The sequence below is a fragment of the Hyphomicrobium zavarzinii ATCC 27496 genome (assembly GCF_000383415.1).
Taxonomy (GTDB): Bacteria; Pseudomonadota; Alphaproteobacteria; order Rhizobiales; family Hyphomicrobiaceae; genus Hyphomicrobium_C; species Hyphomicrobium_C zavarzinii.
In genome coordinates this window covers 113,702-170,338 of the sequence record NZ_KB911262.1, presented here as the reverse complement: position 1 = coordinate 170,338, position 56,637 = coordinate 113,702, and the positions used below count along the sequence as shown (strand labels likewise).

Here is a 56,637-nt window from a genome sequence, read left to right as displayed (position 1 = left end):
GAGCTGCCGTTCCAGATCGCCAACATTCTGAGCGCGTTCATCTGGGCGGCCGGCGTGATCGCCCCCGCCTTCTTTCTCGTCACCTTCAAGACCGAGGTGCTGGGCTTCCTCGCCGCTCACGAGTATGCGGTCGCAACCGCGCTGTTCCTGCTGGCGGTGGCCCACAGTATCCCCCGCCCCATCCTGTTCGTACCCACGCTGATCCTCGTGTTCGGCCTCGGCACGCTCATGGTGATCGGAAACGGCAACTTCCCGCTGATGTGCCTCTCGGCGGCAGCGGGCGCCTTCGTCGGAGACTTCTACGCCTATTACAAAGGCATCCTCCACAAGGAGGACCGCATCGCCACGTGGCCGTTCTCCGCAACCCAGAAGCAGCACGTCGAAGCGCGCGCCTTCGCCGAAAGACACGGCTACCTGAGCCTGATCCTCAGCAAGTTCCAGGGCTTCAACCGCGGCCTCGTGCCCCTCGAGATCGGCGCGCTGGAGCGTCCGGTGCTGCCGTTCGTCGCCGTGAGCGCCGTCTCCGCCCTCGCGTGGTCGGCAGCCCTTCTCGCGCCCGCCCTCGTCATCGGATACTTCACCGCACGCGCCTGAGACGGGTTCTAGGCCGAGGGTTTCCGCAGAATGGCGGAGCACGCATAGTCGCGGAACGGCCGCTCGAACGACAGGGACGCGCCTGTCTCCGAAGCAACCCGCCGAAGCTCCGCCTCGAGCTCCGCCCTGGGCTCCACCGAAAACTTCCGGAGCCACGCTCTGAGCCCAGTGCGAAAAGCACCTGGCAGCCGCCCTTGCTCGCCGAAATCGACGATATGCAGCGATCCCCCGGGAGCGACGGCATGGAGCGCGCGGTCGATCGTCTCTCGCCACGGCGGGATCATCGACAGCGCATACGAGATGAACACCCGGTCGAAGCCATCCACGCCGAACAGGTCCCTGGGCTCGAAACGCGAGGCATCCGCCTGCCCGAGCGTGATGCGCCGGCTGAGACCCGTTTTGGCGACAGAGGCCGCCGCCGTCTCCAGCATGGCACCCGATACGTCGAAGCCGAAGAAGCGCGCGGAAGGATAGCGCCTGGCCGCCAGAATGAGGTTGCGCCCCGTGCCGCAGCCCACTTCCAGAACGCTTCCGCCCGAGGGAACGTCGAGTGTATCCAGCAGTCCGTCTCGGCCGAGGAGATAGTACTTACGGGACGCGTCGTAGATGTGCCGCTGCAGGCGATAGATCGCGTCCATTTCGGCGGCGGCATCCACCATGGGCTAGCCCTCGAACGTGTAGAGGTGGAATCCGCCGTAGATCGACGAGCGATCGAAGACGCCCAGTGCTCGGGATTGGGCGGCATCGTAGCGGAAGCGCCCGAGGATCGCATTCGGAACGCGTCCGGGTAGGATCGTTTCCTCGCCCGCCGTCCGGAAGATCACGCGGCATCCCGGCTTGCCCGTCCGCACGATCTCGCTCCACAGCGCCGTGAGCTGCTCGTCCGTCATCCAGTCCTGAGCGTCGAGCAGCACGTAGGCGTCGTAGGTGGGCGCGGAGAAGCTGCGCAGATGCTCGGCAAACGACGCATGAACCACGGTGACGTTGCCGACGCGGGACTTCAACGTCTCCCAGTTCGCGCGCTCGAGATAGGGTGGAAGCGGCCCCGCGCCACCCGCAGCGTATCCGCGGCCGAACGCCTGCCAGGCGAAATAGTTATCCTTGAGATCGAACCCGTAGGCGAGGCGCGCCAAGCGCTCCTTGAGCACGTCCGCCATCTGCGGCGCATCACCCTTGAGCGCATCGAACTGCGAGGGCGGAATGCCGAGCCCGAACAGGGAGGCGGGCTTGTCCATGAGCCAGCGCATGTGGCGCATCTCGAACAACGGCGCCAGCTCCTCCTGGAAAATCCGCTCCTGATCCGCCCGGTCCTTCGCCTCCAGCATCCTGGCCGGGTTGCGGCCATGGATGCGTGCCATGAGATGCCCCGCCGTGATGAAGCTGCCGAGCAGCCCTTGGCGGTAGAACCTGCGGCCGAAATAGCTGATGCGGCGGCGGCCGAGGGCATCCCGCCCTTCCCAGTAGGCACGCGTGGCCGCGTCGAGATGAGGGGCGAGCAGGCTGTCGTAGATCTCAGCCGTCTTCGCATCTGCCGCCGACACGAAAAAGCGTGCGAAGGTCTCGTAGTCCGGCGCACGCGCGACGGCAGCCGTCTTGAGCTTGTTCAGCGCCACATGCGCCGGGTTGAGATCGAGCGCCGTCACCCGCACATCCGCCGCCGTCACGTAGGAGAGCACGTTGCAGCCGCCCGAGGCGATGGCGGCCACGTTCTCGCCGGGCTTCAGCGCCATGGCCTTGAGGTCGACGACGGGATCTTCCCAGATCTGCGGATAGACCAGGCCGGAGAACGCCCAGGTGAAGAAGCGCTCCTCGAGGCCCTTCCGGCTTGCCACGCCATACCGGTGCACCGCCTCCGCCAGCCGATGGTTCTTCCGGCTGCCGCGCAGGGCGTCTTCACCTTGTACGTGCGCCTCAGCCACTCCGCTCATGGAAAATCCCCCGAATATGCTTATTCATTGGGCCCGACTAACGACTTCATGTTGCAGCCCTGTGACAGAAGGGCGGCAGGTCTGTGGACCCCGTGCGACACGTGGCATCCCGCCCCAGGCCCCGGCGCCGTTCGGCTTGCCTCTGGCCGCAAGATCCCTTAGACGAGGCGTCATAGATCGGACATTCGGGCGAAGCGCCCGGCATTCACAGGATTTTTCGCCCATGACCGCCCGTCATCACCGCAAGGTCGAGATTCAGAAGAAGAAGGCCCGCCGCGCCATTCCCCGCTCCAAGGTGACGCGCATCCAGGGCAACACCGCAGCCGCCCGCAAGCGCCTGAAGAAGCTCTCAGGCAAGACCCGCGCCGCCAAGGCCAAGGCTTCCGCCTAATCATCCTGCGTGCATGAGCAGTCAGCGCCTCGGACGCGGCCCGCGTCCGGGGCTTTTGCTGTTAGTGAGGCTCAACGCCGGAATACGGTGATAGCCTCCACGTGCGCCGAGTAGAGGAACTGGTCGATCGGCGTCACGGGCCCCATGCGATAGCCCCCGTCCAGCAGGGTTCGCGCATCACGGGCCAGGGTCGCCGGGTTGCAGGAGACGGCGATCACGGTCGGCACCTTCGACTTGGCGAGCCGCTCCGCCTGCTCGGCCGCACCCGCCCGCGGCGGATCGAGCACCACCGCGTCGAAACCCGCGAGCTCCCGCGCCGACAACGGATCGTGATAGAGATCCCGTACCTGCGCCGTGACGGGCTTCAGCCCCTGCGTATGACGAACCGCGCCCGTGAGCGCGGTGATCGCCCGCCGGTCGCTGTCGTAAGCCGTGATCGACGCGCGCCGCGCCAGCGGAAGCGTGAGCGTCCCCACCCCGCAGAACAGATCCGCGATCGTCTTTGCAGACTTCGGCAGCGCAGCCACGCACATCTCCGCCATCAGCCGCTCCGCCTGAGGCACAGCCTGTAGGAACAGACCCGGCGCGATCTCCACCTCCACGCCGGCAATGGTGACGACCGGACGTCCCCCCGCCACGATCAACTCGCCTCCGACCATCAGCCGCGCGAGCCCCATCTTCTGCGCAAGCGCGCCGAGCTCCGCCCGCTCGTGAGGCGAGAGATCCTTGCGGCCGTTGTCGAACGAAACGTCGAGCCCACGGTCGAGGCGCGTCACCACCAGCCGCCCGCCCGCGCGATCCGGCATCACCCGCTGCGCGATGACGCGCAGGCCGGGAACGGCCGAGACGATCAAGGGATCGAGCACCGGACATTCCACGAGATCGACGAGGGTATGCTGCCCCTCCTCACGAAAGCCGAGGATGACATCCGCGCCGCGCCGCTCGACACCCAGAAACGCGCGCCGCCGGGAGCGCGCGTCCACCACCACCGTCTCTTTCACGTCGGCGTCTATGCCGCGATGGCGGAACGCCTCCACAACGAGACCGCGCTTCCAATCTCGGTAAAGACCGGGAGACATATGCTGTGCAAGGCACCCGCCGCATTGCATGAAATGGCGGCAAACAGGCTCGGCCCGCTCTGCGCTGTCCGTTATGCGATGGTAGCCGTCATCGCTCCTGCGCCACTGCTCGCCCGCAAGCGCGAACGGCACGTACACCGTCTCGCCATCGAGCGTGGCGACGCCGTCGCCTTTGGCGCCGAGCCGCTCGATGACGAACGCGCCGCTTTCCCGAACCGAGCCCTCACCCATCGAGATGCGCTCCCAAAAGAAACTCCTGATTTCCCGAGCCGCCTTCGATGGGCGACACGATCACGCCGTCCACGCGCCATCCTGCAAGAGAGCCGACCCACGCCGCGATCTTCTCCGCCTGCGCGTCCCTCACCTCGGCATCCCGCACGATGCCGCCTTTCCCGATCGCCTGCGGCCCGGCCTCGAATTGCGGCTTCACCAGAGCAACGAGCCAGGCCCCCGCATCGGCAAAGGCAAGACCGGCCGGCAATGCCTTCTCGAGCGAGATGAAGCTCACGTCCGCGACGATGGCCCCCACCTTTCGCGTGATCTCCCGCGAGGAGAGCGCACGTGCATCCATCCCCTCGAGCGACGTCACCCGCACATCCTCGGCGAGGCGGGGATGGAGTTGCCCATGCCCCACGTCGACCGCGAACACATGCGCTGCCCCGCGCCGCAGCAGCACCTCCGTAAAGCCGCCGGTCGAGGCCCCGATGTCGAGTGCGGCCCGGCCCGCCGGATCGAACCCGAAGGCATCGAGCGCGGCTTCGAGCTTGAGGCTGCCGCGCGAGACATAGTCGGCCGCCTCCAGAAGCTGGATCGGCACATCCTCCGGCACCAGCGCACCAGGCTTGGTCTGCACGGCCCCGCCTACGCTGACCGCACCGCGAACGATCAGATCACGTGCGCGCGACCGGGTGGGAACTAGTCCCCGCGCAAGAAGCACCTTGTCGAGCCTCAGCCCCATGAATTGCCGATTCCGTCCTGAACTTTCTGTCCTGCCCGCTGGTTCTGCCACAGAGGGAGGCTATATAGCGTAATGAACTTTTCTCACGAGGCAGCCAGAAGTAGACGGAGACTATTGATGATGAAACCCAATCGTCGGAACTTCCTTGTCGCAGCAGGTGCCGCGGGCCTCCTCTCCGCTGTATCCGTTGGCGGCATCCGCCGCGCCTTCGCGGAGACGCCGTCGGGCCCGTTTACCTTGCCGGCGCTGCCCTATGATCCGGCCGCACTGGAGCCCCATATCGACGCCACCACCATGGGCATCCACCACGGCAAGCATCATGCCGCCTACGTCAACAACCTCAACAACGCGCTCAAGGATCACGGCGAGCTGGCCAAGCTTCCGCTGGAGGAGCTGCTCGCCAAGCTCCCGGAGGTCCCGGATGCAGTCCGCACCGCGATCCGCAACAACGGCGGCGGCCACGCGAACCATTCCATGTTCTGGCAGATTATGGGCGCACCCGGCGGCCCCGGCCCGGACGGCGCTCTGAAGGAGGCCATCGACCGCGACCTCGGCGGCCTCGAAAAGCTCCAGGCCGACTTCAACACCGCGGGTACCAAGGTGTTCGGCTCGGGCTGGGTGTTCGTCACCGTCGACAAGACCGGCAAGCTCGCCCTCGTCTCGAAGCCGAACCAGGATACGCCGCTCATGGACGGCGGCCGCGTCCTCATCGGCAACGACGTCTGGGAGCACGCCTACTATCTGAAATACCAGAACAAGCGCGCAGACTACCTCAAGGCCTGGTGGAACGTCGTGAACTGGAAGGCCGTCGCCGACCGCTACGCCGCCGCACAGGCCGGCAAGCTCGCGATCTGATCTCGACGTATAGAGCCGATAGCGATGTTCCCCATCGCTATCGGCTTTCTTACGTCAATCGCGCAAGGCATACCGCCCCGGGCCGTTGGCGAACAACAGCAACAAGCCGCCCGCAAGGCCGAGATTCTTGAAGAAGCTGATCATCTGCATGCTGCCGCCGTCGCCGGACCAGGCGGAGTGAAACACCAGCGCAGTGACGATGCAGAAGACGGCGAGGATGAGACCGGCCCAGCGCGACAAAACTCCGAACAGGATGGCAAGCCCGCCACCGAGCTCCGCGGCGATGGCAAGAGGCAGCAGAATGCCGGGAAGCCCGTAGGCTTCCATGTATCCGGCCGAGCCGGCATAGTCGGTGATCTTTCCAATGCCTGCCCAGATGAACACGGGCGCGATAAGAAGGCGCGCGGCGAGACTGGCGAGGTCGTGCGTGGATGTCATGGTTCAACCTATGTTGTAAGGGTGGGCCCGACTGCACGCTGAACCTAGCTGCTTCGCCAGATCAGGTCACGGCCTTGCTGATGAGCCCGGCCGAAAGCCATCCGTTGAGATATTGGGCGACCCGCAGCGCCGCCGTGTCCGGATCGTCATAGACGGCTGCCATTTCCGCGAGTCCCGCGAACGCCTTGCCGCGCGCGGCCTCGCTCCACAGCATATGCTCTTCTGCCCCCAGCCTCCGCACCGAGGGAACAGTGTTCCGGCGCCAGACGAGAAAAGCATGAGGCCCCTCTAGGACGGCCGCGGGGGCAGCCTCCTCATCCTTGAGAGCGCGCCAGATCTCGAAGGCGTTGGTCTCGAAGTCCAGCACGGCAGCCGACGGATGCGGAACGAAGGCGAGCCCGCCCCACGTCTCCGGCGGATGCTGCGCAAGCCCCGCAAGATCGAGCACCGGCGCATCCGGCGCATCGAACGCGAGGTCGAGCTGCCGTTCGAGCAGCGCGATCTCGCGAAGCTCGGGCTCTGCCACAAACGGATCGCGCGACAACAGCTCTGGCACCTCGCTCGCATACCAGCGCGCATTCGCATGCCGAGACGGGTAGAGCGCCACATAGCGCTGCGCCATGAGGGTGAACGCCTCGTCTCCCATGTGGCGTGCGAGCATGGGATAGGCGTTCCGCACCACCTCCACGAGACGCCCCACGTAAGCGTTCCGGTAGACGCCGAGCAGCACCGCGTTGCTCGTGCGCGAGTTGGCGGGAATGAGCGCGAGCACGTCATCGGAGCCATCGACGATCGCCGCCTGAAAACGCGTCTGCAGCTCCGCAAGAGACGGCGGCTTCGCGGTCATCCGAATGCCCTTATGCGTCAGCCGCGGCCGGTTTCAGCATCTCGGCCGCGACGGACCGCGCCACATCGAGCTCCGCCACCAGCTCGTCCAGCGGCGGGATGTGATCGTCTCGCTCGATGATCGCGGACACGGGACCGAAATGGCGCAGCGCCGTTCGATAGAGATCCCACACCTCGTCGCACACGATCGCATCGTGCGTATCGATGATGTGGCTCATGTTGTGCTCGTGCCCCGCGAGATGGAACTGCACGATGCGCTCCTTCGGCACGCCCGCGATGAAAGCATACGCATCGAAGTCGTGATTGAACGCGGAGACGAACACATTGTTGACGTCGAACACCAGCCAGCATCCGGTGCGCCGCGTCAGCTCCGCGATAAACTCCCACTCGCTCATTTCCGAATGCGAGAACTGCACGTAGCTCGATACGTTCTCGAGCGCGATCGCCTGACCCAGATATTCCTGCACGTGATGCACGCGCGCCGCCACGTGGTCGAGCGCCTCGCGGGTATAGGGAACGGGAAGCAAATCGTGCAGGTTCACGCCATGCACGCCCGTCCAGCACAGATGATCGGAAATGAAAACGGGCTCGCTCCGCTTCGCAAGCGCTTTCAGATCCCGCAGATAGCCCTCGTTCAAAGGCGCCGTCGACGCGATCGAGAGAGACACACCATGCATGACGATCGGATAGCGCGCGCGGATGCGATCCAGCATTTTGAGCGGCTGCCCGCCCGGCACCATGTAGTTCTCGGAAATGACCTCGAACCAGTCGACATTCGGATTTCCCTCCAGAATGTCCTGGTAGTGCTGAGGCCGGAGACCAAGGCCGAAACCGAGGTAGGGCGGCTTCTGTGAGGAGCCCTCGGCATTGGCCGGCGGGCATTTCTCTGCCGTCATGACGCGCGCCTCCGGAATTCAAATTTCGCGATGTCCGGCGGTAGTCTTCCTGCCGCCGGACATCATGACGCTCGGGAGCGGCTTACTTCGCCGGCTCGAATTTCGCGCCTTCGACCTTCTCGCAATCGGCCTTCGTGCTCTCCGTGAAGCCCTGGCCCTTGCAGGCATTCTGCCCCTTGCAGGCGTTGGTCGCGGTCTTGCACGCGCCTGTGCCCTTACAGGCATTTGCGCCCATGCAATGTCCCTTGGCTTCGTCGGCAGCATAAGTCGGCGCCGAGACGGCACCGGCCAGCAGAAGCGTTGCAGCGGCGGCAGCGAGAGCGGAGCCAGAGGTCACCGTGAGTTTCATGAGCGTATCCTTTCTTATGATGAACGCCATCCCGGAGTGATCATCGAAGGGCTTCCCGTCCCGGGTGCCGACCGAGGAAGCATGCTGGGAGCTACGCCGTGCCGCGAAAGGAAGTTTCAAAAAATCCGCAAAATAAAAACGTTGATCCGATGACGAAAAGCGGCCGTATGACTTCGCCCCAGCGCGTGGAATGCGCCGAGGCTCAGATCACGGCGTCGCCTTGACCAGCTTGCCGCTGAACACCACGGGTCCCGTCGGCTTGCCCGTGGGCGAGCCACCCTTGGGCTCCACGCTCACCGCATAGGTGCCGTCCATCATCATGTCGTGCATCTTGCCGCCCGCCATGGGCCGCACGTCCATCTCGCTGTCGTCGAACACGCCGAGCGACTTCGGTTGCGGCATGTCGTCGTGCACGAGCCAAAGCTGGTAGGACTTCTCCGCTTCCGCCGGCTTCTGCATCGCGGAAATGACGAACATGTTCGTCTTGGTATCGACAGTCAGCAGGAACGCCGGCAGCGCATCAGTTGCCTGCAGAACCGCCACATACTGCGTCGGCATCTGGCGCCGTTCGTACTCCTGCCAGCCGACCACGCCCGCGAGCGAAGCCGCCAGCGCCGTCATCGCACCGGCCGCGGTGCGCCAGCGGCTTGCCCGGCGCACCAGCGCCTGCTCGCGCGCCTTGAGCGACACGACATGCTGCGAAAGCCCGATTTGCGCGCGGATCTTGCTGTAAAGCCCAGGCGGCGGCTGCACCGGCGCCACGACCTCGGCCAACGGCCCGAGACGGCGCTCCCATACGGCGACCGCCTTGGCGAACGCCGGGTCGCTTTCGAGCTTGGCCTCCGCCTCGGCGCGTTCCGCGCGCGACAGCGTTCCGAGCACGAACTCGGCAGCCAGGGCATCGATGTCGTCGAGCTCGTTCATCGCTCGAGGCACCCCTTCAACTGAGCCAGACTGCGATGCAGCCAGGTCTTGATCGTGCCCTCGGGACGATCGAACCGCTTGGCGAGCGCGTCACGGCTCAAGCCATCCAGATAGGCGAGCCGGACCATCTGCCGCTTGTCGGGCTCGAGCCCTTCGAGGCATTTCAGCAGCCGGTCCACATCCTCCCGCCGCCCGAGAACCTCGACGGGATGCTCGTCGTCGCTCGGAAGATCGTCCAGCTCCGACACGTCGGCCGCCGGTCGCACGCCGCGCCGCCGCACCTCGTCCAGAGCCCGGTTACGCACGATCGCGGCCATCCAGGTAATCGGCGCCGCAATCTCGGACTTAAAGTCCTGAGCGCGCTCCCAAATCCTGAAATAGCTATCCTGGACCACGTCCTCCGCCGCCTCCTTGCTTCTCAGGATACGCAGGGCAACGGAGAAGAGTTTCGCGGAGGTGGCTTGGTAAAGCTCCGCGAACGCGGCTTCATCGCCGCGCGCCACTCCGGCAAGAAGCTCGTCGAGCTGTCGGCGCGTGGACTTCATTCCAGCCGTTCCGGTTACGGAGTTCGCCCATGTCGCACGATGGGCGCAGGCGCGAAAAACTGCGACAGTAATAACGGATTGCGGCCTCATGTCGAGACACGAGCTGCGGCTTGGCTTAATCAAAGGCTGAACAGAACCCTTTGCATCTGGATAGCCACGGAGATCCCCTTGCCGAGTTTCGGACTGCCGACCAATCTCGCTCCCATTCTTCTGCTCCTTGCCTCGAACATCTTCATGACGTTCGCCTGGTACGGTCACCTCAAGTTCAAGAGCGCGCCCATCTGGATCGCAATCGTGGTGAGCTGGGGCATCGCCTTTTTCGAATACTGCCTCGCCGTCCCTGCCAATCGCATCGGCCACGGCACCTATACGGCCGCCGAACTGAAGACGATCCAGGAGGTGATCACGCTCACGGTCTTCGCGGGCTTCTCGGTGCTCTATCTGCACGAGCCGCTGACGCTCAATCACCTGGTGGGCTTTGCACTCATCGTGGCGGGAGCCTATTTCATTTTCCGGGGGCCGCTATGAGGCTGACACCCATGGAACGCATGAACGCCGCGGCCGCCGAAATCGACGCCGCCAACAGCCAGGATCCGAACCGCATTACAGTGGACGGTGCGGACTATCCCGCCGAGCTGATCTACGGGCAGCGCATGTCGGCCATGCTCGCGCGTGTCTATCCCGATGCCTCGGAGGCGCTTCGTCTCGCCGCTCGCGCTCAGCACATCCGCCGGTGGGAAGTACCCCGCAACACTTATCCCATGGACCGGCCCGGCTACCTCCGCTGGCGCAAGGACCTCGGCCGCAAGCATGCCGAATGGGCGGGTGCCATCCTGGCAGACCTCGGCTACAGCGACGACGAGATTGCACGCGTCGGCGCTCTCATCCGCAAGGACAACTTCCGTCGCGACCCCGAGGCCCAGGCTGTCGAGGACGTCGCCTCGCTGGTGTTTCTCGCCCACTATGCCGAGGACTTCGCGGCGAAGCATGAGCCCGGGAAAGTCATCGGCATCCTGGTGAAGACGCTCGGCAAGATGTCGGAGCACGGCAAAGCGGCCGCAGCCGGGCTCGATCTTCCCCCTGCGGTTCGCGCCGCTCTCGAAACGGCGATCGCCGAGGCCGCCGCATCATGACCTCCTCGCCGGCTCACGCGCTCGCGGTCGTTTTCGCAAGCCACGGGGACCGGGGCGGCGCCTCTCCCAACGCTGCGTTGAACGCCCAGGCCAACGCCGTGCGCGCCCTCATGCCGGGCACACCTCTCTTCGCGGGCGTGCTGAAAGGCGAACCCACGCTGGAGCAGGCGCTCGCGGAGGCAGCCGCATCGGGAGCTGAAACCATCGCCGTCTATCCGCTCTTCATGGCGGACGGCTACTTCGTGCATAAAGTTCGCGAACGCGTTCTCGCCGCTGGCCTTGCGACAGAGCCGAGAATACTCCCCCCCCTCGGCCTCGACCCGGTCCTACCCGACATCCTGGTGCAGGAGGCCGTCGCCATCGCGCACCGTAGGGGATTCGAACCCCTCAATTCCCGTCTCCTGATCGCCGGTCACGGCTCGAAGCTCGGCCCCGCCTCCGCGAGCGCAACCCGCAAGGCCGCCGCCCGCGCCGCGCTCTCACGGCGCTTCGCCACTGTGACGACGGCGTTTCTCGAGGAAGAGCCCTTTCTGGAGGATGCGCTGCGAGCAAGTCCTGCACCGACCATCGTCGCGGGATTCTTCTTCGGCGATGGCATGCACGCCGGAGACGACGTTCCCGAAGCCATCGAGGAAACCGGCGCCAACGCGATCTACACCGGCCCCATCGGCAATTCGCCGGCCATCGCCCCCCTCATCGCCGCGGCATTGTCGGCGAACGGACCGGCAGCCTAATACGCCGAGATGTGAAACCCGCCGACACGGGCGCAGGCCGGCACTCGCACCGAGATCTCCCCGCTGTCCCAGCGGACGCCCCACTCGCAGGTCTCCTCGCTGTCCACAAAATAACTGAGCCCTGGAACGGCCGACCGGCACATCAGGCTCTCCGCATATTCGCACCGCGCCCGATCCGTCTTGAGCGCGTCCCGCAGCGGTGTACCGACACGAATGCCGAGACTGTCGGCCGCGCGCTCACTCCACGACGAAAGCGCCGTGATCTTGCCGCTCTCCTCGCTGCCGTAGATGTTGAACGACACACCATTGCGGCTGATGACGTAGCATTCCATCTCGCACTCGTCCGAAAACGTGACCGTATAGGGCTGGAACCGCCCCTTGATGAACGACGGCGAATAGCGGTCTCCGAGCGCAATCCGAAAATCCGCGTTCAAGGCGCTCTGGACATGCCGGCTATGAAAAACCAGCTCCGTCGCATCGTCGGCGCGCGCAGACGCCATGAGGACGAAGACGGTCAGCAACGCGGCGAGAGGGGAGAGGATGGTGAGGTGCAAAGCAGAAGACCTCCGGAAAAGCGAACCTGTCCGCAATCTAACGAAAAAGGCCGCTGCGTTGATGCGCAGCGGCCTCTTGTCGTTAATCCGTTAGCGCCTTGTAACGGCTACTCCCGGCGGCGGCGCTCGCCACGGCCGCCCTCGCGGTCGCGGCGCGGCGGACGCTCGGCCGAGAACGTCTCCTCGGGCTCGCCCTCGGCACGCGGAATCTCCTGACCGGTGGCCTGGTCGACGATCTTCATCGAGAGGCGCACCTTGCCGCGGTCGTCGAAGCCCAGGAGCTTCACATAGACTTCCTGGCCCTCCTTCACGACCTCACCCACGGTCTGCGGGCGGCCCTGCGTGAGCTGCGAGATGTGCACCAGGCCGTCCTTCGCGCCGAAGAAATTCACGAACGCGCCGAACTCCATGATCTTCACGACCTTGCCCTTGTAGATCTGGCCGACCTCGGGCTCCGACGTGATGCCGCGGATGCGGGCGAGCGCCTTCTCGATGCTCTCGCGGCTCGCCGACGCGATCTTCACCGTGCCGTCGTCCTCGATGTCGATCTTGGCACCCGACTCCGCAACGATCTCGCGGATCACCGAGCCGCCCGAGCCGATCACTTCGCGGATCTTATCGGTCGGAATCTTGATCGTCTCGATGCGCGGCGCGTACTCGCCGAGCTCCTCGCGGGCCCCCGTCAGCGCCTTGGACATCTCGCCGAGGATGTGCAGACGGCCACGATGGGCCTGCTCCACGGCAACCTTCATGATCTCCTCGGTGATGCCGGTGATCTTGATGTCCATCTGCAGCGCCGTGACACCGTTTGCAGTGCCGGCCACCTTGAAGTCCATGTCGCCGAGATGATCCTCGTCGCCGAGAATATCCGAAAGCACGGCGAAATCATCCCCTTCCTTGATGAGGCCCATCGCGATGCCGGCAACCGGCGAACGCAGCGGAACACCCGCATCCATCAGCGCGAGCGAGGTGCCGCACACCGTCGCCATCGAGGAGGAGCCGTTGCTCTCGGTGATCTCCGAAACGACGCGCAGCGTGTACGGGAACTCGTCCTGCTTCGGCAGCAGCGGATGGATGGCGCGCCAGGCGAGCTTGCCATGGCCGATCTCGCGGCGTCCCGGAGAGCCCATGCGGCCCGTCTCGCCCACCGAGTAGGGCGGGAAGTTGTAGTGCAGCAGGAAGCGCTCTTTCTTGGTGCCTTCCAGGCTGTCGATGTACTGCTCGTCCTCGCCGGTGCCGAGCGTCGCCACCACGAGCGCCTGCGTCTCGCCGCGCGTGAACAGCGCCGAGCCGTGCGTGCGGGGCAGCACGTGAACCTCGGAAAGGATGGGACGCACGGTCTCGAGATCGCGTCCGTCGATGCGACGCTTCGTCTTCAGCACGTCGCCGCGCATGATCTCCATTTCGAGGGCCTTGAAGGTGTCGCCGAGCAGCACCTTCTCGTTCGGATCGTCCGGCAGCTGAATGCCCTCGAGCACCTTCTTCTTGGCCTCGGCCACGAGATCCTGGCGCTTGCCTTTCTCCTTGGTCGAGAACGCGGTCTTGAGAAGATCGCCCGCGAGCTCCTTGACCTTCGCCTTGTACTTCTCCGCGTCGGGAAGCTTGATGTCCCAGGGCTCCTTGGCGGCCTTCTCGGCAAGCTTGATGATAGCGTCGATCACCGGCTGCATGTGCTTGTGGCCGAACACGACGGCGCCGATCATCTGGCTTTCGGGAAGCTCCTGAGCCTCGCTCTCGACCATCATCACGGCATCCTGCGTGCCTGCGACGACGAGGTCGAGCGTGCTTTCCGCCATCTCGTCGATCATCGGGTTGAGCACGAATTCGCCGCCGATGACGCCGACGCGGGCGGCGCCGATCGGTCCGAGGAACGGCAGACCCGAGAGCGTGAGCGCCGCGGAAGCCGCAACCATGCCAACGACGTCCGGATCATTCTCGAGGTCGTGCGAAAGAACGGTGACGACGACCTGCACCTCGTTCTTGAAGCCGTCCACGAACAGCGGACGGATGGGGCGGTCGATGAGGCGCGACGTCAGCGTCTCCTTCTCGGTCGGACGTCCCTCGCGCTTGAAATAGCCGCCCGGGATCTTGCCCGCGGCATACGTACGTTCCTGGTAGTTCACGGTCAGCGGAAAGAAATCGATGCCGGGCTTCGGGCTCTTTGCGCCGACGACGGTGGCCAGAACGCTGGTCTCTCCGTACTGCGCATAGACGGCGGCATCGGCCTGGCGGGCCATATGCCCGGTCTCCAGTTTGAGCGTGCGGCCGCCCCATTCAATTTCCACGCGATGAATATCGAACATGTGCGTTCTTTCGTTCTATCTCTGTTTCATGTCTTTTGATGCGCGGCTTCCATAGCACGAATGCAAGCAGCGCCGCGAACCGAAAAGGTCGGCGGCGCCAAAAGTGCTTTCGAAAAAGTGGAGGCCGATTTGCCAGCGATGGCGGAGGCCGAGCTTGCCCTTCGCGTCCCCCATGGGACCCGAGCGGAGCAGCACCTCGGCCATCACCAACCCGATTTCCGCCGCTATTAGCGACGGATACCGAGCTTCTCGATGATCTTCTGGTAGCGCGCCTCATCCTTGCGCTTCACATAGTCCAGAAGCTGGCGGCGCTGGCTCACCATCTTGAGCAGACCGCGGCGCGAGTGGTTGTCCTTCTTGTGCGCCTTGAAGTGCTCGGTGAGGCCGTTGATGCGCTCGGTCAGGATCGCAACCTGAACCTCGGGCGAGCCGGTGTCGTTCGCCTTGGTGGCATTGGCCTTGATGAGCTTGGACTTAGCTTCGGTCGTCAGCGACATCGGGGTCTCCTTTCAGGTGGGAGGCCGCCCCTTCGGGCGGCGATGAACGGCCATGGCCGGGATGTCGTCCAGCCAGGTCGCAAACAAGGACCATGATCGGATCAGGCTCCATCGCCTGACGTGCGATCATCGGTCCAAAGCAAAACGCCGCTCACGCCTGAGGCGCGAACGGGATGCGCCGTTATACACATTCGTCCGGACAGCGCGAGTGAAAAGTTTCACAAACAAGGTCAAGAGGTTGCAGGACTAAAAACCGAAGTTGCATAGGCGCAAGCTTCAAATCCCGTCAGCCGCCGAAATTGAACACCCGGGTGGGATGCAAGGCCCCCTTCTCGATCTCGCCCAGCGCCACGATCTGGCCCTTGGAGATCGCATACGCCACACCGCCCAGCACCGGCGCATCGCGCCCGCGGATCAGAATGCTGCGCCCCTGCGCCAGATCGGCAGCATCCGACGGGCTGACGTTGATCTCCAGGATCTCGCCCAGCGCCATCTCGACGGGGCGCAGGAACGACGAGAGATCCTCGCCCGCCTCCGCCGCCTCCTCGATCTCCTCGAGCGAGAACGACTCCTCCTCCGCGAACGGCCCCACGCGCATCCGGCGAAGCTCGATCACGTGCCCCCGGCAGCCGAGCGCCCGCCCCATGTCGCGCGCAATCGCACGCACGTAGGTGCCCTTGCCGCAGCGTGCTTCGAAGATCGCGACGTCCTCGTTCGGGGTCTCGAGCAGACGAAGCTCGTCGATGACCACAGGGCGCGCTTCGAGCGTCACCTCCTCGCCGTCGCGCGCCAAGGCATACGCACGCTCGCCGTCGACCTTGATGGCCGAGAACTGAGGAGGAACCTGCATGATCTCGCCCGTGAAGCTCGGCAGCAACGCTTCGATCTGGGCTGGCGTCGGACGCCCGTCGCCCGTCGCCACCACCTCGCCCTCGGCGTCGTCGGTCGCCGTCTCCGCACCCCAGCGCACGGCGAAGCGATAGACCTTCTCGCCGTCGACAGCGAACGACACCGTCTTCGTCGCCTCTCCGAACGCGATCGGCAGGATACCCGTCGCCAGCGGATCGAGCGTGCCTGCGTGCCCGACCTTCTGCGCGTTGAACAAACGCTTGAGAATGCCGACTGCGCGCGTGGAGGTCATCTCGAACGGCTTGTCGAGCACCAGCCAACCGTGAACGGCGTTGCCTTTTTTACGTCGTGCCATTGTGTGCTTACCTGCGTCCCGCACCGCTCGCCCGGATCAGCGAAGCAATCGGTATCTCTCCGCCCGCGTCATCCCGGCGGTCGTGCCGCCTCACGCGCCAGTCGCGTGTCGAGAGGCGGGGCTAGTCCTTCTCCACGTCTCGCCGCACCTTCTCGCTGTGCAGGAGCTGATCGATGCGCGTGACCTCGTCGAAGGTCTCGTCCTCGCGGAAACGAACCTCGGGCGCCACCCGCAGATCCACCGCATGCGCGATCTCGCCGCGAATGAACTTCGCGTTGCGCCCGAGCGCATCGATCACGGTCTGGGTGTCCTTGCCGCCGAGCGGCATCACGTAGGCCGTTGCCAGCCGCAGGTCGGGCGACATGCGGACCTCGGTGATGGTCGTCACGTGGGAAGCGAGCACGTCGTCATAGATCTCGCCGCGGGCCAGCATCTCGGCCAGCTTGTGACGGATCAGTTCGCCGACGCGAAGCTGGCGCTGCGAAGGTCCCTTCGCACTATGGGATTTTCGTCTGGACATATCTTCTCAATCCACCGGGATCGAACCGGCAAGAGGCTAATGGCCTCTATAGCGACGCAACTTCGGCTGCGAAGCAGCCCGGGAGCAAGGCGACTCGCGACGAGTGTCGCGCCTCGCGGAGCGCGCCCGATCGCTCTTTTCGAGCGATCGGAACAGCGCGCATGAGCGGTCTAGAGACTTCTCTTGATCGTCTCCACCTGGAAGCACTCGATCTCGTCGCCCTCGCGGATATCCTGGTAATTCGCGAACGCCATGCCGCACTCCTGGCCAGCGGGCACCTCGCGGACATCGTCCTTGAAGCGCTTGAGCATCGAGAGCGTGCCCTCGTGAATGACGACCTTGTCGCGGAGCAGACGCACCTTCGCGCCACGCTCCACCTTGCCTTCCGTCACGAGGCAGCCGGCAACCTTGCCGACCTTCGAGATGTTGAACACCTGCTTGATCGAGGCGTAGCCGAGGAAGTTCTCGCGCAGCGTCGGCGCCAGCAGGCCGGACATGGCCGCCTTAACGTCATCCACGAGATCGTAGATGATGCTGTAGTAGCGGATCTCGATGCCCTGCGAGTCGGCTGTCTGCTTCGCCTGCGTGTTGGCACGCACGTTGAAGCCGACGACGACGGCCTTCGAAGCCGCCGCGAGCGCGATGTCCGACTCCGTGATGCCGCCGACACCCGAATGCACGACGCGCGCCTCGACCTCGTCGGTGCCGAGCTTCTTCAGCGCGCCGGCGATGGCTTCCACCGAGCCCTGCACGTCGCCCTTGATGACGAGCGTGAAGTCCTTCTTGCCCGCCGAGTCCTTCAGCGTCTGCATCATCTGCTCGAGCGTGCGCGGCGTACCGGCCGAGCCGAGCGTCTCGCGGCGCTTGCGGATACGGTAGTCGGTGATCTCGCGGGCACGCGCCTCGTTCTCCACCACGGCGATCTGATCGCCCGCCTCGGGAGCCGAGTTGAAGCCCAGGATCTCCACCGGAACCGAAGGTCCGGCGCTGTTGACGTTCTTGCCCTGGTCGTCGATGAGGGCGCGCACGCGTCCCCACGCCATGCCGGCCACGACGATGTCGCCGACATTGAGCGTGCCGCGCTGAACGAGAACCGTGCCCACCGGGCCGCGTCCGCGCTCGAGCTTCGCCTCGATCACGACGCCTTCCGCCGAGCGGTCGGGGTTCGCCTTGAGGTCGAGAACTTCCGCCTGCAGGTGGATCGTCTCGAGCAGCTTGTCGAGGTTGGTCCGCTTCAGCGCCGAGACCGGCACCTCCAGCGTCTCGCCGCCCATGCTCTCGACCACGATCTCATGCGAGAGGAGATCGGTCTGCACGCGCTTGGGCTCGGCTGCCGGCTTGTCGATCTTGTTGATCGCCACGATGATCGGCACGTTCGCGGCCTTGGCGTGATTGATGGCTTCCACCGTCTGAGGCATCACGCCGTCGTCGGCTGCAACCACCAGCACCACGATGTCCGTCACCTTGGCGCCGCGGGCACGCATGGCCGTAAAGGCGGCGTGGCCCGGCGTATCGATGAACGTCACCTTCGCGCCCGAAGGCGTCGTCACCTGATAGGCGCCGATATGCTGCGTGATGCCGCCGGCCTCGCCCGCGACCACGTTGGTCTGGCGGATAGCGTCGAGAAGCGACGTCTTGCCGTGGTCGACGTGGCCCATGATGGTGACCACGGGCGCGCGCGGCTGCTGCGCCTCCTCGGCATCCTTCTCGCCGATGAAGCCCGATTCAACGTCGGCTTCCGAAACACGCTTTGCCGTGTGCCCGAATTCCGAGACGATGAGCTCTGCCGTATCCGCATCGATCACGTCGGTGATCTTGTGCATCGCGCCTTGCTTCATCAGGAACTTGATGAGGTCGACGGCGCGCTCCGTCATGCGGTTGGAGAGTTCCTGGATGGTGATGGCTTCAGGAATGACGACTTCGCGCACGATCTTGTCCCTGGGCTGCTGAATGCCCATGGCTTTCAGCTTCTCGCGCTCGCGCTTGCGCTTGAGCGACGCCAGTGAACGCTCCCGCTGCTGCTCGTCGAGCGCATTGTTGATGGTGAGCTTGCCGCGCTCGCGCTTCTCGTCGACAGACGGAGCCTTGACCGGCACGCGGACGACCTTGCCGCCGCGCTTGATGGCGCGGCTCTCCTCGTCGTCCGCCGTCTCGACGGCGACGGGACGCGGACGCGCGTCGTCTTTCCTCACGAGCTTGGTGGGCTCTGCGCCGCCGCCACGATCGGCGGGCGGTGCCGCACTCGCGGGGCGGGGCAGCTCGATCTGCTTCGGACGGCCGCCCTCACGGGGAGCAAAACGCGTGTCGTAGCTCGTCGGACGCGGACGCGACGAAGCCGGACGCCCGCCTTCCGCGCCGTGCGGGCGCGAAGCGGGGCGCTCGGAAGCCGGTGCTGCCGGGCGTGCCGGCGGCTCGGCGCGTGCAGCAGGGCTCGCCTGCTGAGCAACCGGCTGAGGACGCTGGGGCTCGGCTGCAGGAGGAGCAACCTCGGCAGCGGGCGGAGCGGCAGCAGGAGGCGGCGGAGCGGCAGCAGCCGCTTCGGCGGCGCGCTTGGCCTCGGCCGCGCGCTGCTCTTCGGCGCGCTGCGCATCCTCGACAGCCTGCTTGCGGGCCTCTGCGAGAGCGCGCGCACGGGCGTCGCGCTCTTCCGGCCTCAGAAGATCACCCTTACCGGCATCAGCCCGCGACTCGGCGCGGACCGGAGCCTTTGGCGGAGCCTTCGCTTCGACCTTGGGAGGCGCCGCCTGCGGGGCAGCCGGCGCGGCCTCGGGCTGCGCGCCCGGCGCGGCCAGCTTGCGGGTCTTGCGCTTTTCCACAACCACGGACTTGGAGCGTCCATGACTGAAGCTCTGCCGGACGTGGCCCGATTCAACGGTGCGCTGAAGCGATAGCGGTTTGCGTCCGCCCCCAGCCAGCGTCTTATCGGCAGTGTCCTTGGTTTCGCTCATTCGATATCCGTTCAAACCTTTAATTCACGAGCACTTTCCGGCCGATCGGATGCACCGATGCCGGACCGGTAGCGCCTAAGCCGCTCGGCCTCGTCATAAAACCGCTCAGCGGCTCCGCCTTGTATGAGGGCAGCATGTACCACATTTGACCGCCCCATGGCCAAGCTCAATTGTTCTGTCGATAGACTGGTTACCAAAGAGGCTTCCTTGCCACGGGCGCGCGCAACTGCAGCATATTTGCGCTGCAACCGCTCCCTCCCGCCGTCGGCGGCATCCGAAGCCTGCACCAGGACGGCCGTCGTCCCACCTTCCAAAAGCTCGTCAACCTGCTGAAAACCGGCAGTAACCAGCCCTGCCTTGTTGGCGAGCGCCAGCGCCTCCAGCACCCGCTTTTCCAGCAGGTGCTCCACGCGCTCCGGCAAGGCCGGATCGGCCTTGACCTGACGCTTGAGGCTCTTGGCAAACACGTTGGCTTTGACGGCGCGCTCGAGCACCGCCTTGTCCGCCTTGACCCAAACCCCGCGGCCAGGCAGACGCCGCGCGAGATCCGGAACGATGTCCCCTGAGGGATCTGCGACGAAACGGATCAGGTGGTCGGGGCTCAGCGCCTCCCGCGTGGCCGCGCACAGACGCTCCCCGCCGTGTCCATCCACGGCAGGCTCGGCATCGTCGTGCTGGCGGCGGCGGTCTGCCAATGCCCCAAGTCCTCCAAAACTGGTCTGCGGCGTGTCACGGCCTTAAGCTTCCGAAGCAGCTTCGGACTCGTCCGAACCTGCCTCGTCTTCCGGAGCCGTCGCTTCCTCAGGCGTGATCCAGCCAGCGAGCACGCGCGCGCCAAGGATCAGATCCTCGGCCTCCTTGCGGCCCACCTCGAAGCCGTCGAGCACGCCCTTGTGCCGCACCGGCTCCACGTCCTTGTCCTTCGAGCGCTCGGTCCAGCCGACGAGGTCGTCCGTCGCGCAGTCCGCGAGATCCTCGAGCGTCTTGATCCCGTTCTCGCCGAAAGCGACGAGCATCGCCGTCGTCACGCCCTCGACCTTCGAAAGGTCGTCGGAAACGCCGAGTTCCCGGCGGCGGGCATCACGCTCGGCTTCCTGCTTTTCGAGATACTCACGCGCACGCGTCTGAATCTCGCCAGCCGTGTTCTCGTCGAAGCCCTCGATGTGAGCGATCTCCGACAGATCCACGTAGGCGACTTCCTCCACCGAGGCGAAGCCTTCGGTCACGAGAAGCTGGGCGATGACCTCGTCCACGTCGAGCGCATCCATGAACGCCTGCGAGCGCTCTGCGAATTCCTTCTGGCGCCGCTCGCTCTCTTCCTGCTCGGTCAGAATGTCGATGTCCCAGCCCGTGAGCTGCGAAGCAAGCCGCACGTTCTGGCCGCGCCGTCCGATGGCCAGCGAAAGCTGGCTCTCCGGCACCACCACCTCGATGCGGTTGGAATCTTCGTCCAGCACCACCTTCGAAACTTCCGCCGGCGCAAGCGCATTGACGATGAAGCTCGCCGCATCCGGGTTCCACTGGATGATGTCGACCTTCTCGCCCTGCAGCTCATTGACGACCGCCTGCACGCGGGCGCCGCGCATACCGACGCACGCACCGACCGGATCGATCGAGCTGTCGCGGCTGATGACGGCGATCTTGGCGCGCGAGCCGGGATCGCGGGCGACCGACTTGATCTCCACCACGCCGTCGTAGATTTCCGGCACTTCCTGCGCGAAGAGCTTGCTCATGAACTCGGGCCGCGCGCGCGACAGGAAGATCTGCGGACCGCGCTGCTCGCGGCGCACGTCGTAGATGTAGGCGCGGATGCGATCGCCGTAGCGCACGTTCTCGCGCGGGATCATCTCATCGCGGCGGATGATGCCTTCCGCGCGTCCGAGATCCACGATGACGTTGCCGTATTCGGCGCGCTTCACGGTGCCGTTCACGATCTCGCCGATGCGATCCTTGTATTCGCCGAACTGCCGGTCGCGCTCCGCTTCGCGCACCTTCTGCACGATGACCTGCTTGGCGTTCTGCGCGGCCACGCGGCCGAAATCGAGCGGCGGCAGGCTCTCTGCGATGAGGTCGCCGAGCTTGGCTTCCGGGTTGCGGCGCTTGGCGTCGTCCAGCGTGATCTGCGTCGCCTCGTTCTCGACCGCATCGACGACGGCCAGCACGCGCGAAAGCCGCGTCTCGCCCGTCTTTGGGTCGATCTCGCAGCGAATGTCGTTCTCCGCGCCATAGCGCGATTTCGCGGCCTTCTGGATCGCGTCTTCCATGGCCTGGATCACGATCTTGCGGTCGATCGTCTTTTCCCGCGCGACAGCGTCCGCAATTTGCAGAAGCTCGAGCCTGTTGGCGCTAATGCCTGCAACGCCTGCCATCTTCAGAGACCCTCCACGTCGTCGGTCTTCAAATCGTCCGGATCGGCTTCGACGCCGTCTCCGAGCTGTCCTTTACCTTTGGCCTTGGCCCGGCTCAGGGCTTCCCGAATGAGCTCGTCCGTCAGCACCAGCCGGGCACTGGCGATAAGCCCGACTGCAAGTCCGATAACCTTGTGGCCGTCCTCGCCGAGGTCGGCCTCTATCAGCACCTCGCCGTCCTCGAACCCTTCGAGGATGCCGCGAAAGCGCTTACGTCCGTCGATCGGCGCCTTGAGCTCGATCTTGGCCTCCGAGCCAGCCCAGTCCACGAAATCGGACGGTCTCACCAGCGGCCGGTCGATGCCCGGCGACGAGATCTCGAGCCGGTAGCTGTCGCTGACGATATCCTGCACGTCGAGCAGCGGCGAAACGGCCCGCGAGATCGCCTCGCAGTCTTCGATCGTGATCGATCCGTCGGGGCGCTCTGCCATGATCTGCAGGGTCTTGCCGTCGCGCCCGGAAATCTCGATGCGAACAAGGCGAAAACCGAGGCTCTCGAGCACGGGCTCGACAAGCACCGCAACATCCGATGCGAGACCGGTTTCCAGAATAAAGCGATCGCGAGACGCGACCTCGTTCGAACTTTGCATACCTAGTGAATTCCGGCCGCCGCGGCAACGGGCGCTGCCAAAACAAAAAGAGCGGACCCTTGAGGGGCCCACTCTCAAAGTTGAGATGATCATGAGCAAGCGAATAATACGTGACTATGACACCCCTTGCAAGCGTGTTTCCTGGGGTTTTCAGGCCCGGAACAAAAGCCAACCGGGAGTTTGGCTAACAGTTTCGAGTCAAACTCGGGAAAAGCGGAAGAAATAGCAGCGCCGGCCTTCTCGGCCTGCTTTGGCCTCGTATCGCGTGGCGGGCCAGTCGTCGAGACGCACCCGCCAATCCTCCGCGCAGTCCGCAGTCCAGCGAAATTCGGGGGTCTGAGCCACCGCCAGCAGCGCAGTGCGCGCATAATCTCCTATGTCCGTTCCAAGCCTCAGCTCGGCCCCGGGCTTCATCACGCGCGCGAGTTGGTGCAACAGCTCGACGGAGAACAGACGGCGCTTGTGATGCCGCTTCTTCGGCCACGGATCGGGAAACAGCATGAACACGCGCGAGATCGAGGCTTCCGGCAACCAGCGCAGCAGCGGCCGCACGTCGTCGCCCCAAAGGCGCACATTTCCGAGGTGCCCCTCGTCGATGGCCGTCAAAGCCTTGACCATGCCTTCCTCGAACGGCTCGCACCCGATGAGACCGACATCCGGATGATGGCGGGCCTGCCAGATGAGATGCTCCGACCCGCCGAATCCGATCTCGAGCCACACGGCCGACGCGGCCGGCCCGAAGAGCTGACGAGCGTCCGCGGGCGCCCCCTGCGTGAGATCCACGCCCACGCGCGGCAGCAGATCGCTCATGAGCTGCCCCTGACGCGGGCTGAGCTTGCGCCCCCGCCGCCGCCCGAACGACCTCAGCTCCGTCGAATGCGCCCCGCCCTGCTTACCGTCAGCCGGATTCACGTGCCCGTCCTCAAAAAACAAACGGCCGCACACCTGCGGCCGTTCGCAACAACTCGGTTCCAGATCTCAAACGGCCTTCTTGATGGTCTCGACCAGATCGTCCTTCTCCCAGGAGAAGCCGCCGTCGTTGTCCGGCTTGCGGCCGAAATGCCCATAGGCCGACGTGCGTGCGAAGATCGGCTTGTTAAGATCGAGATGCTGGCGAATGCCGCGCGGCGTGAGATCCATCGACTTGGCGAGCGCAGCCTCGATGGCCGCCTCTTCCACCTTGCCCGTGCCGTGCGTGTCCACGTAGATCGAGAGCGGACGCGCCACGCCGATGGCGTAGGAAAGCTGGATGGTGCAGCGGTCCGCAAGACCGGCCGCAACGACGTTCTTCGCGAGATAACGCGCAGCATAAGCCGCCGAGCGATCAACCTTGGTCGAATCCTTGCCCGAGAACGCGCCGCCGCCGTGGGGCGCCGCGCCGCCGTAGGTGTCCACGATGATCTTGCGGCCGGTTAGGCCGGTGTCGCCATCGGGACCGCCGATGAAGAACTTGCCGGTGGGATTGATGTGCCAGACCGTATCCTTGCCGATCCAGCCCTCCGGCAGCGCCGCGCGCACGAACGGCTCGACGATATCGCGCACCTGGCGCGAGGAAAGATCCTCGACGATATGCTGATGAGACACCACGATCTGCGTCACGCCGACAGGCTTGCCGTTCTCGTAGCGCACGGTCACCTGGCTCTTGGAGTCGGGGCCGAGCTTCGCCGCATCCCCGCTCTTCGCCTTGCGGGCCTTGGCCAGGTCCTCGAGAATCTTGTGGCTGTAGTAGATCGGCGCCGGCATCAGCTCAGGCGTCTCGCGGCAGGCGTAGCCGAACATGATGCCCTGGTCGCCCGCGCCTTCTTCCTGGTTGGTCGGCTGTTGCGCATCGACACCCTGCGCGATGTCGGCAGACTGCGGATGGAGCAGAACCTTGATATCGGCCTTGTCCCAGTGGAAGCCGTCCTGCTCGTAGCCGATGTCGCGGATCGCCATCCGCGCCGTATGCGCAATCCAATCCTTCGTCACCGTCTCGGGGCCGCGCGTCTCGCCGGCGATGACCACCTGGTTGGTGGTGGCAAGCGTCTCGCAGGCCGCGCGGATGATCCAGGGATCAACGCCCGCGCTCGCACCTTCACGATAGAAGAGGTCGACGATCTCATCCGAGATCCGGTCGCAGACCTTGTCCGGATGCCCCTCGGAAACGGATTCGCTCGTGAACAGGAATGACTGGCGTGCCACTGGATCCCCTCGATATCGCGCTAAAGCTGGAACATTTTCCGACGAAGTGATCAGCGTTGCATCGTAGAAAATGTGACAAACAAAGAACCTAAAGTGCTTGATCCTAAGCGGGGCAGGACAAGTCAAAGCACTTCAGAGAATTCGGGCCGTGTCTTGCAGCTTTTACCGAGTCCGGTCAAGAGCGACGGCGCTTCGCCGCACCCCGAGCGGACGGCCCGCAGGCCGCCGCGCATTGGCTCGCACGTCCCCATGACGGGATGACTACAATTAGTCGACGTTTTCCTCGCCACCGAGCGAGCGAACTAGCTCCACCACTGAGCGGCGAACGCGCGGATCGGTGATCTTCACGAAAGCCTTGTTCAGCTCAAGACCCTCGCGGGTCGAAAGAAATTCGACGACATAGCTTTCTGTCGGCCGTTCAGCGAACCCCGGAGCGAGCGAGGTTTCCACCAGCTCCGCCGGCGCCTCGTCATAAAAGAATTGCACTGGCACGCCGAGCACGCGCGCCAAATCGAACAGCCGGCTCGCGCCGATGCGATTGACACCCTTCTCGTACTTCTGAACTTGCTGGAAGGTAAGTCCAAGGTGCTCGCCGAGCTTCTCCTGGCTCATTCCAAGCAACATTCTGCGAAGTCGGACACGAGTTCCAACATGCGCATCGATCGGGTTTGGCTTGCGCGAGCCACGCTCGGTATCGACCTCTTCGTCGATTGCTTCGTCTTTGGACATTCTTTTTTGCTCCGTACCCAACTCGACCGTTTCGGCTCGCCTCTTGCCTATGGAACTCGCGCAGCCGGGTCAATCTTGACGGTCATGAAAGAACTTTGCATCAAGTACTTTTGATTGAGACGGATACAAAAAAACAATTGATGGGCGAGATTTGTGCACTTCAGATAGCAGCTTTAAGGATTCGCCTACTGACCATCAAGCATTACGTGGAATGATTTCTTATCCTCAAAATGAAAAGTGTAGCAGCGAACAACACGCCAGCGAGCAGAAAAACGCCATCTCCCCACACTGCATACGCGGGCGGGCTATGAGATATTGGAAGTAATGAACTTGCACTTCCTTTCACGTTTATACCGAGCATGACTACAATCTTTCCGGTTGGTCCGACGACCGCTGAAATGCCGTTGTTCGCCACCCTGACCAGCGTCAGGCCCTCTTCTACCGCCCGGACCCGTGCTTGATGAAAATGCTGCCGCGGCCCCGTGGTGTTGCCGAACCACCCATCGTTCGTGACGTTCAGAAGCAAACCCGGACGCGCCCGACTCGCCGCACCGACACCCGGAAAAATCGCCTCGTAGCAGATAAGACTACCCACCGGCGGAAGCCTCGGCACGGCAAGCGTCGGTCTCGGGATAACACCCTCGGTAAACCCACCCCGCATCCGCGTAAGTTGCTCGAGCCCGACCGCCTCGAGCGCGGCTTGCCATGGCAGATACTCTCCGAACGGAACAAGATGGGTCTTGTCGTAGACGCTGCGCAACGCGCCGCCGCTGTCGAACACCATCAGGCTATTGAATGCGCGATAAGCCTGCGGAGAGGCCATGCCATCCGGAGCAGCAGCAGCGGGCTCACGCCGCAACGCGCCCGTCAGCAGCATGACTCCTTCCGGCAACGTCGCACCGATCGCCTCCAGCGCTTCGGGATGCTCCAGCGGCAGAAATGGCATCGCCGCCTCGGGCCACACCACATGCGTGATGCCGGCAAGATCGTCCCGCTCTCCCGCCGCGGTTCTGACGGAGAGATCGAGATGCTCCTGAAAGATAGCGCCCTGCTTCTCGGGCAGCCACTTCTCGCGTTGCGGAATACTCGGCTGCACGATGCGGATCTTGACGCCGTCCACGTGTCCCGTTGGAGCGGTCTCGATCCGAGAGATGCCATAGCCCGCCAGCAGAAGCAGCGGAGCAGTGACAACGAGCGCCGCGCGGAGCCCGGCGCGCCGCCGCGCAGCCCCAGCCGAAACATCGCCCATCATCACGAGCGGCGCGCCGAAGATCGGCACCGCAATCAAGGTCAGCCCGTAGATGCCGAGAAGCCCCGCGCTCTGCAGGAACACCGACGGCCCCGTGAGCGCATAGCCCAGCACGTTCCACGGAAATCCCGTAAGCACATGCCCGCGAAGCCATTCGAAACCGGCGAGCATGAGGGCGAGTACGAGCAGCCGCTGAAATCCCGGGCGCCACAGCAGAACGGAGAGTGCCGCCGCCGCCGCCCAGAACAACGCAAGACCCGCGGGCATCAGCGTCACCGCGAACGGCAGCAACCAGCCGAACTTGTCGGCCTCCACCAGAAATGCTTCCCCGATCCAGAATAGGCCGAAAAGAAAATAGCCGAATCCGAACCACCATCCCGAGATGGCAGCGGATCTCATCCCCTCCTCACGCACGCCCGGCCGCGCCGCCGCGTCGTCGATCAGCCAGACGAGAACGGGAAGTGAGAGAAACAGGATGGGCGCGAAAAGAAACGGCGCCATCGCCAAGTTTGCAAGCGCACCCGCTGCAAAGGCGATCGCATGGCGGCGCCAGCCCCGCGCCGTCCTCACCGCGTGCTGCCACTCGCCGAGGCGGTCTCGCACGTCCCTCATCGAGGTCAGCCGGACACGCCGCTGTCCGCCGCATCCGCGTGCGGCACGTGGATCTTGAGCCGCTTGACCCGGCGCGGATCGGCGTCGAGCACCTCGAACTCCACACCCGAGGCATGGCGGATCAGCTCGCCGCGCGCAGGCACGCGGCCCACGATCGCGAACACGAGCCCGCCCAGCGTATCGATGTCGGCCTCCTCTTCGGCCTTGAGCAGCTTGATCCCGAGCCGGGTTTCGAGCTCCTTCACCGGCGCGCGTCCCGACGCGACGAGCCCAAGCTTGGGATCGACAGCGATCAGATCGGCCTCCTCCTCGTCGTGCTCGTCCTCGATATCGCCCACGATCTGCTCGACCAGATCCTCGATCGTCACGAGACCATCTGTGCCGCCGTACTCGTCGACGATGAGAGCCATGTGAATGCGCGTCGCCTGCATGCGCACGAGCAGGTTCATCGCGGGCATGGACGGGGGAACGTAGAGGACCGGCTTCCTCAATTTCAGAACGGCAATAGGCCGCGTGAGATCGATGCGGCTGAGATCGGGCTTGCCGCCGGCGAGCCGGCTCTCTCCGTCCGCTTTGACGGTGTCAGCCTGGCCGGGACGCTGCTTGCTCGGCTCCCTCAGCGCACGCCCCGCCACCTCCGCCGAGATCCACCGGAACAGATCCTTGATGTGGATCATCCCGCGCGGATCGTCGAGCGTCTCGTGGAAGATCGGAATGCGCGAAACGCCCGCCTCCTCGAACAGGCGCACGAGCTCGCCAAGCGGCTCCATCTCCTCGATGGCGATGATGTCCGCCCGCGGCACCATGATCTCGTCGACGCGCGACGCGCCGAACCGCAGAAGGCCCGACAGCATCATGCGCTCTTCCGGCGAGAAGCCGCCGGTGACCTTGGCTTCTTCCTTGAGCAGAACCTCGAGCTTGTCGCGCAGCGTCGGCTGCTCTGAAAGCCCTAGCCGGGTCCAGAGATGATGAAGCCATCCGCTCGCGCTCTCGCGCATGGTAGGCCGCTCTCGGTCGAGACTCACATCGTCCATCTGGTCGTCGTCACTGGTCATGGGTTGCTGGAGTTACCTCGTCGCCGGCATAGGGATTGGCAATGCCGAGTTCCGCGAGAACCTCGATTTCGATGCCCTCCATTTCCTGAGCCTCCTCCTCCGTCTCGTGATCGAATCCGAGAAGGTGAAGCAGGCCGTGCACGACGAGGTGTTGAAGATGATGCGCGGGCGTCACGCCTTGCTCGGCCGCCTCCCGCTCGATCGTTTCCTGCGCCAGGATGATGTCACCCAGTTGAGGCGCGCTTTCCTCTTGAGGCCCCTTGAGAGCCGGGAACGACAGCACGTTCGTGGGCTTGTCCTTGCCGCGGAAACGCGCGTTGAGATCGCGCACCGTCGCGTCGTCACTGAGCGCGACGCACGCTTCGGCTTTGGGCTCGTCCGCGAAGAGAGGATAGGAGGCGAGCGCGCGGCCCGCGGCAGCGATCAGGCGATCCCGGTCGCCGATCCGCGACCAGTCGCCTGCTTCGTGGAGGATGTCGAGGCTGAGCCAGAGGGGCGCCGCAGGGCTCCCCTCGCTCAGACTTCGACTGTCCGGATCGTCGGGCATGTCTAAGGCTTCCTCGTCCCGGCAGGACCGGCACGATCATAAGCCTCGACGATCTTCGCCACGAGGTCGCGACGCACCACATCGACGCTGGAGAAACGCACGGCCGTAATGCCGGAAACATCTGTGAGCAGGCGCACCGCCTCCTCGAGCCCCGAGGTCATACCCGGAGGCAAATCGATCTGCGAAGGATCGCCGGTGATGACCATCTTCGAGCCTTCGCCGAGGCGGGTCAAAAACATCTTCATCTGCATGCTCGTCGTATTCTGCGCTTCGTCCAGAATGACGAACGCATTGGCGAGCGTGCGCCCGCGCATGAACGCGAGCGGCGCAATCTCGATCACGCCCTGCTCGAGGTCCCGCTCGACCTTTTCGGGCGGCAGCACGTCGTAAAGCGCGTCATAGAGCGGACGCAAGTAGGGATCAACCTTCTCGCGCATGTCGCCTGGCAGAAAGCCCAGACGCTCGCCGGCTTCCACCGCCGGACGCGAGAGAATGATGCGCTCCACGAGCCCGCGCTCGAGGCACTGCGCAGCGAACGCGACCGCAAGATAGGTCTTGCCGGTGCCCGCCGGGCCGATGCCGAACACGAGATCGGTTTTCTCGAGCGCACGAATGTAGGTGCTCTGCGCCGGCGTGCGCGCCTTCACGACACGCCGCCGCGTCGCGATCTGCCCCTGCCCGTCGGAGGGAGCATCCTGCTGGCGGGAGTGTCGGATCAGCCCGTCGAAATCGCCCGGTCCCACATGCTCTCCCTTCGTCACGCGCTCGTAAAGCTGTTCCAGCACGCCGCGCGCAATTTCGCACGCCGCCTCTGAACCGTTCAGAATGACGACATTTCCGTGGGCGTGCGCCTCGATGCCGAGACGGTCCTCCACGAGAGCCAGATTGGCGTCGAACTCGCCAAGGAGGCGGGTGAGATGTCGGTTATCCTCGAACGGGACGACCACTCTCTTGTTGGGAATTGGGGATTTAGCCACTCGCCGTCGACCTATGGCCGTCTGGCCGCGAACTGCTGTCAATCGCCTCGTCTCCTAAGAGAAGCGCTTCCCAGTGACGGGAAGCCTGTTGTCCGTTGCGCAGCACGATCAATCAAAGCCCTGACCGGAGCCGAATCGCGACTCCTTCCCTTGAGCCTAGAGCCGGAACGCCGCCGAGGCGAGCGGCCTCGATCCGATGAGCTGCGCTGATCGGACTTTCGAACAGGAACCTTTTGTGCGCTCGCATGCGGTGGTGAGAACCCGGCCAGAAGAGAACGTGCTCTAGAATAGGCAAGACGGGCGTCGAATCAACGCCCCTGCCAACCGCGGAACGGTTAACAGGCCTATTTGGATCCGCGTATGACACCGGAAAGGCTGTTCGCCCCGGCAGCCTGGATCTCCACGTCGATAATCCGGCCGATCAGATCCGGCTGCGCATCTGCGTGCACCAGCTGGAGATAAGGGGAACGCCCCACGAGCTGGCCGTCGCGCCGCCCGGTCTTCTCGAACAGAACCGGCAGCGTCCTGCCGACTGTCGCGCGGTTGAAGCGGCTGTGGCCCTCGTCGATCGCCGCCTGCAGGCGTTCGAGCCGCTCGCGCTTCACGCCCTCGGCCACCTGCCCTTCCATCTTCGAGGCCGGCGTTCCGGGGCGCGGGCTGTACTTGAAGGAGTACGCGTGCGCGAACCCGACTTCCTTGACCAACGTCAGCGTCGCCTCGAAATCCTCGTCCGTCTCACCCGGAAACCCGACGATGATGTCGGTCGATAGCGCGATATCGGGGCGCGCCTCGCGGATGCGCTCGATCAGCCGCATGTAATCGGCGCCCGTGTGCTTCCTGTTCATCGCGGCCAGCACGCGGTCCGATCCGGCCTGGAAAGGCAGATGCAGATAGGGCATCAGCTTTTCCTCGTCGCGATGCGCGGCGATCAGATCATCGCTCATGTCGCGCGGATGGCTGGTCATATAGCGGATGCGATCCAAGCCGTCGATCGCGGCCAGATGACGAACGAGGCCCGCAAGCGTCGTCGCCCGCCCGTCCGGTCCATCGCCATGATAGCCGTTCACGTTCTGCCCGAGCAGCGTAACCTCGCGCACGCCGCGCGCAACGAGGCGGCGTGCCTCCTCTACGAGAGAGGACACCGGCCGCGAGAATTCCATGCCGCGGGTATAAGGCACCACGCAGAACGTGCAGAACTTGTCGCAGCCTTCCTGCACGGTGAGAAAAGCGGACGCCGCTTTCGCGGGCTTACGATCAGGCAGCGCCTGGAATTTATCCTCGTCCGGAAACGCCGTCTCGACCAGCGCGCTCTCGCCGTTCCTGAGACGCGCGAGAAGCTCCGGCAAACGGTGATAGCTCTGAGAGCCGAGCACGAGATCCACGGCCGGGGCGCGGCGCACGATCTCCTCGCCCTCCGCCTGGGCGACGCAGCCCGCCACCGTGATCAGCGTGTCCTTGCCGCCCTTCGCGCGATCACGCTTGATGTCGCGCAGGCGCCCCAGATCCGAATAAACCTTCTCTGCCGCCTTCTCGCGGATGTGACAGGTGTTGAGAATGGTGAGATCGGCTTCCGACGCGTCGCTGGTCTCGACATAACCCTCGGCCTGAAGCGCCTCGCTCATGCGCTCGGAGTCGTAGACGTTCATCTGACAACCGAATGTCTTGATGAAGACACGCTTCGCCGCCAGCGTAGCATCCGGCTCGCTGTGCCGCGACTGGAGCGGCGTCTCGTCGAGAAGCGATGTTTCGAAATCGTCCACGGGGCTTTCCGGATAGCAGGCGCGGCTCGAATTGAACGCGTGCACAGCGGGTATCACAAATTCATCTGGGCCACATCCCCACGTCACCGCATTGCAGCATTGCGGGGGTGTCTTGTCCAGTGCGGCGCACAAACATAGTCACCGGATTTTGCACGAACAGGCACGGAAATATTACGTTGCATCAAAGACCTGACCCAAACTCGCAGCCCGTTAAACCTAACTGCAAAACGCCCGGTCTCTGCCGCATCCCTCAACGAAACAGCGTGTCACCGCTCTTGGCGGGACGGCTCGCGGTGCGCGCCTCCGCCACGGGGGTCGTGACGGCGATCGGCGCATCCGCCGGATAGTTGCGCAACAGACCTACGACGTTCTGGCGGATCTCGTCCTCGCTCCGCCGCGCGAGATCTTTCCGGTCGGCGAAGCTTTCGAGCGGGATCGGCTTGCCGATGCGAATGCGCACATCCAGCGGCCCCGCCTTGAGCAGCTCCCACGCGTGGCTCTGCATCTCCATGTCGCCGTACCAGCCGACGATCGGGCGTGCGGCACGGTTCATCGGCACGCCATGCAGCCGCGTGTAGACGAGCGACAGGGTCTGCACCACCACGTCCGGCGTCGCCGCAGAGGCCGCGCCTGCCTTCGCGGGAGGTTTCGCGGCGGCGAACAGCGAGGTCTTGAAGGGCAACACCCGGTTTCCGTCGCTCGACGTGCCCTCCGCGAACAGCACCACCGTATCACCCATGGCGAGGCGGCCCATGATCTCGTTCGTCGTCTCGCCCACGGCTGTGCGACGCTCGCGATCGACGAACACCGATCGCTGCAGCCGCGCGAGCGTGGAGACGAAAGGCCACCGCGAGACGTCTTTCTTCGCCACGAACGAGACCGGCGCGACGGCCGAGAGCACCGAGATGTCGAGCCACGAAGTGTGGTTGGAGATGAGCAGCACCGGCTTGTCTTTGGCCACCTCGCCTTCGATGGAAAGGCGCACACCCATCAGCCGGCACACCTGCCGGTGATACCAGTGTGGAAACCTGCGGGCGCGCGCCGGAGACACGCGGAGAAGCGCCGCCTGGATCGGCATCAACGGCACGGTGAGCGCGAAAAATCCCGCAAGAATGGATGTGGCTCTGAACGTTCCCATACTCGAAACCTTGGTCGGCGCGATGCGGCGATCCCCAGCCGAGCCCGCGTTAGCCCTTGCGCGGCGACTTCTTCTTGTCAATCGGCTCGCCGTAGAGCTCCAGCCGATGCCCGACCAGCACGTAGCCGAGCTCCCGCGCGATCTTTTCCTGCAGCTTCTCGATTTCCTCGCTGTGGAACTCGATTACGCGGCCGGTCGCAATCTCTATCAGATGGTCGTGATGGTCTGGCGACGCCTCCTCGTAGCGCCCGCGTCCGCGCCCGAACGCATGCCGTTCGAGAATACCCTTCTTCTCGAGAAGATTGACCGTCCGGTAGACGGTCGAAAGCGAGATGTGGGAATCGACCAGATGAGCGCGCCGGTGCAGTTCCTCGACGTCAGGGTGATCACGCGCCTCGGAGAGCACGCGGGCAATGACCCGGCGCTGGCCCGTCATGCGAAGTCCATGCTCCGCGCACAACACCTCTAGCCGCGAGAGGCTATCGTTTTTCGAGACCGGCATGGCGCATATCCCGAGCAATGATCGGATGCGCTCCTCCGAAGTCCGACCGGAACCTACGCGAGAGCAGCGCGAATCTCTTTGGTCTACTGGATTATAATAGGGGATTCCACAAGGCCGTCTAAAGCCTTAGTGCTAACGTCACCGCATCCACTGCTTGCGCGCCGGGACGCTCGTAGTAGCCCCGCCTCAACCCCGTTCCGAGGAACCCCGCCCTCCGGTAAAGCTCCAGCGCGGCGTCGTTGTCGGCCGCCACCTCGAGAAAGAGCTTCTTGGCCTCGGCCCGCTGCGCGGCCCGCGCCACGCCATCGAGCAGCCGGCGCCCCAATCCCTTCCGCTGCCAGGCAGGCGACACGCCGATGCTGAGAATTTCCGCTTCATCCGCGGCGAGCTGGGCCATTACGAACCCCACGCACACTTTGGGCGCTCCGCCCACCATAGCCATGAACGCCGTCGACGCGGGATGATCGAGCAGTGAACGCACGCTGTCCTCCGACCACGGGGGCGAGAACAGCTCCGCGTGAAGCCGCGCTATCTCGGCGGCTTGTTCGGGCCCAGCCCACAGCAGCGAGACGTACTTCGGATCGAGCGGCGCTCCGTTGGTCATGATACTCTCTTGAGCGAAAACCCGTCCTGCGGCTTCGCATCCGGCGGCCTCAGATAAAGGGGGCGTGGCAAGCCGGTTGGTGCGCCGAGAACGGCAGCTTCGGGAATGAACTGCACATCGGGTTCGAGCGCGCCGGGATATGCCGCGACACGCGCTCCCTCGCAGGCACGCGCAGCGGCGGCCACCGCCTCTGCACCCGATCCGGCTGCGATCGTATCCATCGTGCCGAGGAGCGAAACCGCAGTCTCCGGCGTGACGAGAGACGGCTCGCCGATCGGCGCCAGAGTACCCGCGGCGAACGCCTGGAAATAGATTTCCCCGCGCCGCGCATCCACGGCGGCCGCCAGCACTTTGCCGGACGCCTCCATCGCGCCAAGCTTGGCCGCAGCAGTATAGGCCAGCACGGCAAGGCTCGAAAGCGACACCACCTGAGCACCGCTTGCAAGCGCCAGCGCACGCGCCGTGCCGATACCGACGCGCTGGCCGGTGAACGTACCCGGCCCGACCGTCACTACGATTCGGTCGAGCGCGTCGAACCCGAACGGGGCCTCCGCCATCACTTCGGAGATCATCGGCATCAGCCGCTCGGCGTGCCCGCGCTCGAGACGTTCGAACCGGAAGGCACAGCGGCGCGACGAGCCCGCGCCGCTCTGCGGCACGCTCCACGTGGCCGCCACCGAGCAGGCGCCGAAACAGGTATCGAAAGCGAGCATGTTCATGCTTCGAGCCTATACCCTGAAGCGGCTCGCGCAACGAAAGTTTTTTAATCTATCCGGCTTGCATCGAAAGCAGGATCACTCGGCAATCGCAGCCCGAAATGCCTTAGATGATTTTCGCGAGCTCCTCGAACGCAAGACGTGGCGAACGCGGACGCAGAGCCGAGGCGTCGCCGTAGCCGAGATTGCAGAGGAAATTCGCGACCACCTCCGTCCCCGCGAAGAACTCGCGCGTCACACCCGCCTGATCGAAGCCCGACATCGGACCGCAATCGAGCCCCACGGCGCGCGCGGCCATGATCAGATACGCACCCTGCAGCGACCCGTTGCGGAAAGCGGTTTCGCGGATGTGCTCCGGCTTTCCCGTGAACCAGGAGCGCGCGTCCGTATGCGGAAAGAGACGCGGCAGCTCGTCATAGAACTTGAGATCGTAGCCGATGATTGCCGTCACGGGCGCCTTCATCGTCTTGTCGCGGTTGCCTTCCGAAAGAAGCGGCTTGAGCCGCGCCTTGGCCTCCTGCGACTTCACGAACACGATCCGCGCCGGCGAGCAGTTGGCGCTCGTAGGGCCGAGCTTCATGAGATCAATGATTTCGACGAGCAGCTCGTCCGGAACCGGTTTGTCCTGCCACACGCTGTGGGTCCGCGCGGCAAGAAAGAGCTGCGAAAGAGAGGCTTCGTCGAGAGAGAACGCCATAGCGGGAAATCCTGAAGGCTGGAAAAGCTGGCGGGAACGCGGAGTAGGCGCAAAAAGAAAGAACCCCGCCGGGAAGGCGGGGTTCCGAAAAAACCGGGATCACACGGCCTGGACTTCTTCCACCTCAGGGCAGAAATGCCGCAACAGGTTCTCGATGCCGTGCCGCAACGTGGCCGTGGAGCTGGGACAGCCCGAGCAGGCGCCACGCATATGCAGATAGACGATGCCATCGCGGAAACCGGCGAAGGTGATATCGCCGCCATCTTGCGCCACGGCCGGACGCACCCGCGTCTCGAGCAGCTCCTTGATGGTCGCCACCACATCGGCGTCCTTGGCGTCATAAGCGCCATCCGCCGTGTCGTTCGCGCCATCGCCGTCGACGATGTTTGCGCCCGACATGTAGTGCTCCATGATCGCGCCGAGGATCATGGGCTTCAAATGCTGCCACTCGGCATCATTCTTCGTCACCGAGATGAAATCCGAGCCGAGAAACACACCCGACACGCCCTCGATGTCGAACAGGCGCTTGGCGAGCGGCGAGGAGCCGGCGTCGCGCTTGGCCCGGAAATCGGCGGTGCCGTCCTCCAGCACGGGCTTGCCGGGGATGAACTTCAACGTCTGGGGGTTCGGCGTTGCCTCGGTCTGAATGAACATGTCGTGTCTCCTCGCAAACCGTGCAGGCAGCTCCATAGCGCCGCCCTCGCACGCCCCATCTTTAGAATTATTCTAGCAAATAAGCCAGGCGTCCCTAATTGTCTAGCCCTGGCATCGGGGATTTCACAAGGAACCTGATCAAATCCGGGCGCGATCTATCGGCGCGGGCCGCTGCTTCAAGCCAGGGCCACGATATCCTCGAAATCGAGGTTGCCGGGAACCACGGTGATGGGGATCGGAAACGATCCGGCCGCCGTGCCTGCTGCCAGCGTCGACACCAGCGGCCCTGGCCCCTTGGGATCTGTCGATGCCCCCAGCACGAGGATGGAAACATCCTCGTCTTCGGCGATGGTCTTCATGATCTCCTCGCCCTTGAGGCCTTCGCGCACCAGCTCCTCGCAGACGATGTTCTCGAACCCCACCTGGTGCAGCTTCCGGCGAAACAGGCGGAACAGCGCCCGCGCTTTCACCGTCTCCTCCTCGATCTGCACCTGCCGCACGCCCGCCCAATGCTGGAAGTCCTGCGGCTCGATCACGTACAGCATGAGGATCTGCCCGGATGATCGCACGACGCGCGCCGCCGCATAATAGAGTGCGCGCTCCACCTCCGGGCTGTCGTCAACGACGAGCAGGAACTTCCGGGTGTGGCCAGCCTCGAAGGAGCGGCGTTTGCGATATGCGGGCGTCATGGACGCGATGCTGCCATGCGATTCCGGACTTCACAACAGGCGCGTGGGCCGGACACCTTGGAGCACAAGCAGTCCTGATGCAGATGTCTGGACCCCGACCTGCGTGTGGGGACGTCGAGTCTGAGGCAGGCGGATAACAAACATGCCGTCACCCATCGGAGGCCGGGGTCCGGATACGTCGGAGCCACACATCGCATGAGGGGCAATGGCGCCCCCTGCCCGCCGCCGCCTACGACCGGATGAAGCCGACGATGTCCTTCACCTCGTTCATGACCGGCGTCGCGATCGCGCGCGCCCGCTGCGAGCCGTCCGCCAGCACGCGGTCGATCTCCGCCGGATCGTTCATGAGCCGCACGATCTCTGCGCGGATCGGGCCGAGTTTTTCCGTCGCGATCTCGGTCAAGGCCCGTTTGAAGCCGGTAAAGATGCTCGGCCCCTCGCCCGAGGTCTTCTGCAGAAGCTCGAGCCCCGCCTCCTTGGTCACGCCCGCCAGCGCGGCGTAGATGCCGACCAGATTGTCGATCTCCGGACGCGCACCGAGTTCTTCGAGATTGGCGGGAGGCGTCGGAACCATGTCCGTCTTCGCCCGCTTGATCTTGTCGGCAATCGCGTCCACCTCGTCCATGAGGTTGATGCGCGAAAGATCGGAAGGATCCGACTTCGACATCTTCTTCGTGCCGTCGCGCAGGCTCATCACGCGCGTCGCCGGTCCCATGATCACAGGCTCCGGCTGCGGGAAGAACACGCCATCCGCGTAGCCCTTGGCCTCGATCGAGGGACGGAAATCGCTGTTGAACTTCTGCGCGATGTCGCGGGCGAGCTCGAGATGCTGCTTCTGGTCCTCACCCACGGGCACGTGCGTCGCGCGATAGGCGAGAATGTCGGCCGCCATGAGGTTCGGATAGGCATAGAGGCCGACGGACGCGTTCTCGCGATCCTTGCCCGCCTTCTCCTTGAACTGCGTCATGCGGTTGAGCCAGCCGAGCCGCGCCACGCAATTGAAGATCCAGGCCAGCTCCGCGTGCTCCGGCACCTGGCTCTGGTTGAACAGGATGCTCTTCTTGGGATCGAGGCCCGAGGCGATATAGGCGGCGGTCACCTGCCGGATCGCGCGCGTGAGCTCGGCCGGGTCCTGCCAGACGGTGATGGCGTGCAGATCCACCACGCAGTAGATGCACTCGTGCGTCTTCTGCATCTCGATCCACTGCACCATGGCGCCCAGATAGTTGCCGAGATGCAGGCTGCCCGTGGGCTGCATGCCCGAGAAAACGCGCTCTTTGAGTTCCATAATCCCTCGTCCGTCCGGCCAAGACCTCGCGTCGGCCCGGCCGGGGTTATGACGCGCCGGAATGGGATGCGCAAGCCTCGCGGCCGCCCGGCTCAGCCCCGCCGGGAGATCTTCCGCAATTGCCGGAGATTGAGGGTCCCGGTCACCAGAATGACGGCAGCATAAACCACGAGCCCGATGCCGATCAGCGCCGTGAGCGCCATCACGTGCACCACGAATCCGCGATCCGGCGCGAAGTAGGTGCCGAGATAGTGCGCCGCACCGATCAGCGCCGCCCCCATCACCACACTTGACAGCACGATCATCGCGAACGCCCGCGCCATGCGCCGGTCGAGTGTGAAATGCCCTCGCTTGACGAGCGTGGTCCACAACAGCCCCGCGTTGAGCCATCCGCCCAGTGTCGTCGCTACCGCGATGCCGAGGTGCGGGAGATAGCCGAGGCGCCGGAACAGGAAGAACAGCGCAATCGAACCCACCGTGTTGGCGATCAGGCTGATGGCTGCGTAGCGCATCGGCGTCCTGGTATCCTCGCGGGCGAAATAAGCGGGCGAGAACACCTTGATCATCACGAACGCCGGCAAGCCCAGCGCGAACACCGAGAGCACAGCAGAAGTCTGCGCCGTGTCCGTTGCCGTGAACGCGCCGCGCTCGAACAGCACCTTGATGATGGGCACCGGAACGAGCGCGAGCGCGAGCGCGGCAGGCACCGTCAGCAGCATCGCGAATTCGAGCGAGCGGTTCTGGCTGTCGAGCACGGCTTCGTGGTTGCCCGCCCTGAGTTGCCGCGACACATCCGGAAGCAGCACCACGCCGATCGCAATGCCGACGATCGCGAGCGGCAGCTCATAGAGCCGGTCCGCATAATAGAGCTGCGAGACGGCGCCCGGTTGCTGCGAGGCGATCACCGTGCCGATCATGATGTTGAGCTGCGTCACGCCCCCCGCGATCACGCCCGGGATGCCAAGCGTGATGAGCCGCCTCATGCGATCCGTCATGCGCGGACGGCGCAGCTTGAGCGTGAAATTGTTGCGCCTGAGCCCGCTGATCAGCAGCCAGAGTTGCAGCACACCCGCGACAAACACACCGACCGCCTGCACCACGCCACCGCCTGGCTCGTTGTGATAGCCCATCGCGAAACCGATGAAGATGGCGGCGGCCAGCGTGACGTTGAGAACGATCGAAACCGACGAGCTCTCCACGAACTTTCCGAACGTGTTGAGCACGCCTGAGAACAGCGCGACGAGCGACATGCAGAGGAGATAGGGAAACGTGATCTGCGTAAGCAGCACCGCGAGATCGAACTTCTCCGGCGTCTCGCTGAACCCCGGCGCGAGCAGATACATGAGCCAAGGCATGGTGAGGATCGCGACCACCGAGAGCGCGACCAGCACCGCGAACAGTCCACTCATCGCCTCCTCGGCAAACGAGCGCGCGGCCTCCTTGCCGTTCAGCTCCAGCTCTTTCGCGAACAGGGGAATGAACGCCGAGTTGAAAGCCCCCTCGCCGAACAGGCGCCGAAAGAGATTCGGAAAGCGGAACGCCACGTTGAACGCGTCCGCGACCCAACCTGCACCGAACGCCCAAGCAAAGAGAATGTCGCGCACGAACCCCAGCACGCGGCTGACGAGCGTCAGGCCGCCGACGGTGGCAAAGGCGCGATAGAGCTTCATGACTTCCCCCGGGGAACGCGCCCACCCATAATGCGCTTGCGGAAAAGTGGAAACCGGTTTTCCGGCCGGGGACGGCCCAGCCGGCGCACCTGATTGCTACTCGCGGCCGTGCGCAGAATATGAATTACGATTTTATGCCAAAGCCTTGCTGGCGATTCTACAGGGGCGGGGCAGCCCCGCCTCCGAGGGACGACACGAAGAAGCTCGCCCCCATCAGAAAGACGAGCGCCGATCCGATGAGCCCGGCCCCCGTTGCAACCGCGCCGGCGAGCCGGCTTTCCCCGCCGCCTGCCATCCGCTTCGCGAGTTCCCGCGAGCCGACCGCAAGCGACGCCAGAACCGACACCGTGATCGCCGTTCCGAAGGCCATGGCGAACGCGGAGAAAATGCCCGCGATCAAAAGCCCCTGGCTGAGCGCGAAGATCATCACCAGGATGGCGCCCGTGCACGGCCTGATGCCGACTGAGAACGCGATGGCGAGCGCCTTGGTCCACGGGAGCGAACCCTGAAGCTGGGACGGATCGGGAATGTGCGCATGATCGCAGCACGAGCCGTCCGCCGCGTGGTTGTGCCCCTCGTGCGCATGGTGGTCGTGCTCGTGCGCGTGGCCATGGCTGTGAGCATGGCTTGCGCCGTGGTTGTGGTCATGGTCGTGCCCGCACCCACAGCTTCCATGGGCATGTTCGTGCGCATGAGCATGAGGCTGCGCGTGATCGTGATGATGAGAAGCGGTCGCAACGGCAGCCGCGCTCCGGCGCCTGAGCAACGCGCCGAGCTGCCCCCAGAGCAGCCACGCGCCGATCAGCGCGACAAATCCCCAGCTCACGGTCTCGATCCACTTCTCGGCTGCATTGATCTCGAGGCTCGTCGCACGCAAGGCGATAGCCAGCACGCCCACGATGGCGATGGCAGACAACGCCTGAATGAAGGCCGACAGGAACGAGAGCATGATGCCGCGCCGCACCGTCTTCTCGTTGGCGAGCACGTAGGACGAGATCACCGCCTTGCCGTGACCCGGCCCCGCCGCATGTAGCACACCGTAGGCGAAACTCAGGAATGCCAGCAGAAGCGTGGCATGCAGTGCATTGCCCGTCTTCATCTGGCGCACGGCCCCCGCGAGCTCGCGGTTGAGCCTCTGTTGCTGCGTAAGCACGTAAGACCACACGTCGCCGAGAAAGCTGCGCTCCACCTTCTGCGCCGGAACGCTCGTGGATTGGCCAGGCGCGAGCGGAACGCCGAACGGCGACTTCTTCGTCTCGCCTTCCTGGGCGTGCGCCGAAACGGCGACGACGAGGCAAAGCAGCAGCGCGCCGAGCGCGGAGAAAAGACGTGTCATGATTTCTTGCAGCCCAGCGTCACGGTTTTCGCGTAACCCATTCCCATGCCGGCGTTGGCATCGCCTGCCGTAAGCTGACCGCCGAACGACTCGTTCAACGACTGAAGCTGCTCCAACTCGTTCTGCGGAATGCCGACATTGGCCGAGCAGCCCGCAGGCGCGCCTGCGCTGAGCTTCACCGGATCATCTTTGCCGAAATCGAATGCGATGAAGAACGATTCATCGAAGACGGAGAAATTGAAATCCTTGGCGTCCGCGAGCACCGGCTGCTCGAACGGCAATATGAAATGCAGCGAGAGAAGCCCGTCCTTGTATTCGAGATGATAGTCGGTGGGATCCTTCGCCTTGACCGGCGCCGCGCCGAGCTTTGCCACCGTGAAGTAATTGAATTCCTTCAACCCATCGATGTTCACCTTGGCGAGTTCCGCCAGCTCCTCGCGAGAGTACTGCCCGTCGCCGTTCGCATCGAGGCCCTGGATCGCCATGGCCGTATACATGTCGTCGAAGGTCCACTTGTGCTGAAGGCCGGTGATCGACCCGCCCTCGTAGATGACGGTCGTCTCGACCGTGACCCAAACATGTGGATGCGCCGCCGCTGGCCTTGCCGCCATGACGAAAGCCAGCCCCAGCGCCAGGGTTAGGCTCCCTATCGCCGACATCCTTGCTCGCACGCTTCCCTCCTCGCTTCGCCCAGTCCCGGCACCGATGCCCGAGTTCGCCCCCAGTCTAGCACACGTCGCAGGGCATCCCGATTTGCCGGGGGACATCCGGCCACACCGCCCCGAATCACCGGGATTTGCGTCCCGTGACGGGCATTTCTGCGGCTCGCGAGCCCAACCTCAAATTGGAGCAGAACGAAGGCACGGCGGCCTTTGTTGCGCCCGAATGGATGTTATAGTATCCGTAAATAAAGATCGGAGATCACCCATGCCCCGCACACGGCCCGCCTCATGCATGTATGTCCGCAATCGCGCTGTCATCGCTGCCGCGGCCACCGCAATCGCGGCCACTGCGAGCCCGGCATGGGCTGAGCTCAAGGTGACCGTCACCATCAAGCCGGTCCACGCGTTGGTGGCCCAGGTCATGGAAGGCGTCGGAACCCCGTCCCTGCTCGTCCAAGGCGCCGCGTCTCCGCACACCTACGCCTTGAAGCCGTCGGACGCCAAGGCGCTGAACAAGGCCGACGTCTTCTTCCGTGTCTCGGAAAGCGTCGAGCCCTTCACGCGCAAGATCGTGGCCGCTCTGCCGAAGTCGGTGCACACGGTCACGCTCGCCGATGCCCCAGGCATCGAGCTTCTCGACGTTCGCACGGGCGACACCTTCGAAAAGCACGATCACGCCCATGAGCACGGCCACGAAGACCACGACGACGATCACGACAAGCACGCCAAGGCCGGTCACGACCACCACGAAAAGGCTGGCGAGGCTCATGACGATCACGATGATCACGAGCACGAAACCCGCGACGGCCACGTCTGGCTCGATCCTCAGAATGCCCGCAAGATGATCACCGAGATCGCGCGTGTACTTTCCGAAGCCTCCCCCGCCGACGCGGACAAGTTCAAAGCGAACGCCGAGCGCGCGAGCGAAGCCCTCGACACGCTGCAAGCCGAGATCGCCAGCGAGCTGGAGCCCATCAAAGGCAAGCCCTACGTCGTCTTCCACGACGCCTATCAGTATTTCGAGCGCCGCTTCGGGCTCACCGCAGTAGGCTCGATCACCGTGAACCCCGAAGCCCAGCCCTCCGCCAAGCGCTTGACGGAAATTCGCAAGAAACTGACGGACCTTTCGGCAAGCTGTGTGTTCGCCGAGCCCCAGTTCCAGCCGAAGCTGTTGGCGGCCGTCACGGAGAACACCAAGGCCCACACCGGCACGCTCGATCCCGAAGGCGCGCTAGTCGAGCCGGGCCCCGGCGCCTACGCCACGCTGCTCAAGAACCTGGCATCGGGCCTCAAATCCTGCCTCTCACAGGGAAGATGACGGCATCGCAGCCACGTGGTTGGACAAGACAGCCGACAAATGAAAAGGGCGGCCACAGATGTGAGCCGCCCTTTCGAGTCTGATCGGCGTATCCGCCCGCGCTAAAGCGGTGGATGCCGGGATTACTCCACCTTCGTATGCGAGGTCCGCGAGACGGCGCCGCCAACCTGGCGGGTCTCCATGCCCTCTTCCGGACGCACCGGGTTTGCTTCGTCGTCAGGATAGATGAAGAAGCCGGTCTTCGGAGCGCTCGCAACCGAGCGCGTCTTCTTCGTCACCTTCACCGGTTCAGCCACGGCCGGAGCCTGCTCGACGTCGGCCGACGCCACGCCCGCACCCGTCTGGAAGCGATTCCACGTCACCACCACCTTCGTGCCGGTCGGAATCTTCGGGTAGAGGTCGAGCACGTCCTCGTTGAACATGCGGATGCAGCCCTTCGACACGTTCTGACCGATGGTCCAGGGCGCGTCCGTGCCGTGAATACGATAGGTGCTGGAGCCCAGATAGAGAGCGCGCACGCCGAGCGGGTTCATCGGATGGCCGCCGGGCACCCAGCTCGGAAGCCGGGGATTCTCGCGCAGCATCTCGGGCGTCGGACGCCAATCGGGATTCTCACGCTTCATCGACACCACGGTGGTGCCCTGCCAACGGCTCTGCTCGCGCGGAACGGCGATCGGATAGCTCGTCGCCTGGCCTTCCTTGGTGATGTGGTAGAGACGGCGATCGCCGAAGCTGACGATGATCTGGCCGGCCTTATACTGCGGGTCGAACTTGACGACCTGGCGCTTGCCGCCACCGTACTCGGGCTCGCCACCCCACAGGAACTCGATCAGGCCCTGCGCGTTGGCGGCACCCGGCGCTCCCGCCAGCACGGCCGCCGCGGCCACTGCTGCCAGAATTCCACCGACCTTTGCCTTCAACACCGACATTTACAAAACTCCCGCTGTCATAAGCTGCAAGGGTCGAAACCGGTTCCCTCGAAAAGGTCCCGCCCCATCGCCGGCATGTTGCGCCAGTTTGATGAAGGCCCCGTATAAACCAGTCCTAAAATTGGTGGCAGAGCACCACAGTCACACCACGGTCATCTTCCGTCAATTCCGGCACACTTGCCGCTCGACCGGTGCCCGAGTGCAACGCATGCCGATTTGCAAGGCAAATCGGCAGGTTGAGTGCCTCTACAGCTTGACAACCTGCCGCATTTTGATGAGAACAAAAAAAGAACAAAATCGACCCGCATAACTCTCCTCATGAGCGCGTACCGATCCCCTCGGGTGCTCGTGCGGTGAAGTGGCGTAACGGCCGGGTAGGCTGGCGTACCGGGCCTGCCGGGTCGGCGTAAGTTCAATCATGTGGTGTGTATTAACGCGTATTAACAACTTTAAGTTGCGTTAGTTGTGTGGTGTTGCGTTGTGTTCTTCGCCCGTCGCCGTGCCCTCACCCGGCGGCTGAAGCGAAGCAGTTTTCCCCGTGCCTGCGATCTTGTGGCGCCAGCCCGCGTTCAGTGTGCGTCTCGTTTCCTGGCCTGGCCCAGCGGCCGGAATGGAGCCCCCGCCATTCCGGCCGTCTTTTTTTTCGCAGTCTCGCTCCGTCAGCGTGACGCCGGCTCCGTCGGCTTGAGCCCGTCCGCCCCCATGAAAACTGCGAGAACGCGCATGGGAGCAACCCCGGTATTGCGGCCGTTGTGCGCAACGCCGATCGCCTCCAGAACCGCCTCACCCGCGCGGTACACCCGAACGCCCTTCTCCCCGTAGTCGACCTCGAGCTCGCCTTCGAGCACATAGCCAAGCACCGGCATTCCGTGTGTATGCCAGCCGGTCTCCTGTCCGGGCGCGAGTGTCACCACCGCCGCCGTCACTTTGGCCGGCGCGCCCGCTGGATAAGCGATCCGTTCCCCCACTACGGTCTCGCCGGAGGAAAGAAGTGGCACGGCAGGAGGCGGCACATCGCGTGCACGCAACGCATCCACCCACACCAGCGCAACGGCCACAGTGCAGAAGAGGCTGATTGCCACCCTCTCGCGAATACGAAGGTTTCCAAGCATGTCTTCACCCCTATAGAACGGTATCGAGATCCTGCCGCTGGAACCGATGACAGAAGACGCGCACGCGTCTCTCGCGCGGGCCCGGCGAGCAAGCACAACACACCATGCCGGAGTTTCCCGATGCTCTGCCGACGCCGCAAGGGACGATCATGACCGGCATTGCCCGCACGCCGCTCCGGCGAATCTCTGCTACCAGCTCCAGATCGCTCGATGCTTTCCGGCTCGCCGTTTACGCCCTGCTGCTGCTCGCCTGCTTGTCCCCGCATGACGTCCTGCGCGCAGAGCCGGTCGCAATCCCTCGCCCGCAGCTTGAGCCGGAAGCCGACACGGGCCGCGAGGAAAAACGCCTCGCCGTAGCGAAGAAGCATCTGATCACGACCGCCAACGCCCACGCCTCGGAGGCGGGCCGCGAGATGCTGCGCAAAGGCGGCTCCGCCACCGACGCCGCGATCGCGGCCCAGTTGGTCCTCGGCCTTGTCGAGCCTCAGTCATCGGGTCTCGGCGGCGGCGCTTTCCTGCTTCATTGGGACCAAGCCGAAAAGAAGCTCGCCACCTATGACGGCCGCGAGACCGCACCCGCTGCCGCCAAGCCAGACCGCTTCATGGTGGCTGGCAAGCCGATGGAATATGACCGCGCCGTACACTCGGGCCTCAGCGTAGGCACGCCGGGGCTCGTCCGCCTGCTGGAGCACGCCCATAAACGCCACGGAAGGTTGCCGTGGCCGGTGCTGTTCGAGCCTGCCATGAAGCTCGCGCGCGAAGGCTTCGAGGTTTCGAGCCGGCTCTACTTCATGCTGCGCTGGTTCGGCCCCTCCGGGCTCTCTCCCGCCGCGCGGCGCTACTTCTTCGACGAGACCGGAAGCGCGCGCCCCATCGGACAACGCCTCACCAATCCCGCCTATGCCGCCACGCTCGAAGCAATCGCCAAAGGAGGCGCCGACGCCTTCTACACGGGGCCGGTCGCCGAGGAGATCGTCGCAGCCGTAAAGAACGCCCACACTGCCGCAGGCGATCTGACCCTTGATGATCTCGCAGGCTACAAAATCGTCGAACGGCCCCCGCTCTGCGTGGATTACCGGAGCCACCGCGTCTGCGGCATGGCGCCCCCATCGTCCGGCACCATGGCCGTCGCCCAGTCTCTGAAGCTGATCGAGCGCTTCGATGTGGGGAGCACGCCCAAAGACGCCCTACGCACGGACGTGCTGCATCTCATCGTCGAGGCCGAGCGCCTCGCCTATGCCGATCGCGACCGCTACCTCGCCGATCCGGCCTTCGCGCCGGTCCCGAAAGGGCTGCTCGATCCGGCCTATCTCGCCGCCCGAAGCGCACTGATAGATCCGGCGCAAGCCATGACGCTGGTGGAGCCCGGCCTCCCGCCGGACGCCGACAAGCGCGCATTCGGCATCGACGCCACAAATGAAAGCAACGGCACGAGCCACCTCTCTGTCATCGACGCGGACGGCAACACCGTTTCGCTTACGACGACCATCGAAGGCGCCTTCGGATCCGGCGTGTTCGCCGGCGGCTTCCTGCTCAACAACCAGTTGACGGATTTCTCCTTCCGCCCCGTGGACGAGACCGGCCGCCCGGTCGCAAACCGGGTCGAAGGCGGCAAGCGCCCGCGCAGCACCATGGCCCCCACCATCGTCTTCGACGAAAAGGGTGACGTGTTCGCCACGCTCGGATCGCCCGGCGGCAGCCGCATCATTCTATATGTGATGAAAGCGCTCGTCGGCCTGCTCGACTGGCAGCTCGACGCCCAGGCCGCCCTCGACCTGCCGAACTTCGGCAGCACCGGCGACACCGTGGAGCTGGAATACGGCTGGTCGACGATCTGGCGTGCCCTCGTGCTCAAGAGCTACGGTCATGCGATTGCGCCGGACCTGATGAACTCGGGGCTGCATGCGATCGTGAGACGCAATGGCGTGCTCGAAGGCGGAGCCGATCCGCGCCGCGAAGGAATTGCCCTTGGAGATTGACACCCCCTCGCCCCATGCGAACACGCCGCTCGCCATCTCGGTAGTCGGAGCCGGCATCATGGGCCTGTGGCAAGCCCTCACGCTTGCCCGGCGCGGCCATCGCGTGCGCCTCCTCGAGAGAAGCCCCACGCCGTTCACCGAAAGTGCGAGCCGCTACGCAGGCGCCATGCTCGCGCCCGGATGCGAAAGCGAAACCGCGCCCGAGCTGCGGACACTCGGCCCGCGCGGTCTCGCGCTCTGGCGCGAGATCTATCCGGACCTCGTCAACGCCGGCAGCCTGGTCGTCGCCGCGGCCCGCGATCACACGGAGCTTGCCCGCTTCGAGAAGGCGACGGAGCCGCCCCGGACACTCGACGCAACCGGCATCGCCGCGCTTGAGCCGGACCTGGCTGGCCGCTTCGCGAAGGGCTTCTACTTTCCCGACGAAGCGCACATGGAGACGCCGCGTGCGCTGGCCTTTCTGCTGGACGCCATCCGCGCGGCGGGGGTTGCCATCGAGTTCGGAGTCTGGCGGATGCCCTCCGACAACGTGGACGTTCTGATCGATTGCCGCGGCATGGATGCTGCACCCGACCTGCCGACACTACGCGGCGTGCGCGGCGAGCGCCTTCTGATCAAGTCGGACGAGATCCGCCTGTCGCGCCCAGTGCGCCTTCTGCATCCCCGCCATCCGCTCTACGTGGTTCCCTGGAGCGGCGGCCATTTCCTGGTCGGCGCCACCGTCATCGAAAGCCAGGACATGGGACCGATCACGGTCCGCTCGGCGCTCGAACTGCTGGGCGCCGCTTACACACTTCATCCGGCTTTCGGCGAGGCCGAGATCGTGGATACGGGTGCCGGCATCCGCCCCGCCTTCCCCGACAACATGCCTCACGCGGAAATCCGCGACGGCGGACAGCGGATTTTGGTCAACGGGGCCTTCCGCCATGGCTTCCTTCTGGCGCCTGTGCTGGCGGAGGCCGTGGCCGGCCATCTCGCCCAAGGATCGCCTCATCCGCTGCTGCGCACCTGACGCGTCATCGTGGCCGCATAAACCATTCCGCTTAACCGCAGCCTTGGCGCCGAAGCCGCAATATGTCTATGGTCGCACCATGTCGAACGATACCAACACCCCGCCGGGCTCGGATAACACCACGAGCTTCGGCTTCCGAGCGGTTCGCGAAAGCGAGCGGCAGGGCCTCGTCAACGCCGTATTCTCGTCCGTGGCCTCGCGCTACGACCTGATGAACGACCTCATGTCGGGCGGCCTGCACCGGCTCTGGAAGACGGAGTTCGTCTCCATGATCGGCGCCCCGCGCGGTGATCGTCCATTCCGGCTCCTGGATGTTGCGGGCGGCACCGGCGACATCGCCATCCGCTATGCCGAAAGCTCGGGCCCGAACGCCACTGCGGTGCTGTCGGATATCAGCCCGCAGATGCTGGAGGAGGGCCGCACCAAGGTCGCCGCCAAAGGGCTCGGCGAGCGCATTCGCCTCACGCAGGGGAACGCCGAGGCGCTTCCCTTCCCCGATGGCACGTTCGACGCCTACACCATCGCCTTCGGCATCCGGAACGTCACCCACATCGACGTGGCGCTGAAGGAAGCCTATCGCGTCCTCAAGATCGGCGGACGGTTTCTGTGCCTCGAATTCTCGGAGTGCCAGGTGCCGATCCTGGACCGCCTCTACGACTTCCACTCCTTCGAGGTGATCCCGCGCCTCGGACAGATCGCAGCCGGCTCGGCCGAGCCCTATCGCTATCTCGTGGAAAGCATCCGCCGCTTCCCCAACCAGGAGAAGTTCGCGGGCATGATCCGTGAGGCTGGCTTCGAGCGCGTCTCCGTCCGCAACCTGACGGGCGGCATCGCAGCCATCCATTCCGGCTGGAAGATCTGAGGCCCGCGCCTCACGCTATTCGAAACAAAAAACGCTTCGGACGAGGTGCCCGAAGCATTTTTTATCTCTCCGAAGAACGAGCGTTTTACTCGCCGCGATCCACCCGGCGCGAGAACTCCGTCTGCCCTCCGGAAGACAGAATGCGCGCCTGCTCGATCCAGCCCTCGCGCTCGATGCGCCCTTTGAAGTCGAGCAATTGGCTGATGCGATCGATGTCCGCTCCAGTCCAGTTGGCGACCTGCTCGTAGGTGCTGATCCCGAGCGAGTTGAGCTTCTTCTCGATCAGCACGCCGATGCCGCGGATCCGCTTGAGATCGTCCACCTCGCCTGAGGAAACGCCAAGCGAGCTCCCGCCGTCGCCGCGCAACGCTTCCGAACGCACGGACCGCAACGCGGAATAGCCTTCCCCGCGCGGAGCATCCGGCACAGTGTCATCGGGCTCGGCGGCAGCAGCCGGTTCCTCCTCCACGAACGCGACCGTCTCGGGAAGCGGCTCGGGCTCGGGCTCTACCAGAGGCTCGACCGGCTCCGCGATCGGCGCGCGCTCGGCAGCGCTGTGCCCTGTCAGGAAACGGGCCTGCTCGACCCAGCCTTCGCGGCCGATACGGCCCGGAGTTCCGAGCAACGTCTCGAAATGCGCGACGTCCGCGCTCGTCCAGGCAGCGATCGCCGCAAGCGTGGCGACACCGTTGGCACGCAGCAGCGCTTCGGAATCGGGATCGATGCCGATGATGCGATGCAGCCGTTCGCCGTCTACGGGCGCGGCGACATCGACCGGCTCGCCTTCCGCGTGGCCGCGCGAATAATCCGCCTCATCGCCTCCAGCCAGAATCCGCGCCTGCTCGACCCAGTTCTCTTCCTCGATACGGCCCTGGATACCAAGGCTCTGGCTGATGCGATTGACGTCCGACGGCGTCCACGCCGCGATATCCGCGAAGCTCAGGACGCCAAGCCGGGCCAGGCGCTCCTTGAGGTCGGTATCGATCGCGCGAATACGCGTGAAGTCGTCGACCGGCTCGCTTGCAACGAACGGCTCAGGCTCACGCGCGGAGGCTTCGGCCAGCGCTGCTGCTTCGGCTTCTTCGGCGGCTTTGGCCTCTTCCTCGGCGGCCTTTGCGGCGGCGGCTTCTTCCTCGGCCCTGGCAGCGGCGGCGGCGGCCGCAGCAGCCGCGGCCGCAACCGCAATCTCCGTGTAGGTCGGACCCGAAGGCGGCGTCGGCAAAGAGGGCGGCGGTGCGGGAGGCTCGGGGAGCGGCTCCGGCGCGGGAGGAGCGGCGGCGACAGGCGCCGGCGGCGGCGCGACAGGCTCGACAACAGGCGCCGGCGGAGTAGCCGCGACAGGCGCGGGGGGTGGGGGCACAGGCTCCGCGACGGCCGGAACCGGCTGGACGGCGGGCGGCGGCGGAGCGGGCTGCGGCTGAACCTCGACGACCGGCTGCCCGGCGGTCTGGAACACGGGCGGAACCGAAGGAGCATGTCCTCCGGCCAGCGCACGTCCGAACCGGTCCATTTCCATCGGCTTGGCCGGCGGCACAACTGGAGCGCTCGGCTGGGAAACGCTGGTGAGGCTGGAGGCGGTCGCAACCTCCTCCGCCACATCCTCATCGCGCCTGCCGGAGAAAGCGCGCCGGATAAGGCAAGCGAGCGAGGCGCCGAGCAGGAAGGCTCCCAGCAACAGCAGGAATGTCTGCACGAGCAAAATCGTCATTCGCACCAACTCCTTTTCAAAGACAGCACCTCAGCGCGATCCCGAGCCCGCGTTCCCACGGGGCCCGCCTGCGCGCTTCTAGGTTCAGTCTTCGACGCGTCCACAGCTGATCCACCCCACGACGAGACCGATGGCGAATGCCGCGACCAGATACCAAAACAGTTTGATCACCAGGTATTCCATCTCGCCGTCCCCCAGCTTCGTCCCCACGGGCTCAATTCGTAAAAGCCCGGAATTCAATACGCCTGTTGCGTGCCATGCCTTCCGGCGTGTCGTTGGAAGCCACCGGCCGCTCGGCACCGTAGCCGACGGCCGAAAGCCTGTCCTCAGACACGCCCGCATGAATGAGGCTCTTCATCACCGCGCGCGCGCGCCGCTCCGAAAGCCTCTGGTTCCGGTCAGGCTCACCCTCGGAATCCGTATGCCCCTCCACCTCGATGCGCGCCCCCGGGCACGCCTTCACGATCTCCGCAAGGCGCGCGATGGTGAGAGAGCTCTTCGGATCGATATCGGCCTTCGCACGCTCGAACAGGATCACGCCTTCGGCAGCGGCCGTCGCCAGGCGCTTTTCGCAAGCCTGCGTCTCCGCGGTCGTCTTGCGCTGTTTCGCCTTGGCCTCCCGCTCCGCCTTCTGCCGTTCGGCATCGGCTTTCGCCTCGGCCTCCATATCGGCCTCTTGCTTGGCTTTTTGCGCGGCGGCGGCCTCAGCGTCCCGCTTCGCCGCGAGGGCCGCGGCAGCTTCGGCTTCTTCCTTGGCCTTCCGTGCGGCGGCCGCGGCCTCCGCTTCCTGCTGCGCCTTCAGTGCGGCAGCCGCCTCGGCCTCTTCCTTCGCCTTCTGTGCAGCCGCCGCAGCTTCTGCATCCTGCTGTGCCTTCAGCGCCGCAGCCGCCTCCGCCTCCTTGGCATTCCGAGCGGCGGCAGCTTCGGCTTCCTGCTGGGCCTTCAATGCCGCAGCGGCTTCGGCCTCTTCCTGCGCCTTTTGCGCGGCAGCGGCGTCATCGGTTTCCTGCTGCGCCTTCAAAGCGGCGGCAGCCTCAGCCTCGGCCTCCTTGGCGGTCTGCGCAGCAGCGGCGGCGTCCGCGTCCTGTTTCGCCTTCAGCGCCGCGGCAGCCTCGGCTTCTTCCTTGGCCTTCTCCGCAGCAGCCGCAGCCTCCGCTTCCTGCTGTACCTTCAACGCCGCAGCCGCCTCGGCTTCTTCCTTCGCCTTCTGCGCAGCGGCCTCAGCTTCCGCTTCCTGCTGCGCCTTCAAAGCGGCAGCCGCGTCGGCCTCGTCCTTCGCCTTCTGCGCGGCGGCAGCGGCTTCAGCCTCGAGCTTTGCCTTTCGCGCAGTAGCTTCCGCCGCATCCGGCGACGCAGCTTGCGGGCCGATGGCTACAGGCGGCGGCAACGGCGTTCCCGCGAGATCTGTTTTCAACTGAACGGTTCGGATGCCCCAAACGGAGCGCACGGCGTCGAGCGCGGCCTTCGGCTCGCCGTCCTTCTTCGCCCGCCCCGTGATGGTGGCGTCGCGGCCATTCATGGAGACTTTCGCCCAGGGCTGACCCGCAGCCCGCAACGCCTCGATCGCGCGCTCCGAAAGCTCCGCTTCCACGTGAGGGCGCTCGCGGTAGTAGGTCCCCCAGCTCAGCATAGCGATCGGAATGAGACCCCAAAGCCAACGCGAAGGATTACACCTCATTCCCGCCCAAAGCTCCCCTTTGACCGGCAGAGACGGATACGCCATCTCCCGGCTCGGCCCCCCGGCCAACCTCGTCGCGCTGCACTATAGACAAGCCTTCCGGCGTTTCCAAGTTGCACAGAAACCCGAGCGGGCAAGACTAACCTGCTCAAATTTCAGCCGGCTCCGGCTTCGACTAAAGGCGCGATCTTAAGCATAATCCATTGAGTTGAGGGCACGATGACGGCATCTTGGGTGCCTACGTGCACAGCATTTGACCTTTGTTGGCCTTTTCCTCTTGCAAACGCGCTACACCCAGCCTCAAGTGTCACGAAACTGGCAGCCAGATGGGATTGCCCGCGTTGACTGAATCGAGAGCGCACAGTGCGGCCCGAGACGTCGCACGGCACTGCGAAGGATTCCTGCGATGACGGTCAGATTCTTGATCGTCGACGATCATCCCCTCTTTCGCGAGGCTCTTCAGCTCGCGATCGAGTCCGCCTACCCGGAAGCTGAGATCGTCGAAGCCTCATCTATTCCCGCGGCCCTCGAGGCGCTCGGCAGCGAACAGCCGTTCGATCTGCTCCTTCTCGACCTCACGATGCCTGGAACGCGCGGATTCGACGGTCTGATCGAGCTGCGCGCGGCCCGCCCGAAACAACCCATTCTCGTTGTCTCCGCCCACGAGGACGCACGCATCGTGCATGAGGCGATGACGTGCGGGGCGGCAGGCTACATTTCGAAGTCCGTCAAGAAGCGGGATCTGGCCGAGGCGATCCAGGACGTGATGGCCGGCCTCGTGGTTCTGCCCAAGGGCTACGCACCGCCCCACCAGGAGGGCGGCGCCTCACGCGAATCCGATCTTGCCGCTCGTGTTGCCTCCCTCACCCGCCAGCAGCTTCGCGTGTTGCAGATGGTCCGCCAGGGAATGCTCAACAAGCAGATCGCCCACGAGCTCGGCGTCGGCGAGACCACGATCAAGGCCCACGTGTCGGAGATCATGCGCAAGCTCAACGTGGTCTCGCGCACGCAGGCCGTCATCGAGGTTGCCCGCCTCGACTACGACGCCATTCTCGGAGGCGCGGCTGCCAAGGAGAACGACAAGACCGCGACGGGCTCCTGAGCGGGACTTGAGGCGCGAGCAGAACGTGAGGCGGGCGCCGCCTCACCCCACGAGATGAGTGATGAGCGCGCGCAGCTCGGCAGGCTTCACCGGCTTGCGCAGGATCTCGCTGCCCGTAGCAGCAACCGCTTCCGCCACTTCGACCGAATGATCGGCCGTGATCACCACCGCCTGGATCGGCGTGCCAAAGGCTTCCCGCACCCGCGCCACCGCATCGAGCCCCTGCTCGCCGTTGTCGAGATGGAAGTCGGCGAGAATGATGTCGGGACGGAAGGCCGGATCCGAGGCGAGCATGCCGTTCACACCTTCGAGCCCTTGGAACAGGCGGGCGTCGCATCCCCAGCGATCGAGCAGCGCCCGCATCGCTTCGCGCACGCCCGCATCGTTGTCCACCACCACCACCTTGAGTGAGGTGAGGCCGTAGGCCCGCGTAGCCGCTGACTGACGGTCGCGTGACACGCTGCGGTTGGCAGGCAGCTCCTCGGAAATGGGCACATAGACCGAGAAGCGCGTTCCCCGGCCCGGCTCCGAGCACAGCTCGATCCGATGCCCCAGCGTCTCCGCCATACGCGAGATGATCGCGAGCCCGATGCCGAACCCGCCCGCATGCGAGCGCTGACCGGCCGCGCCCCGGTGGAACTCCTCGAAGATCTTGGTCTGCTCCGAAGGCGCGATGCCCGGCCCCGTATCCCAGACGTCGATCCGGAGATGCGCGCCCCGCTTCCGGCAAGCGAGGAGCACGCGACCGCGCTCCGTGTATTGCACAGCATTTGCGAGCAGGTTTTGCAGGATCCGGCGCAACATCAGCGGATCGGACGTCACCGCCATCTCGCGCGCCCGCATCGTGAGCAGCAGCCCCTTGTCCCGAGCGATCGGCTCGATGTCCACCAGCACGGAGCGGAACAGGTCCGGCACCCCGACCGGCTGGAACGACGGCTTGATGGCCCCGGAGTCGAGCTTCGAAAGATCGAGAATGGTCCGCAGCAGCTCCTCGATGGTCGAGAGAGCATGGTCGACCTGTCCGATGAGCCGTTTGTGCTGCTGCTCGCCGTGAATTTCGCCCAGCGCCGAAAGCGAAAGCCGCGCCGCGTGCAGCGGCTGCAGCAGGTCGTGCCCCACGGCCGTGAAGAAACGCGTCTTGAAACGGTTCGCCCGCTCCGCGCCGTCGCGTGCGAGCGTCAACTGGCTGTTGGCGCGCTCGAGCCGGTTGAGCGCCGCCTTCAGCTCTTCGGTGCGCGCCCGAACCTGCGTTTCGAGACCAATCGCGGTCTGAAACATGGAGTAGGCGTTCGCCTGGTAGTCCATGGAGCGCTCGACGCGCTGCATCAGGGCTGCGTTGATCTTGGCAAGCTTCTGATTGCGCCGCTCGAGCTCTTCGAGCGCGTTGTCGTGAGACCCATACTCAGAACGGTTCTCGATCGTCACCTCGCGCCTCGCCGCGATCCGAATGCAACCCCGGTCAGGGTCTGATTGAGGTGCATGGAGTTGTGCTGCTCACCGTAGGTGTGAAAACCCACGACACCGTATGTTCTGTAGAGATCTTCCATTTGCCGATGAATCTGCCGGTTCTCGGCGTCGAGCCGCCTCAGCACGCAATCGAAACCGAGCACCAGCTCGATGCCGCCGAGAGCCTCGTCGAGATCCTTCAGTGTCCGCGCCGTGGAGCTCAGCATATCCTTTGGGCGGGCCACCGTGAAAACCAGACCTTCGTCTATGGCGCAGAAGAACGACAGGCTGCCGTCAGGATTCATGTTGCGGATCGAACGGCAGTAATAGTCGCCGCCCACCTTCACCACGAGCGGATAGGACGCAAAGCTGAACGGCCCGAGTTCGTCGGGCATGAGGCCGATGGCTGAGGCATATTCGCGCGCCGCCGGTTCCGCGTTGAGCTCATAGACCGTGCGCGCTTCCGTATCGGCCGCGGTGACCACGAGCTTGATCTGCGTCGGCTCGAAATTCGAGGTCTTGAAGATGCGGAACGGATACTCGCTCTCCACCATCATCAGGATGGCCGAACGCTTCATCACCCGACCGTCATGAATGAGCGCGGTATTCTTGAATGTGAGGCTGTCGCCGGCCGATCCGCCGACGAGCTGGATATCGCCGAACGCCCAGTGCACCGCCGCGACCAGCGTCTCCTCGGCGTTCGAAAGGCCGTCGACCAGCATCACGCCGAATACGCGGTCCGCCAGCTTCTCGTCACCCTGCACGCCGATCTTCGCTTTGAGCCCGCGCACGATCTCGCTGGCCCGTTCCACACCGATCGCGCCGATATCCTCGATGATGCCGGTGTGGATGCGGAAACCCTGCCGCGGAAAGGCAATCAGCAGGATGCCGCTTTCCATGAGCCCATCCGGGCCGATCCCGCCCGACGTCGAGCATCCGCTGATGTCGACGTTGGGAAACGCTTCCGAGAGACCGGCATGAAGCTCAGCCGCGTCGTAATCCACGGAAAAGAGCGCGATGATGTGTTGGAAATCACCGTCGAGCGCTGCCCGCAGATCGCACACGGCGTCATGAACCGCCGGAGCCCTGGTGCTCGCCACGCCAATTCCACACGATCCCGCGGAGGCCGTAATTCGCCCCACGCCCAGTCCTCCCTTGACGCTGTCCTTGAGGTGCAGAGCACCCGGAAGCGGATTTTTTCGAACCGATACAAGGATAGGCTGCCACACCTATTGCAAAGCAGCAAATGAACTTGCTGATTGGCCTAACGGCTGATCGAGATCTCGGGTCGGATTGTTTCCCGTGATTTTACAGGTTGGTTAAGGCCCGAAGATCGACCAGCCCATACGCTGGGTGATGAGTTCCAGCGCCCGCGTGCCCACCAGCGAGTTTCCGTGCACGTCGAGCCCTGGCGACCATACGGCGATGGCGGCCACGCCGGGCACGATGGCCAGGATGCCCCCGCCGACGCCGCTCTTTCCGGGAAGCCCCACGCGGAAAGCGAAATCCCCCGACCCGTCGTAGTGGCCGCACGTCAGCATAAGCGCGTTGATGCGCCGGGCCCGCGCCCGCGAGACCACGTTCAGCCCCGTCAGCGGGCTGCGACCTCCGTTAGCGAGGAACAGGCCGGCCCGCGCGAGTTGCGCGCAACTCATGGCGAGTGCGCAGGAGTGGAAGTAGACGCCGAGCGTCAGCTCCACCGGATGCACGAGGTTGCCCCAGCTCTTCATG

The 56,637-nt window shown here is 64.6% G+C and carries 57 protein-coding genes (2 of these 57 only partly in view); 11 read left to right on the top strand and 46 right to left on the bottom strand.

Annotated elements, in window-relative coordinates; genetic code table 11:
• Positions 1–594 carry the 3' portion of a DedA family protein gene (locus F812_RS26195; protein ID WP_020087661.1) on the top strand. It extends 432 nt beyond the left edge of the window, so 594 of the gene's 1,026 nt are visible here — the last part of the coding sequence; its start codon lies beyond the left edge, outside the window; its stop codon occupies positions 592–594.
• Positions 595–602: 8 nt separating this feature from the next.
• Here F812_RS26195 and F812_RS0119480 read toward each other — a convergent pair whose 3' ends face one another.
• The gene (locus F812_RS0119480; protein ID WP_020087660.1) at positions 603–1,253 is read right to left on the bottom strand and encodes a class I SAM-dependent methyltransferase; all 651 of its coding nucleotides are present in this window, start codon (positions 1,251–1,253) and stop codon (positions 603–605) included.
• Positions 1,254–1,256: 3 nt separating this feature from the next.
• Positions 1,257–2,522: a BtaA family protein gene (locus tag F812_RS0119475; protein WP_051113883.1), complete on the bottom strand. Its 1,266-nt coding sequence runs from the start codon at positions 2,520–2,522 to the stop codon at positions 1,257–1,259.
• Between the two features lie 223 nt (positions 2,523–2,745).
• Between F812_RS0119475 and F812_RS26860 the strand changes: the two genes are divergently transcribed.
• Positions 2,746–2,913 (top strand): hypothetical protein, encoded by a 168-nt coding sequence (locus tag F812_RS26860; RefSeq protein WP_020087658.1) that lies wholly within the window; start codon positions 2,746–2,748, stop codon positions 2,911–2,913.
• Positions 2,914–2,984: 71 nt separating this feature from the next.
• On the opposite strand, the gene F812_RS0119465 is transcribed toward F812_RS26860, so the two are convergent.
• Positions 2,985–4,223, bottom strand: coding sequence for a class I SAM-dependent RNA methyltransferase (locus F812_RS0119465; protein WP_020087657.1), 1,239 nt, complete (start codon positions 4,221–4,223; stop codon positions 2,985–2,987).
• On the bottom strand, positions 4,216–4,950 hold the full coding sequence (locus F812_RS0119460) for a TlyA family RNA methyltransferase (RefSeq protein ID WP_020087656.1): 735 nt from the start codon (positions 4,948–4,950) through the stop codon (positions 4,216–4,218). Before F812_RS0119460 ends, F812_RS0119465 begins: the two co-directional genes overlap by 8 nt.
• A 117-nt stretch (positions 4,951–5,067) precedes the next feature.
• Between F812_RS0119460 and F812_RS0119455 the strand changes: the two genes are divergently transcribed.
• The gene (locus tag F812_RS0119455; protein WP_020087655.1) at positions 5,068–5,805 is read left to right on the top strand and encodes a superoxide dismutase; all 738 of its coding nucleotides are present in this window, start codon (positions 5,068–5,070) and stop codon (positions 5,803–5,805) included.
• A 54-nt stretch (positions 5,806–5,859) separates the two neighbouring features.
• Here F812_RS0119455 and F812_RS0119450 read toward each other — a convergent pair whose 3' ends face one another.
• The 6 genes from F812_RS0119450 to F812_RS0119425 all read right to left on the bottom strand — a co-directional run bounded on the left by F812_RS0119450 (position 5,860) and on the right by F812_RS0119425 (position 9,803).
• Positions 5,860–6,243 (bottom strand): DoxX family protein, encoded by a 384-nt coding sequence (locus tag F812_RS0119450; RefSeq protein ID WP_020087654.1) that lies wholly within the window; start codon positions 6,241–6,243, stop codon positions 5,860–5,862.
• Positions 6,244–6,304: 61 nt separating this feature from the next.
• Positions 6,305–7,090, bottom strand: coding sequence for an HvfC/BufC N-terminal domain-containing protein (locus F812_RS0119445; RefSeq protein ID WP_020087653.1), 786 nt, complete (start codon positions 7,088–7,090; stop codon positions 6,305–6,307).
• Positions 7,091–7,100: 10 nt separating this feature from the next.
• Positions 7,101–7,985: an MNIO family bufferin maturase gene (gene bufB, locus F812_RS0119440; RefSeq protein ID WP_020087652.1), complete on the bottom strand. Its 885-nt coding sequence runs from the start codon at positions 7,983–7,985 to the stop codon at positions 7,101–7,103.
• A gap of 82 nt (positions 7,986–8,067) precedes the next feature.
• Positions 8,068–8,334, bottom strand: a complete 267-nt coding sequence (gene bufA2 / locus F812_RS0119435; RefSeq protein ID WP_026868281.1) for a BufA2 family periplasmic bufferin-type metallophore — start codon at positions 8,332–8,334, stop codon at positions 8,068–8,070.
• A gap of 207 nt (positions 8,335–8,541) precedes the next feature.
• Positions 8,542–9,258 (bottom strand): anti-sigma factor, encoded by a 717-nt coding sequence (locus F812_RS0119430; RefSeq protein WP_020087650.1) that lies wholly within the window; start codon positions 9,256–9,258, stop codon positions 8,542–8,544.
• Entirely contained in the window at positions 9,255–9,803 is a 549-nt protein-coding gene (locus tag F812_RS0119425; RefSeq protein WP_020087649.1) for a sigma-70 family RNA polymerase sigma factor, read from the bottom strand. Before F812_RS0119425 ends, F812_RS0119430 begins: the two co-directional genes overlap by 4 nt.
• A gap of 168 nt (positions 9,804–9,971) precedes the next feature.
• Here F812_RS0119425 and F812_RS27070 point away from each other — a divergent pair, with 168 nt between their 5' ends.
• The 3 genes from F812_RS27070 to F812_RS24755 are packed head-to-tail and all read left to right on the top strand — an operon-like array spanning position 9,972 to position 11,670.
• Complete coding sequence (locus F812_RS27070; protein WP_020087648.1) at positions 9,972–10,331, top strand: DMT family protein; 360 nt, start codon at positions 9,972–9,974, stop codon at positions 10,329–10,331.
• Between the two features lie 11 nt (positions 10,332–10,342).
• Positions 10,343–10,936 (top strand): DUF4202 domain-containing protein, encoded by a 594-nt coding sequence (locus tag F812_RS0119415; protein WP_020087647.1) that lies wholly within the window; start codon positions 10,343–10,345, stop codon positions 10,934–10,936.
• Positions 10,933–11,670: a sirohydrochlorin chelatase gene (locus F812_RS24755; RefSeq protein ID WP_020087646.1), complete on the top strand. Its 738-nt coding sequence runs from the start codon at positions 10,933–10,935 to the stop codon at positions 11,668–11,670. The genes F812_RS0119415 and F812_RS24755 overlap by 4 nt, the downstream gene beginning before the upstream one ends.
• On the opposite strand, the gene F812_RS0119405 is transcribed toward F812_RS24755, so the two are convergent.
• From F812_RS0119405 to F812_RS24740, 28 genes are all read right to left on the bottom strand, one after another.
• Positions 11,667–12,224, bottom strand: coding sequence for a hypothetical protein (locus tag F812_RS0119405; RefSeq protein WP_020087645.1), 558 nt, complete (start codon positions 12,222–12,224; stop codon positions 11,667–11,669). The two genes, F812_RS24755 and F812_RS0119405, sit on opposite strands and share 4 nt — an antisense overlap.
• A 107-nt stretch (positions 12,225–12,331) precedes the next feature.
• Positions 12,332–14,527 (bottom strand): polyribonucleotide nucleotidyltransferase, encoded by a 2,196-nt coding sequence (pnp, locus tag F812_RS0119400; protein ID WP_020087644.1) that lies wholly within the window; start codon positions 14,525–14,527, stop codon positions 12,332–12,334.
• Positions 14,528–14,754: 227 nt separating this feature from the next.
• Positions 14,755–15,024, bottom strand: a complete 270-nt coding sequence (gene rpsO, locus F812_RS0119390) for a 30S ribosomal protein S15 (RefSeq protein ID WP_020087642.1) — start codon at positions 15,022–15,024, stop codon at positions 14,755–14,757.
• A gap of 286 nt (positions 15,025–15,310) precedes the next feature.
• Entirely contained in the window at positions 15,311–16,228 is a 918-nt protein-coding gene (truB, locus tag F812_RS0119385; RefSeq protein WP_020087641.1) for a tRNA pseudouridine(55) synthase TruB, read from the bottom strand.
• A gap of 121 nt (positions 16,229–16,349) precedes the next feature.
• Positions 16,350–16,748: a 30S ribosome-binding factor RbfA gene (gene rbfA, locus F812_RS0119380; RefSeq protein ID WP_020087640.1), complete on the bottom strand. Its 399-nt coding sequence runs from the start codon at positions 16,746–16,748 to the stop codon at positions 16,350–16,352.
• A gap of 170 nt (positions 16,749–16,918) precedes the next feature.
• Entirely contained in the window at positions 16,919–19,696 is a 2,778-nt protein-coding gene (gene infB / locus F812_RS0119375) for a translation initiation factor IF-2 (RefSeq protein WP_020087639.1), read from the bottom strand.
• A gap of 11 nt (positions 19,697–19,707) precedes the next feature.
• Positions 19,708–20,391, bottom strand: coding sequence for an RNA-binding protein (locus F812_RS0119370; protein ID WP_020087638.1), 684 nt, complete (start codon positions 20,389–20,391; stop codon positions 19,708–19,710).
• A 42-nt stretch (positions 20,392–20,433) separates the two neighbouring features.
• Positions 20,434–22,065, bottom strand: coding sequence for a transcription termination factor NusA (nusA, locus tag F812_RS0119365; RefSeq protein WP_020087637.1), 1,632 nt, complete (start codon positions 22,063–22,065; stop codon positions 20,434–20,436).
• Positions 22,066–22,067: 2 nt separating this feature from the next.
• Positions 22,068–22,694 carry a ribosome maturation factor RimP gene (gene rimP / locus F812_RS0119360; RefSeq protein ID WP_020087636.1) on the bottom strand — a complete coding sequence of 209 codons (627 nt, stop codon included), beginning with the start codon at positions 22,692–22,694 and terminating at the stop codon, positions 22,068–22,070.
• 198 nt (positions 22,695–22,892) lie between these two features.
• Complete coding sequence (trmB, locus tag F812_RS0119355; protein ID WP_020087635.1) at positions 22,893–23,606, bottom strand: tRNA (guanine(46)-N(7))-methyltransferase TrmB; 714 nt, start codon at positions 23,604–23,606, stop codon at positions 22,893–22,895.
• 66 nt (positions 23,607–23,672) lie between these two features.
• Complete coding sequence (gene metK, locus F812_RS0119350; protein ID WP_020087634.1) at positions 23,673–24,875, bottom strand: methionine adenosyltransferase; 1,203 nt, start codon at positions 24,873–24,875, stop codon at positions 23,673–23,675.
• Between the two features lie 267 nt (positions 24,876–25,142).
• Positions 25,143–25,604, bottom strand: a complete 462-nt coding sequence (locus F812_RS0119345; protein ID WP_020087633.1) for a helix-turn-helix domain-containing protein — start codon at positions 25,602–25,604, stop codon at positions 25,143–25,145.
• 202 nt (positions 25,605–25,806) lie between these two features.
• Complete coding sequence (gene lnt / locus F812_RS0119340) at positions 25,807–27,465, bottom strand: apolipoprotein N-acyltransferase (RefSeq protein WP_020087632.1); 1,659 nt, start codon at positions 27,463–27,465, stop codon at positions 25,807–25,809.
• A 5-nt stretch (positions 27,466–27,470) separates the two neighbouring features.
• Positions 27,471–28,520: a CBS domain-containing protein gene (locus F812_RS0119335; protein ID WP_156827555.1), complete on the bottom strand. Its 1,050-nt coding sequence runs from the start codon at positions 28,518–28,520 to the stop codon at positions 27,471–27,473.
• Positions 28,510–29,067 carry an rRNA maturation RNase YbeY gene (gene ybeY, locus F812_RS0119330; protein ID WP_020087630.1) on the bottom strand — a complete coding sequence of 186 codons (558 nt, stop codon included), beginning with the start codon at positions 29,065–29,067 and terminating at the stop codon, positions 28,510–28,512. The genes F812_RS0119335 and ybeY overlap by 11 nt, the downstream gene beginning before the upstream one ends.
• Positions 29,068–29,069: 2 nt before the next feature.
• Positions 29,070–30,044 carry a PhoH family protein gene (locus F812_RS0119325; RefSeq protein ID WP_245257717.1) on the bottom strand — a complete coding sequence of 325 codons (975 nt, stop codon included), beginning with the start codon at positions 30,042–30,044 and terminating at the stop codon, positions 29,070–29,072.
• 344 nt (positions 30,045–30,388) lie between these two features.
• Complete coding sequence (miaB, locus tag F812_RS0119320) at positions 30,389–31,804, bottom strand: tRNA (N6-isopentenyl adenosine(37)-C2)-methylthiotransferase MiaB (RefSeq protein WP_156827554.1); 1,416 nt, start codon at positions 31,802–31,804, stop codon at positions 30,389–30,391.
• A 250-nt stretch (positions 31,805–32,054) separates the two neighbouring features.
• Positions 32,055–32,942, bottom strand: a complete 888-nt coding sequence (gene olsA / locus F812_RS24750) for a lyso-ornithine lipid O-acyltransferase (protein ID WP_020087627.1) — start codon at positions 32,940–32,942, stop codon at positions 32,055–32,057.
• A gap of 49 nt (positions 32,943–32,991) precedes the next feature.
• Positions 32,992–33,444, bottom strand: a complete 453-nt coding sequence (locus F812_RS0119310) for a Fur family transcriptional regulator (protein WP_020087626.1) — start codon at positions 33,442–33,444, stop codon at positions 32,992–32,994.
• 118 nt (positions 33,445–33,562) lie between these two features.
• On the bottom strand, positions 33,563–34,048 hold the full coding sequence (gene rimI, locus F812_RS0119305; protein WP_020087625.1) for a ribosomal protein S18-alanine N-acetyltransferase: 486 nt from the start codon (positions 34,046–34,048) through the stop codon (positions 33,563–33,565).
• A complete protein-coding gene (gene tsaB / locus F812_RS0119300) occupies positions 34,045–34,767 on the bottom strand; it encodes a tRNA (adenosine(37)-N6)-threonylcarbamoyltransferase complex dimerization subunit type 1 TsaB (RefSeq protein ID WP_020087624.1) in 723 nt (240 codons plus the stop codon). Before tsaB ends, rimI begins: the two co-directional genes overlap by 4 nt.
• Before the next feature lie 103 nt (positions 34,768–34,870).
• A complete protein-coding gene (locus F812_RS0119295) occupies positions 34,871–35,461 on the bottom strand; it encodes a malonic semialdehyde reductase (RefSeq protein ID WP_020087623.1) in 591 nt (196 codons plus the stop codon).
• 99 nt (positions 35,462–35,560) lie between these two features.
• Positions 35,561–36,115 (bottom strand): NifU family protein, encoded by a 555-nt coding sequence (locus F812_RS0119290; RefSeq protein ID WP_020087622.1) that lies wholly within the window; start codon positions 36,113–36,115, stop codon positions 35,561–35,563.
• 176 nt (positions 36,116–36,291) lie between these two features.
• Positions 36,292–36,804 carry a universal stress protein gene (locus F812_RS0119285; protein ID WP_020087621.1) on the bottom strand — a complete coding sequence of 171 codons (513 nt, stop codon included), beginning with the start codon at positions 36,802–36,804 and terminating at the stop codon, positions 36,292–36,294.
• 229 nt (positions 36,805–37,033) lie between these two features.
• Complete coding sequence (gene trpS, locus F812_RS0119280; RefSeq protein WP_020087620.1) at positions 37,034–38,092, bottom strand: tryptophan--tRNA ligase; 1,059 nt, start codon at positions 38,090–38,092, stop codon at positions 37,034–37,036.
• 92 nt (positions 38,093–38,184) lie between these two features.
• Entirely contained in the window at positions 38,185–39,762 is a 1,578-nt protein-coding gene (murJ, locus tag F812_RS0119275; RefSeq protein ID WP_020087619.1) for a murein biosynthesis integral membrane protein MurJ, read from the bottom strand.
• A gap of 157 nt (positions 39,763–39,919) precedes the next feature.
• A complete protein-coding gene (locus tag F812_RS24745; protein ID WP_020087618.1) occupies positions 39,920–41,098 on the bottom strand; it encodes a nickel/cobalt transporter in 1,179 nt (392 codons plus the stop codon).
• On the bottom strand, positions 41,095–41,757 hold the full coding sequence (locus F812_RS24740; RefSeq protein ID WP_051113882.1) for a DUF1007 family protein: 663 nt from the start codon (positions 41,755–41,757) through the stop codon (positions 41,095–41,097). Before F812_RS24740 ends, F812_RS24745 begins: the two co-directional genes overlap by 4 nt.
• Before the next feature lie 268 nt (positions 41,758–42,025).
• Between F812_RS24740 and znuA the strand changes: the two genes are divergently transcribed.
• The gene (znuA, locus tag F812_RS0119260; RefSeq protein ID WP_245257716.1) at positions 42,026–43,078 is read left to right on the top strand and encodes a zinc ABC transporter substrate-binding protein ZnuA; all 1,053 of its coding nucleotides are present in this window, start codon (positions 42,026–42,028) and stop codon (positions 43,076–43,078) included.
• A 122-nt stretch (positions 43,079–43,200) separates the two neighbouring features.
• Here znuA and F812_RS24735 read toward each other — a convergent pair whose 3' ends face one another.
• Positions 43,201–44,007: a L,D-transpeptidase gene (locus F812_RS24735; protein WP_020087615.1), complete on the bottom strand. Its 807-nt coding sequence runs from the start codon at positions 44,005–44,007 to the stop codon at positions 43,201–43,203.
• Between the two features lie 659 nt (positions 44,008–44,666).
• On the bottom strand, positions 44,667–45,119 hold the full coding sequence (locus F812_RS0119250; RefSeq protein ID WP_020087614.1) for a cupin domain-containing protein: 453 nt from the start codon (positions 45,117–45,119) through the stop codon (positions 44,667–44,669).
• A gap of 104 nt (positions 45,120–45,223) precedes the next feature.
• Here F812_RS0119250 and ggt point away from each other — a divergent pair, with 104 nt between their 5' ends.
• The 3 genes from ggt (at position 45,224) to ubiE (ending at position 48,972) form a co-directional block, all read left to right on the top strand.
• On the top strand, positions 45,224–47,098 hold the full coding sequence (gene ggt / locus F812_RS0119245) for a gamma-glutamyltransferase (RefSeq protein WP_020087613.1): 1,875 nt from the start codon (positions 45,224–45,226) through the stop codon (positions 47,096–47,098).
• Positions 47,088–48,110, top strand: a complete 1,023-nt coding sequence (locus tag F812_RS0119240) for an FAD-dependent oxidoreductase (RefSeq protein ID WP_245257715.1) — start codon at positions 47,088–47,090, stop codon at positions 48,108–48,110. Before ggt ends, F812_RS0119240 begins: the two co-directional genes overlap by 11 nt.
• A gap of 79 nt (positions 48,111–48,189) precedes the next feature.
• Positions 48,190–48,972: a bifunctional demethylmenaquinone methyltransferase/2-methoxy-6-polyprenyl-1,4-benzoquinol methylase UbiE gene (gene ubiE, locus F812_RS0119235; protein WP_020087611.1), complete on the top strand. Its 783-nt coding sequence runs from the start codon at positions 48,190–48,192 to the stop codon at positions 48,970–48,972.
• A gap of 85 nt (positions 48,973–49,057) precedes the next feature.
• Here ubiE and F812_RS25760 read toward each other — a convergent pair whose 3' ends face one another.
• From F812_RS25760 to F812_RS27185, 3 genes are all read right to left on the bottom strand, one after another.
• Positions 49,058–50,680, bottom strand: coding sequence for a hypothetical protein (locus F812_RS25760; RefSeq protein WP_020087610.1), 1,623 nt, complete (start codon positions 50,678–50,680; stop codon positions 49,058–49,060).
• An 84-nt stretch (positions 50,681–50,764) separates the two neighbouring features.
• The gene (locus tag F812_RS27190) at positions 50,765–50,890 is read right to left on the bottom strand and encodes a hypothetical protein (RefSeq protein ID WP_271030182.1); all 126 of its coding nucleotides are present in this window, start codon (positions 50,888–50,890) and stop codon (positions 50,765–50,767) included.
• A 4-nt stretch (positions 50,891–50,894) separates the two neighbouring features.
• Positions 50,895–52,403, bottom strand: coding sequence for an OmpA family protein (locus F812_RS27185; RefSeq protein WP_156827552.1), 1,509 nt, complete (start codon positions 52,401–52,403; stop codon positions 50,895–50,897).
• 361 nt (positions 52,404–52,764) lie between these two features.
• Between F812_RS27185 and F812_RS0119215 the strand changes: the two genes are divergently transcribed.
• The gene (locus tag F812_RS0119215) at positions 52,765–53,460 is read left to right on the top strand and encodes a response regulator (RefSeq protein ID WP_020087607.1); all 696 of its coding nucleotides are present in this window, start codon (positions 52,765–52,767) and stop codon (positions 53,458–53,460) included.
• A gap of 42 nt (positions 53,461–53,502) precedes the next feature.
• Here F812_RS0119215 and F812_RS0119210 read toward each other — a convergent pair whose 3' ends face one another.
• The 3 genes from F812_RS0119210 to F812_RS0119200 all read right to left on the bottom strand — a co-directional run.
• Complete coding sequence (locus F812_RS0119210) at positions 53,503–54,885, bottom strand: ATP-binding protein (RefSeq protein ID WP_020087606.1); 1,383 nt, start codon at positions 54,883–54,885, stop codon at positions 53,503–53,505.
• Positions 54,882–56,006 (bottom strand): FIST N-terminal domain-containing protein, encoded by a 1,125-nt coding sequence (locus F812_RS0119205; RefSeq protein ID WP_245257714.1) that lies wholly within the window; start codon positions 56,004–56,006, stop codon positions 54,882–54,884. The genes F812_RS0119210 and F812_RS0119205 overlap by 4 nt, the downstream gene beginning before the upstream one ends.
• A gap of 219 nt (positions 56,007–56,225) precedes the next feature.
• Positions 56,226–56,637, bottom strand: partial view of a glutaminase gene (locus tag F812_RS0119200; RefSeq protein ID WP_020087604.1) — the 3' end only. It continues 545 nt past the right edge of the window; 412 of the gene's 957 nt are visible here — the last part of the coding sequence; its start codon lies off the right edge, out of view; the stop codon is at positions 56,226–56,228.

Coding starts and splice junctions, on each gene's coding strand:
- F812_RS0119480 (WP_020087660.1), bottom strand. CDS start 1,253: ATGGTGGATGCCGCCGCCGAAATGGACGCGATCTATCGCCTGCAGCGG.
- F812_RS0119475 (WP_051113883.1), bottom strand. CDS start 2,522: ATGAGCGGAGTGGCTGAGGCGCACGTACAAGGTGAAGACGCCCTGCGC.
- F812_RS26860 (WP_020087658.1), top strand. CDS start 2,746: ATGACCGCCCGTCATCACCGCAAGGTCGAGATTCAGAAGAAGAAGGCC.
- F812_RS0119465 (WP_020087657.1), bottom strand. CDS start 4,223: ATGGGTGAGGGCTCGGTTCGGGAAAGCGGCGCGTTCGTCATCGAGCGG.
- F812_RS0119460 (WP_020087656.1), bottom strand. CDS start 4,950: ATGGGGCTGAGGCTCGACAAGGTGCTTCTTGCGCGGGGACTAGTTCCC.
- F812_RS0119455 (WP_020087655.1), top strand. CDS start 5,068: ATGATGAAACCCAATCGTCGGAACTTCCTTGTCGCAGCAGGTGCCGCG.
- F812_RS0119450 (WP_020087654.1), bottom strand. CDS start 6,243: ATGACATCCACGCACGACCTCGCCAGTCTCGCCGCGCGCCTTCTTATC.
- F812_RS0119445 (WP_020087653.1), bottom strand. CDS start 7,090: ATGACCGCGAAGCCGCCGTCTCTTGCGGAGCTGCAGACGCGTTTTCAG.
- bufB (WP_020087652.1), bottom strand. CDS start 7,985: ATGACGGCAGAGAAATGCCCGCCGGCCAATGCCGAGGGCTCCTCACAG.
- bufA2 (WP_026868281.1), bottom strand. CDS start 8,334: ATGAAACTCACGGTGACCTCTGGCTCCGCTCTCGCTGCCGCCGCTGCA.
- F812_RS0119430 (WP_020087650.1), bottom strand. CDS start 9,258: ATGAACGAGCTCGACGACATCGATGCCCTGGCTGCCGAGTTCGTGCTC.
- F812_RS0119425 (WP_020087649.1), bottom strand. CDS start 9,803: ATGAAGTCCACGCGCCGACAGCTCGACGAGCTTCTTGCCGGAGTGGCG.
- F812_RS0119415 (WP_020087647.1), top strand. CDS start 10,343: ATGGAACGCATGAACGCCGCGGCCGCCGAAATCGACGCCGCCAACAGC.
- F812_RS24755 (WP_020087646.1), top strand. CDS start 10,933: ATGACCTCCTCGCCGGCTCACGCGCTCGCGGTCGTTTTCGCAAGCCAC.
- pnp (WP_020087644.1), bottom strand. CDS start 14,527: ATGTTCGATATTCATCGCGTGGAAATTGAATGGGGCGGCCGCACGCTC.
- rpsO (WP_020087642.1), bottom strand. CDS start 15,024: ATGTCGCTGACGACCGAAGCTAAGTCCAAGCTCATCAAGGCCAATGCC.
- truB (WP_020087641.1), bottom strand. CDS start 16,228: ATGGCACGACGTAAAAAAGGCAACGCCGTTCACGGTTGGCTGGTGCTC.
- rbfA (WP_020087640.1), bottom strand. CDS start 16,748: ATGTCCAGACGAAAATCCCATAGTGCGAAGGGACCTTCGCAGCGCCAG.
- infB (WP_020087639.1), bottom strand. CDS start 19,696: ATGAGCGAAACCAAGGACACTGCCGATAAGACGCTGGCTGGGGGCGGA.
- nusA (WP_020087637.1), bottom strand. CDS start 22,065: ATGGCAGGCGTTGCAGGCATTAGCGCCAACAGGCTCGAGCTTCTGCAA.
- rimP (WP_020087636.1), bottom strand. CDS start 22,694: ATGCAAAGTTCGAACGAGGTCGCGTCTCGCGATCGCTTTATTCTGGAA.
- F812_RS0119345 (WP_020087633.1), bottom strand. CDS start 25,604: ATGTCCAAAGACGAAGCAATCGACGAAGAGGTCGATACCGAGCGTGGC.
- lnt (WP_020087632.1), bottom strand. CDS start 27,465: ATGAGGGACGTGCGAGACCGCCTCGGCGAGTGGCAGCACGCGGTGAGG.
- F812_RS0119335 (WP_156827555.1), bottom strand. CDS start 28,520: ATGACCAGTGACGACGACCAGATGGACGATGTGAGTCTCGACCGAGAG.
- ybeY (WP_020087630.1), bottom strand. CDS start 29,067: ATGCCCGACGATCCGGACAGTCGAAGTCTGAGCGAGGGGAGCCCTGCG.
- olsA (WP_020087627.1), bottom strand. CDS start 32,942: ATGGGAACGTTCAGAGCCACATCCATTCTTGCGGGATTTTTCGCGCTC.
- F812_RS0119310 (WP_020087626.1), bottom strand. CDS start 33,444: ATGCCGGTCTCGAAAAACGATAGCCTCTCGCGGCTAGAGGTGTTGTGC.
- rimI (WP_020087625.1), bottom strand. CDS start 34,048: ATGACCAACGGAGCGCCGCTCGATCCGAAGTACGTCTCGCTGCTGTGG.
- tsaB (WP_020087624.1), bottom strand. CDS start 34,767: ATGAACATGCTCGCTTTCGATACCTGTTTCGGCGCCTGCTCGGTGGCG.
- F812_RS0119295 (WP_020087623.1), bottom strand. CDS start 35,461: ATGGCGTTCTCTCTCGACGAAGCCTCTCTTTCGCAGCTCTTTCTTGCC.
- F812_RS0119290 (WP_020087622.1), bottom strand. CDS start 36,115: ATGTTCATTCAGACCGAGGCAACGCCGAACCCCCAGACGTTGAAGTTC.
- F812_RS0119285 (WP_020087621.1), bottom strand. CDS start 36,804: ATGACGCCCGCATATCGCAAACGCCGCTCCTTCGAGGCTGGCCACACC.
- trpS (WP_020087620.1), bottom strand. CDS start 38,092: ATGGAACTCAAAGAGCGCGTTTTCTCGGGCATGCAGCCCACGGGCAGC.
- murJ (WP_020087619.1), bottom strand. CDS start 39,762: ATGAAGCTCTATCGCGCCTTTGCCACCGTCGGCGGCCTGACGCTCGTC.
- F812_RS24745 (WP_020087618.1), bottom strand. CDS start 41,098: ATGACACGTCTTTTCTCCGCGCTCGGCGCGCTGCTGCTTTGCCTCGTC.
- F812_RS24740 (WP_051113882.1), bottom strand. CDS start 41,757: ATGTCGGCGATAGGGAGCCTAACCCTGGCGCTGGGGCTGGCTTTCGTC.
- znuA (WP_245257716.1), top strand. CDS start 42,026: ATGCCCCGCACACGGCCCGCCTCATGCATGTATGTCCGCAATCGCGCT.
- F812_RS24735 (WP_020087615.1), bottom strand. CDS start 44,007: ATGTCGGTGTTGAAGGCAAAGGTCGGTGGAATTCTGGCAGCAGTGGCC.
- F812_RS0119250 (WP_020087614.1), bottom strand. CDS start 45,119: ATGCTTGGAAACCTTCGTATTCGCGAGAGGGTGGCAATCAGCCTCTTC.
- ggt (WP_020087613.1), top strand. CDS start 45,224: ATGCCGGAGTTTCCCGATGCTCTGCCGACGCCGCAAGGGACGATCATG.
- ubiE (WP_020087611.1), top strand. CDS start 48,190: ATGTCGAACGATACCAACACCCCGCCGGGCTCGGATAACACCACGAGC.
- F812_RS25760 (WP_020087610.1), bottom strand. CDS start 50,680: ATGACGATTTTGCTCGTGCAGACATTCCTGCTGTTGCTGGGAGCCTTC.
- F812_RS27185 (WP_156827552.1), bottom strand. CDS start 52,403: ATGGCGTATCCGTCTCTGCCGGTCAAAGGGGAGCTTTGGGCGGGAATG.
- F812_RS0119215 (WP_020087607.1), top strand. CDS start 52,765: ATGACGGTCAGATTCTTGATCGTCGACGATCATCCCCTCTTTCGCGAG.